Annotated in this window: 46 protein-coding genes and 1 pseudogene (1 of these 47 running past the window's edge); 19 read left to right on the forward strand and 28 right to left on the reverse strand. The window is 60.2% G+C overall.

Going from position 1 to position 57,671, the window contains the following annotated elements; genetic code table 11:
• Positions 1 to 314: 314 nt before the first annotated feature.
• Complete coding sequence (locus GE543_RS07265) at positions 315 to 1,202, reverse strand: DMT family transporter (protein ID WP_153221099.1); 888 nt, start codon at positions 1,200 to 1,202, stop codon at positions 315 to 317.
• Between the two features lie 246 nt (positions 1,203 to 1,448).
• On the opposite strand from GE543_RS07265, the gene GE543_RS07270 reads away from it, so the two are divergent.
• Entirely contained in the window at positions 1,449 to 2,705 is a 1,257-nt protein-coding gene (locus GE543_RS07270; protein ID WP_153221100.1) for an OprD family porin, read from the forward strand.
• A gap of 58 nt (positions 2,706 to 2,763) precedes the next feature.
• Here the strand turns inward: GE543_RS07270 and pcaC are convergent, their stop codons facing one another.
• From pcaC to GE543_RS07310, 8 genes are all read right to left on the reverse strand, one after another.
• Positions 2,764 to 3,162 carry a 4-carboxymuconolactone decarboxylase gene (gene pcaC / locus GE543_RS07275; protein ID WP_003315610.1) on the reverse strand — a complete coding sequence of 133 codons (399 nt, stop codon included), beginning with the start codon at positions 3,160 to 3,162 and terminating at the stop codon, positions 2,764 to 2,766.
• Entirely contained in the window at positions 3,159 to 4,520 is a 1,362-nt protein-coding gene (locus GE543_RS07280; protein ID WP_371927113.1) for a 3-carboxy-cis,cis-muconate cycloisomerase, read from the reverse strand. The genes pcaC and GE543_RS07280 overlap by 4 nt, the downstream gene beginning before the upstream one ends.
• Positions 4,521 to 4,544: 24 nt before the next feature.
• Positions 4,545 to 5,894 carry an MFS transporter gene (locus tag GE543_RS07285; RefSeq protein WP_003416186.1) on the reverse strand — a complete coding sequence of 450 codons (1,350 nt, stop codon included), beginning with the start codon at positions 5,892 to 5,894 and terminating at the stop codon, positions 4,545 to 4,547.
• Between the two features lie 87 nt (positions 5,895 to 5,981).
• Positions 5,982 to 6,584, reverse strand: coding sequence for a protocatechuate 3,4-dioxygenase subunit alpha (gene pcaG / locus GE543_RS07290; RefSeq protein WP_153221101.1), 603 nt, complete (start codon positions 6,582 to 6,584; stop codon positions 5,982 to 5,984).
• Positions 6,585 to 6,595: 11 nt separating this feature from the next.
• Positions 6,596 to 7,315 carry a protocatechuate 3,4-dioxygenase subunit beta gene (gene pcaH / locus GE543_RS07295; RefSeq protein ID WP_003416184.1) on the reverse strand — a complete coding sequence of 240 codons (720 nt, stop codon included), beginning with the start codon at positions 7,313 to 7,315 and terminating at the stop codon, positions 6,596 to 6,598.
• 137 nt (positions 7,316 to 7,452) lie between these two features.
• Positions 7,453 to 8,373 carry a pca operon transcription factor PcaQ gene (gene pcaQ, locus GE543_RS07300; RefSeq protein ID WP_003366937.1) on the reverse strand — a complete coding sequence of 307 codons (921 nt, stop codon included), beginning with the start codon at positions 8,371 to 8,373 and terminating at the stop codon, positions 7,453 to 7,455.
• Positions 8,374 to 8,409: 36 nt separating this feature from the next.
• On the reverse strand, positions 8,410 to 8,652 hold the full coding sequence (locus GE543_RS07305) for a glutaredoxin family protein (RefSeq protein ID WP_032698229.1): 243 nt from the start codon (positions 8,650 to 8,652) through the stop codon (positions 8,410 to 8,412).
• Between the two features lie 57 nt (positions 8,653 to 8,709).
• Positions 8,710 to 9,780, reverse strand: a complete 1,071-nt coding sequence (locus GE543_RS07310; protein WP_153221102.1) for an acyltransferase — start codon at positions 9,778 to 9,780, stop codon at positions 8,710 to 8,712.
• A gap of 247 nt (positions 9,781 to 10,027) precedes the next feature.
• Between GE543_RS07310 and GE543_RS07315 the strand changes: the two genes are divergently transcribed.
• The 7 genes from GE543_RS07315 (at position 10,028) to GE543_RS07345 (ending at position 17,859) form a co-directional block, all read left to right on the forward strand.
• Positions 10,028 to 10,342, forward strand: a complete 315-nt coding sequence (locus tag GE543_RS07315; RefSeq protein WP_153221103.1) for a YqjD family protein — start codon at positions 10,028 to 10,030, stop codon at positions 10,340 to 10,342.
• Between the two features lie 4 nt (positions 10,343 to 10,346).
• A complete protein-coding gene (locus tag GE543_RS07320; protein ID WP_002553117.1) occupies positions 10,347 to 10,739 on the forward strand; it encodes a phage holin family protein in 393 nt (130 codons plus the stop codon).
• A complete protein-coding gene (locus tag GE543_RS07325; protein WP_003346087.1) occupies positions 10,736 to 11,092 on the forward strand; it encodes a hypothetical protein in 357 nt (118 codons plus the stop codon). Before GE543_RS07320 ends, GE543_RS07325 begins: the two co-directional genes overlap by 4 nt.
• A 179-nt stretch (positions 11,093 to 11,271) precedes the next feature.
• Positions 11,272 to 12,603: a deoxyguanosinetriphosphate triphosphohydrolase gene (locus tag GE543_RS07330; protein ID WP_003392987.1), complete on the forward strand. Its 1,332-nt coding sequence runs from the start codon at positions 11,272 to 11,274 to the stop codon at positions 12,601 to 12,603.
• A gap of 249 nt (positions 12,604 to 12,852) precedes the next feature.
• Entirely contained in the window at positions 12,853 to 13,245 is a 393-nt protein-coding gene (locus tag GE543_RS07335) for a response regulator (protein WP_003346092.1), read from the forward strand.
• A gap of 358 nt (positions 13,246 to 13,603) precedes the next feature.
• Complete coding sequence (locus GE543_RS07340; RefSeq protein WP_003346094.1) at positions 13,604 to 14,230, forward strand: response regulator transcription factor; 627 nt, start codon at positions 13,604 to 13,606, stop codon at positions 14,228 to 14,230.
• Positions 14,231 to 14,238: 8 nt separating this feature from the next.
• Positions 14,239 to 17,859, forward strand: coding sequence for a transporter substrate-binding domain-containing protein (locus GE543_RS07345; protein ID WP_153221104.1), 3,621 nt, complete (start codon positions 14,239 to 14,241; stop codon positions 17,857 to 17,859).
• A 94-nt stretch (positions 17,860 to 17,953) separates the two neighbouring features.
• Here the strand turns inward: GE543_RS07345 and GE543_RS07350 are convergent, their stop codons facing one another.
• Positions 17,954 to 18,298 (reverse strand): YggL family protein, encoded by a 345-nt coding sequence (locus GE543_RS07350; RefSeq protein ID WP_003346101.1) that lies wholly within the window; start codon positions 18,296 to 18,298, stop codon positions 17,954 to 17,956.
• A 338-nt stretch (positions 18,299 to 18,636) separates the two neighbouring features.
• Between GE543_RS07350 and dacB the strand changes: the two genes are divergently transcribed.
• Positions 18,637 to 20,103 carry a D-alanyl-D-alanine carboxypeptidase/D-alanyl-D-alanine-endopeptidase gene (dacB, locus tag GE543_RS07355; RefSeq protein WP_003346102.1) on the forward strand — a complete coding sequence of 489 codons (1,467 nt, stop codon included), beginning with the start codon at positions 18,637 to 18,639 and terminating at the stop codon, positions 20,101 to 20,103.
• A 52-nt stretch (positions 20,104 to 20,155) separates the two neighbouring features.
• Here dacB and GE543_RS07360 read toward each other — a convergent pair whose 3' ends face one another.
• The 3 genes from GE543_RS07360 to rlmKL all read right to left on the reverse strand — a co-directional run bounded on the left by GE543_RS07360 (position 20,156) and on the right by rlmKL (position 27,098).
• Positions 20,156 to 22,546, reverse strand: coding sequence for a diguanylate cyclase (locus GE543_RS07360; protein ID WP_153221105.1), 2,391 nt, complete (start codon positions 22,544 to 22,546; stop codon positions 20,156 to 20,158).
• 166 nt (positions 22,547 to 22,712) lie between these two features.
• Positions 22,713 to 24,332 (reverse strand): methyl-accepting chemotaxis protein, encoded by a 1,620-nt coding sequence (locus GE543_RS07365; RefSeq protein ID WP_153221106.1) that lies wholly within the window; start codon positions 24,330 to 24,332, stop codon positions 22,713 to 22,715.
• 513 nt (positions 24,333 to 24,845) lie between these two features.
• Positions 24,846 to 27,098: a bifunctional 23S rRNA (guanine(2069)-N(7))-methyltransferase RlmK/23S rRNA (guanine(2445)-N(2))-methyltransferase RlmL gene (gene rlmKL, locus GE543_RS07370; protein WP_003416174.1), complete on the reverse strand. Its 2,253-nt coding sequence runs from the start codon at positions 27,096 to 27,098 to the stop codon at positions 24,846 to 24,848.
• A 588-nt stretch (positions 27,099 to 27,686) separates the two neighbouring features.
• Between rlmKL and rmf the strand changes: the two genes are divergently transcribed.
• Positions 27,687 to 27,902: a ribosome modulation factor gene (rmf, locus tag GE543_RS07375; protein ID WP_002553055.1), complete on the forward strand. Its 216-nt coding sequence runs from the start codon at positions 27,687 to 27,689 to the stop codon at positions 27,900 to 27,902.
• A 142-nt stretch (positions 27,903 to 28,044) separates the two neighbouring features.
• Here the strand turns inward: rmf and GE543_RS07380 are convergent, their stop codons facing one another.
• Positions 28,045 to 29,076 carry a quinone-dependent dihydroorotate dehydrogenase gene (locus GE543_RS07380; RefSeq protein ID WP_003346110.1) on the reverse strand — a complete coding sequence of 344 codons (1,032 nt, stop codon included), beginning with the start codon at positions 29,074 to 29,076 and terminating at the stop codon, positions 28,045 to 28,047.
• A gap of 463 nt (positions 29,077 to 29,539) precedes the next feature.
• On the opposite strand from GE543_RS07380, the gene GE543_RS07390 reads away from it, so the two are divergent.
• Positions 29,540 to 30,751, forward strand: a complete 1,212-nt coding sequence (locus GE543_RS07390; RefSeq protein WP_153221108.1) for a CmpA/NrtA family ABC transporter substrate-binding protein — start codon at positions 29,540 to 29,542, stop codon at positions 30,749 to 30,751.
• Between the two features lie 14 nt (positions 30,752 to 30,765).
• The gene (locus GE543_RS07395; RefSeq protein ID WP_003416172.1) at positions 30,766 to 31,341 is read left to right on the forward strand and encodes an ANTAR domain-containing response regulator; all 576 of its coding nucleotides are present in this window, start codon (positions 30,766 to 30,768) and stop codon (positions 31,339 to 31,341) included.
• 59 nt (positions 31,342 to 31,400) lie between these two features.
• Here the strand turns inward: GE543_RS07395 and GE543_RS07400 are convergent, their stop codons facing one another.
• Positions 31,401 to 32,648: a glycoside hydrolase family 68 protein gene (locus tag GE543_RS07400; RefSeq protein WP_004410489.1), complete on the reverse strand. Its 1,248-nt coding sequence runs from the start codon at positions 32,646 to 32,648 to the stop codon at positions 31,401 to 31,403.
• Between the two features lie 904 nt (positions 32,649 to 33,552).
• On the opposite strand from GE543_RS07400, the gene GE543_RS07405 reads away from it, so the two are divergent.
• From GE543_RS07405 to cobA, 5 genes and pseudogenes are all read left to right on the forward strand, one after another.
• On the forward strand, positions 33,553 to 34,764 hold the full coding sequence (locus GE543_RS07405) for a NarK/NasA family nitrate transporter (RefSeq protein ID WP_153221109.1): 1,212 nt from the start codon (positions 33,553 to 33,555) through the stop codon (positions 34,762 to 34,764).
• A gap of 7 nt (positions 34,765 to 34,771) precedes the next feature.
• Positions 34,772 to 36,433 carry a bifunctional protein-serine/threonine kinase/phosphatase gene (locus tag GE543_RS07410; RefSeq protein ID WP_153221110.1) on the forward strand — a complete coding sequence of 554 codons (1,662 nt, stop codon included), beginning with the start codon at positions 34,772 to 34,774 and terminating at the stop codon, positions 36,431 to 36,433.
• 276 nt (positions 36,434 to 36,709) lie between these two features.
• Positions 36,710 to 37,916, forward strand: a pseudogene (locus GE543_RS07415) (NAD(P)/FAD-dependent oxidoreductase); the annotation flags it as partial.
• Positions 37,917 to 37,935: 19 nt separating this feature from the next.
• Complete coding sequence (locus GE543_RS07420; RefSeq protein ID WP_153221112.1) at positions 37,936 to 40,656, forward strand: nitrate reductase; 2,721 nt, start codon at positions 37,936 to 37,938, stop codon at positions 40,654 to 40,656.
• A gap of 10 nt (positions 40,657 to 40,666) precedes the next feature.
• Positions 40,667 to 41,428: a uroporphyrinogen-III C-methyltransferase gene (cobA, locus tag GE543_RS07425; RefSeq protein WP_004410483.1), complete on the forward strand. Its 762-nt coding sequence runs from the start codon at positions 40,667 to 40,669 to the stop codon at positions 41,426 to 41,428.
• Between the two features lie 87 nt (positions 41,429 to 41,515).
• Here the strand turns inward: cobA and GE543_RS07430 are convergent, their stop codons facing one another.
• From GE543_RS07430 to ppsA, 8 genes are all read right to left on the reverse strand, one after another.
• The gene (locus GE543_RS07430; protein WP_153221113.1) at positions 41,516 to 42,556 is read right to left on the reverse strand and encodes an OmpA family protein; all 1,041 of its coding nucleotides are present in this window, start codon (positions 42,554 to 42,556) and stop codon (positions 41,516 to 41,518) included.
• Between the two features lie 105 nt (positions 42,557 to 42,661).
• Positions 42,662 to 43,252 (reverse strand): RNA polymerase sigma factor SigX, encoded by a 591-nt coding sequence (gene sigX / locus GE543_RS07435; protein ID WP_003315686.1) that lies wholly within the window; start codon positions 43,250 to 43,252, stop codon positions 42,662 to 42,664.
• Positions 43,253 to 43,334: 82 nt separating this feature from the next.
• Positions 43,335 to 44,159: a mechanosensitive ion channel domain-containing protein gene (locus tag GE543_RS07440; protein ID WP_003315687.1), complete on the reverse strand. Its 825-nt coding sequence runs from the start codon at positions 44,157 to 44,159 to the stop codon at positions 43,335 to 43,337.
• A gap of 2 nt (positions 44,160 to 44,161) precedes the next feature.
• A complete protein-coding gene (locus GE543_RS07445) occupies positions 44,162 to 44,410 on the reverse strand; it encodes a hypothetical protein (RefSeq protein ID WP_003347124.1) in 249 nt (82 codons plus the stop codon).
• An 85-nt stretch (positions 44,411 to 44,495) separates the two neighbouring features.
• A complete protein-coding gene (locus GE543_RS07450) occupies positions 44,496 to 45,491 on the reverse strand; it encodes a zinc transporter ZntB (protein WP_003423705.1) in 996 nt (331 codons plus the stop codon).
• 11 nt (positions 45,492 to 45,502) lie between these two features.
• Positions 45,503 to 45,991 carry a ribonuclease E activity regulator RraA gene (rraA, locus tag GE543_RS07455; RefSeq protein ID WP_153221114.1) on the reverse strand — a complete coding sequence of 163 codons (489 nt, stop codon included), beginning with the start codon at positions 45,989 to 45,991 and terminating at the stop codon, positions 45,503 to 45,505.
• A 98-nt stretch (positions 45,992 to 46,089) separates the two neighbouring features.
• A complete protein-coding gene (locus GE543_RS07460) occupies positions 46,090 to 47,079 on the reverse strand; it encodes an alpha/beta fold hydrolase (protein ID WP_153221115.1) in 990 nt (329 codons plus the stop codon).
• A 192-nt stretch (positions 47,080 to 47,271) separates the two neighbouring features.
• Positions 47,272 to 49,647, reverse strand: coding sequence for a phosphoenolpyruvate synthase (ppsA, locus tag GE543_RS07465; protein ID WP_153221116.1), 2,376 nt, complete (start codon positions 49,645 to 49,647; stop codon positions 47,272 to 47,274).
• Here ppsA and GE543_RS27775 point away from each other — a divergent pair.
• A complete protein-coding gene (locus GE543_RS27775; RefSeq protein WP_370683431.1) occupies positions 49,594 to 49,830 on the forward strand; it encodes a hypothetical protein in 237 nt (78 codons plus the stop codon). The genes ppsA and GE543_RS27775 overlap by 54 nt on opposite strands.
• Positions 49,831 to 49,869: 39 nt before the next feature.
• On the forward strand, positions 49,870 to 50,688 hold the full coding sequence (locus GE543_RS07470; RefSeq protein ID WP_003347114.1) for a pyruvate, water dikinase regulatory protein: 819 nt from the start codon (positions 49,870 to 49,872) through the stop codon (positions 50,686 to 50,688).
• A 33-nt stretch (positions 50,689 to 50,721) separates the two neighbouring features.
• Here the strand turns inward: GE543_RS07470 and prpF are convergent, their stop codons facing one another.
• The 5 genes from prpF to GE543_RS07500 all read right to left on the reverse strand — a co-directional run.
• A complete protein-coding gene (prpF, locus tag GE543_RS07475; RefSeq protein ID WP_153221117.1) occupies positions 50,722 to 51,912 on the reverse strand; it encodes a 2-methylaconitate cis-trans isomerase PrpF in 1,191 nt (396 codons plus the stop codon).
• Positions 51,913 to 52,048: 136 nt separating this feature from the next.
• Entirely contained in the window at positions 52,049 to 54,637 is a 2,589-nt protein-coding gene (gene acnD, locus GE543_RS07485) for a Fe/S-dependent 2-methylisocitrate dehydratase AcnD (protein ID WP_153221118.1), read from the reverse strand.
• Between the two features lie 238 nt (positions 54,638 to 54,875).
• Complete coding sequence (gene prpC / locus GE543_RS07490; RefSeq protein ID WP_046237749.1) at positions 54,876 to 56,003, reverse strand: 2-methylcitrate synthase; 1,128 nt, start codon at positions 56,001 to 56,003, stop codon at positions 54,876 to 54,878.
• Positions 56,004 to 56,158: 155 nt separating this feature from the next.
• Positions 56,159 to 57,052 (reverse strand): methylisocitrate lyase, encoded by an 894-nt coding sequence (gene prpB, locus GE543_RS07495; RefSeq protein ID WP_003416137.1) that lies wholly within the window; start codon positions 57,050 to 57,052, stop codon positions 56,159 to 56,161.
• A protein-coding gene (locus GE543_RS07500) for a GntR family transcriptional regulator (protein WP_003416136.1) crosses the window boundary here: on the reverse strand, positions 57,049 to 57,671 show its 3' portion. The gene runs 97 nt beyond the window's last position; the window shows 623 of its 720 coding nt (coding positions 98-720); its start codon lies beyond the right edge, outside the window — the gene reads right to left on this strand; its stop codon occupies positions 57,049 to 57,051. The genes prpB and GE543_RS07500 overlap by 4 nt, the downstream gene beginning before the upstream one ends.

Consider the following 57,671-nt stretch of genomic DNA (forward strand, 5'->3'; position numbering starts at 1 on the left):
AGTCGTAACGCTGATCCGGGGGTAACTCGGCAGGCCGCCTAGTTAGCCGCACCGGGCCATGGAGGGCCCGTTGCGGCGACCCCCGGATCAGTGAGAGGGCGAAGGAACCCGACGAACTCGGGCCGGAAACGGAGCCAGGGGGTTTGCTTACTTTGGCCCCATCAAAGTAAGTCGCCGAGGGGCGAAAAGGTGACCTGAGCCGAACCCCAATCCGCCTGACAAAGAAAAACCGCCATGTAACGTGGAGCGTCACACACCTGATGCCAACGCTGAACATTGGCATCGGCGTCAATCAGCGCCTTCAGCGCCACACATTACCCACCCCTGCGCCGCTGTTGCCAAGCCGCCGCCAGACCGCTGAGGCAGATGATGGCGATGCCGGCCTGCGCGGTCGGAGACGGGGTGTGGTCGAAGACCAGGTAGCCCAGCAGTCCGGCGAACACGATCTGGCAATAACTGAACGGCGCAAGCATGGCCGGGGCGGCGAAGCGGAAGGCCTGGGTCAGCAGCAAATGCGCAGACATCCCGCAAGCACCGAGCGCCAGCAGAAACGGCAAGTGCTTGAGCGCCGGCACTTCCCAGAAGAACGGCACCAACGCACTCATCAACAGGGTATTGAACAGCCCCGCGAAAAAATTGCTGGTGGTTGGGCTGTCGAACGGACTGACCAACCGCGTCAGGAGTTGATACAGCGCAAAACACAAGGCCGACGACAGCGGCAACAGAATCGCCGGGGTAAACAGCTCGCCGCCCGGATGAATGATGATCATCACCCCGACAAACCCGACCACCACCGCAATCCACTGCCCACGCGTCACACGCTCGTGCAGCAGTGGCACCGATAATGCGGTGACCAGCAACGGCGCAAGAAAGTTGACCGCCGTCGCTTCCGCCTGCGGGATGAACATCAGGCTGCTGGTAAACAGCAGACTGGTGCCCAGCAACGCCAGTGCGCGCAAGGCCTGCAGGCCAGGACGCTTGGTGCGCAACACCCGCAAGCCCGATGAAGGCATGAAGATGCAGGCCATCAGCAGTGTGTGCACCACATAACGCGCCCACACCACCAGAATGATCGGATAGAAGCCGGACAGGTATTTGGACAGGGTGTCGTGACTGGCAAACAGAAAGGTCGCCAGAAGAATGAAGCCAATACCTTTGAGAGGTTGATTGACGCCGGACAACGGCGTGCTGGCAGTGCTCATTGCGCTTCCTTGTTCAAGTTTCAGCAGCCCGACGCCGTGGCCGAAAGCGCCCGCGCCCGCTACCCATGTCTACAAAACCGTGAGCATCGCACACACGTTTGCGGCTTCTCGCAGAAAATGTTCGAACCGGTTCATTAACGTTCGATAATCGCCCGAAACAACTGTTCCACAATTGCATGGCGCGTTCCGGCATTTCACTATCACAGCCAGCTACACGACTCAATAACTACAAAAAAGGTCTGTTCCATGCGCGTGAATTCCCCCTGCAAGCTCCTTTGCGGTCTGTCCGCGGCCGTCGCTGCAAGCCTGACGCCCATCAGCGGCCAGAGTGCCGGATTCGTCGAAGACGCCAAGGTCAATCTGAACCTACGCAACTTCTACATCAACCGCAACTTCGTCGACCCGGCCAACGCGCAGAACTACGCCGAGGAGTGGACGCAAAACTTCATCCTCGACGCCCGCTCCGGCTTCACCCAAGGCACCGTCGGCTTTGGTGTCGACGCGCTGGGCCTCTACTCGCTCAAGCTGGACGGCGGCAAGGGTACCGGCGGCACACAATTGCTGCCCATCCATAGCGATGGACGCCCGGCCGACGACTTCGGGCGACTGGCCGTGGCCGGCAAGGCGCGCTTCTCGAAGACCGAATTGAAGGTCGGCGATTGGATGCCGGTGCTGCCGATCCTGCGCTCGGATGACGGCCGCTCGCTGCCACAAACCTTTCAGGGCGGGCAGATCACCTCCAAGGAGATCGACGGCCTGACCCTCTACGGTGGTCAGTTCCGTGGCAACAGCCCGCGCAACGACGCGAGCATGGAAGACATGTCCCTGAATGGCCGCACCGCGTTCACCTCCGACCGTTTCAACTTTGGCGGCGGCGAGTACGTGTTCAACGAAAAGCGCACCCAGGTCGGCGTGTGGTACGCCGAGCTTGAAGACATCTACCACCAGCAATATTTCAACCTGCTGCACAGCCAGCCGTTGGGCAGCTGGACGCTGGGGGCCAACCTTGGCTACTTCCAGGGCAAGGACGACGGTCAGTCGCTGGCCGGCGATCTGGACAACAAGACCTGGTCAGCGCTGCTTTCGGCACGGCACGGTGGCAACACCTTTTATGTGGGCCTGCAGAAAGTCAGCGGCGACAGCGCCTGGATGCGCGTCAACGGTACCAGTGGCGGGACCTTGGCCAACGACAGTTACAACTCCAGCTTCGACAACGCCAGGGAGAAGTCCTGGCAGTTGCGCCACGACTATGATTTCGCAGCTCTGGGCGTACCCGGCCTGACCCTGATGAACCGCTACATCAGCGGCGAAAACGTGCACACCGGCACCATCACCGACGGCGAAGAGTGGGCACGTGAAACCGAGCTGGCTTATGTATTCCAGAACGGCGCGTTCAAAAGCCTGTCAGTCAAATGGCGCAACTCCACCATGCGCCGCGACTACAACACCAACCAGTTCGACGAAAACCGCCTGATCGTCAGCTACCCGCTGTCGCTGCTCTGATCCGAACAGGACGCCGCCGTGGCCGAGGGCGCTGCGGCGGCGTTCTCGATCACCGCTCTCAATTGTCCTGCAATGACTCCACGCCCATTTCATCCCACACCGCTTCAGCCAGGTGGAACGTCGCATTCGCCGCCGGAATGCCGCAGTAGATCGCGCTCTGCATCAGCACTTCCTTGATTTCCTCACGGGTCACGCCATTGTTTTTCGCGGCCTTGAGGTGCAGGCGCAATTCGCCTTCGCGATTCATGCCGATCAGCATCGCGATGGTGATCAGGCTGCGCGTATGGCGCGGCAACCCCGGACGCGTCCAGATATCACCCCAGGCGTGGCGAGTGATCATCTCCTGGAATTCTTCATTGAACGGCGTCAGTTTGCTCAGGCTGTTATCGACATGCGCATCGCCCAGCACCGCGCGGCGCACCTGCATGCCGGCTTCGTAACGTTCGTCTTCGGTCATCGGGAAATCCTTGTGTGTTCGGCCACGGCGCGCTCGACCCAATGGCGAGCCTGGCCAAGGTAGTGAGCCGGATCGAGCAGACGATCCAGCTCGTCAGAAGAAAACTGCTCGCTGACCTGCGGGGTTTCGCCGAGCACCCGACGCAAATGCGCGCCCTGCTCCACCGCACGCCGGCAGCACTGCTCTACAAGATGGTGGGCAGCATCGCGCCCGATGCGCTGAGCCAGCGCAATGCTCACTGCCTCGGCGAGAACCAGGCCTTTGGTGGATTGCAAATTGATCGCCATGCGCTCGGCATCGACCTGCAGACCAGGTATCACCTGCAACGCCTGCTGCAGCGAACCGGAGACCAGACAGCACAGTTCCGGCAAGGTCTCCCACTCGGCATGCCACAGGCCCAGACTGCGTTCGTGCTCCTGCGGCATGGCCGCCAGCATGGTGGCCACCAGCCCCGGTGCGCGAGTCGCGGTGCTGATCATGACCGCAGCGCCGACCGGGTTGCGCTTGTGCGGCATGGTCGAAGATCCGCCCTTGCCCGGTGCCGAAGGCTCGAAAGCCTCGCCAACTTCGGTCTGCATCAGCAGGCTCACATCGCGCCCCAGCTTGCCGAGACTGCCGGCGATCAGGCCCAGCAGACCGGCAAACTCCACCAGTCGGTCGCGCTGGGTGTGCCAGGGCTGCTCGGGCAGCGCCAGCTGCAACTCATCGGCCAGCGCTTCGGCCACCGAGAAGGCCTGATCGCCCAGCGCCGCGAGGCTGCCGGACGCACCACCGAACTGCAGGCACAGCAGGCGCGGTTTGATCTCGTTCAAGCGCTGTCGATGGCGAGTGACTGCGCCCAGCCAGCCGGCGATTTTCATCCCCAGGGTGACCGGCGTGGCCTGCTGCAGCCAGGTGCGTCCGGCCAGCGGCGTGCCGGCATGACGCTGTGCCTGCTCAGCCATCGCATCGGCCAGTCGGGTGAGGTCACGCTCAAGCAGCACGATGGCTCGACGCAGTTGCAGGACCAGCCCGCTGTCCATCACATCCTGACTGGTCGCGCCCATGTGCACGTAGCGCTCGGCTTCAGCGCTGCGTGCGGCAATCTGTTTGCCCAGCGCCTTGACCAGCGGAATCGCCGAATTGCCGGCACTGCCGATGGCAATTGCCAGCGCGTCGAAATCGAACAGCCGTGCGTCGCAGCTCAGCTCGATGTCGGCGACCACCTCGGGCGGGATCAGGCCGACGCGTGCCTGTGCCCGAGCCAGCGCAGCCTCGAAATCGAGCATGCCCTGCACCCGGCCTTCATCGGAAAAGATCTCGCGCATTTCGGGTTGCATGAAGTAGGCATCGAAAAGTTGATTGCTCGCTCTGTTCACATCACCACTCCAGATTGAAAGGTTTCAGGTAGCGTCCGAATGACTGACCCAGCCCTTGATCAGCACCGCTATCGCGGCCAGCGCCGCCGGGACTACCAGCGCGGTCAGCACCTGCTCGAACGTCCAGCCCAGGCCCAGCAGCGTGGCACCGGCCCAGGCGCCGAGAATGGCGCCGAAACGGCCGATCCCGAGCATCCACGACACGCCCGTGGCACGCCCCTGAGTGGGGTAAAAACGCGCTGCCAGCGACGGCATTGCCGACTGCGCGCCGTTGATGCACATGCCGGCCAGCAGCACCAGTGTCGCCAACAGCGCGACGTTACCCAGACTCTGCCCGACCAGCCAGGCGAACACCCCCGCCAGTGCGTAGGCACAACCAATGACCTTGTGCGGGTTGTAACGATCCATCGCCCAGCCCACGCCTACAGCACTCAACACCCCGCCGAACTGAAACAGCGCGCCGATGAAGGCCGACTGCTCCATGCTCGCGCCGCTGTCGCGCATCAGCGTCGGCAGCCAGCTGGTCAGCAGGTAGACGATGACCAGACCCATGAAATACGTCAGCCACAGCAACAGCGTGCCGGCACTGTAGTTGCCGGAGAAAATCACTTTCAGCACATTACGGCTGCTGACGGTTTTCTGCTCGGGAACGCTGAAATCAGTGATGCCGGCCAGCGCCTTTGGCGCAATCGGTGCCAGCACCTTGCGGATCCGCTCTGCACCGCGATTGCGTACCACCAGAAACCGCGCCGACTCCGGCAGCCAGACCATCAGCACCAACCCCAGCAGGAGGGGCAGAATACCGCCCAGCATCAGCAGGCTATGCCAGCCCATGCTGGGGATCAGTTTGGCTGATACAAAACCGCCGCACGCCATGCCCAAATTGAAACCGCAGAACATGCTCGTCACCAACAACGACTTGAGCCGCTCGGGGGTGTATTCCGACAGCAAGGTGGTGGCGTTGGGCATCGCCGCGCCAAGCCCCAGCCCGGTCAACAGGCGCAGTACCAGCAATTGATCAATGTTGCTGCTGTAGGCTGAGGCCAGGCTGAAAAGACCGAACAGCAACACCGCGACCACCAGCACCACCTTGCGCCCGAAGCGGTCGGCCAACGGGCCGGAACCCAGCGCGCCGAACACCATGCCGATCAGCGCGGCGCTCATCACCGGCCCCAGGCTGGCCCGATCGATCCCCCAATCCTGGCTGAGCGCGGGAGCAATGAAGCCCATCGCGGCAGTATCGAGGCCGTCGAGAAACACGATCAGAAAACACAGCGCAACCACTCGCCACTGATACCTGGACAGCGGTTGCGCATTGATGAAGGCCTGAACGTCGAGCGTACTCGGCGCGGGGCTGCCGGCGGAAAGCGTCATGGAGATGTCCTTTTATTTTTATAGGGTCGCCTGCCGATGCAGGCGCCTTGAAACGCACGCACATTGATTGCTGAATCGACAAGCGATTCAGAAATCGAAAAACACTGTCTCGCCCTCACCCTGTACGCGGATATCAAAACGATAGGCCGTCTGCCCCTCGTGCGTGCAACGGCGTGCCACCAGGGTTTCGCGGCGCGGGGGCTGCTCGATCAGATTGAGCACCGGGTCCTGCGCATTCGCCTGGGCTTCGTCGTCGAAATACAACCGCGTCTGCAGATGAATATTGATGCCCCGCGCAAACAGCGAAACATTGATGTGCGCCGCCATCGGCACGCCCGCCGCATTGCGCGCCGAGCCTGGCTTGATGGTCTTGAGGATCCATTGGCCATCGTCCGTGGTAGCCGTGCGACCAAAGCCGTTGAACGGCCTGTCCGGGTCGAATTCGCTGTGATACGCACCCTGATGATCCGCCTGCCAGAACTCCAGGTAGGCATCACGGATCAGGTGACCGTTGCCATCGAAGACGTTGCCCAGCAATACGATGTGCTCGCCGGGCGCCTCGGGCCTGGCCATCTCGTTCCAGATTTCCAGCTCGCGGGGCGGGTTGCCGGCCACCTGTGGTGCAAGACCGATGTGAACGTAAGGGCCAGCGGTTTGCGAAGGGGTTTCCTGCAGTAATTGAACGGGCATGTCGGGCCTCCTCAGCAGTTTTCGAAGTGAGTCTTGCGCTGGCCGCGCAACACGATATCAAAGCGATACGCCAGGCAATCCATCGGATTGCCCAGGCCCAGGTCGAGCCTGGCAATCAGGCTCTGCACGGCGTCCGGGTTGGCGATGGCCTTGACGATCGGACAGATCGGAATCAGCGGATCGCCTTCGAAATACAACTGGGTGATCAGGCGTGTGGCAATCGACGGCCCGCTGATCGACACATGAATGTGCGCCGGGCGCCAGTCGTTGGGACCGTTGCGCCATGGGTAAGGCCCTGGCTTGACGGTACGGAAGCTGTAATTGCCTTCACTGTCGGTCAGTGCACGTCCGACGCCGCCGAAATTGGGATCGATGGGCGCCAGATAAGCATCGCGCTTATGGCGATAACGCCCGCCGGCGTTGGCCTGCCAGATCTCCACCAACGTGTGCGGGATCGGCTTTCCGTACTGATCGCAGACCCGCCCGGCCAGCAGGATACGCTCGCCGATGGGCAGCCCACCGTTGTTGAAATTGAGCAGCAGGTCGTTATCGTGCTGGCCGAATTTCAAATGCGAGAAATCCGGGCCGGTGGTTTCGGAAATGGACTGCGGGATACTGACCAGCGCCTGACGCGGCGAGCGCAGGATCGAGGTCTTGTAATCAGGGGTGAGAGCTTTTGGATGCCAGTTTCGGTCACGAATGACGAAGCGGCTGTTGTCCGCGGCAGACATGGCGTTCTCCTCGTTTTTCTTATGGGGCGCGCAGGCGTCGATCACATGCGCTACAGGCTGCGGCGAAGTGTCGCGCGATCCATGCTTATAGAGAACTGAAATAAACCCGATTATCCATAACCGTTTGGTTATGGATGCTAGACATTGCGATAGGCCTCTCCAAGACTCCGCAGCTCGTCCACGCACCACTGCGCTGCGCGCGTGAGTGGCAAGGCCGGGTTGCTGCACAAACCGACCGAGCCGCCCGGCTCACGGATACCCATATCCAGCTCGACCAGTGTGCCGCCTTTCAACTCCAGCGACACGGCATCCAGTGGCGCGATCCACACCGCATCGCTGCACTGCACATAGCGGCGGCTGAGGGTGAGCGAAAGGGTTTCAAGGCGTTGACGCGGCATGCGGATACCGCACTGCACGAACAGGCTGTCGGCAAACTTGCGGATGGTCGTGCCTGCCAGCGGCAAGACCAGCGGGAATTGCTCCAGGCTTTCGGGCTTGAGCGGCGCGGCCAGCAACGGGTGATCGCTGCGCACCACCAGCGTCATCGACTCGTTGTACAGGTGCTCGAACGTCAGGCCCTGAATCTGCGGACTGTCCGTCATGCGCCCGACCACCAGATCCAGCTCCCCTACCCTCAATTGCGACAGCAGATAGGCACTGGGCCCGGTCATCACACTGACGATCAGCGCCGGGTGCCGCTGGTGCAGGCGATGAACCACCTCGGGCACCAACAGGCTTTCGGCCGTCGACAGTACGCCCAGTCGTGCAGTGACCGTGTCATGCTCACCCGAGCGCAGGCTGCTGACGCCCTCGCGCAGAGCCTGCACGCTGGGCCCGGCAAAGCGCATGAATGCCACGCCTGCTTCGGTGAGTGCCGCGCCGCTCTTGCTGCGCACGAATAACGTAGTGTCGAGCAGGGTTTCCAGCTCTTTGAGACTTTTCGACAGCGCCGGCTGACTGATCGCCAGAACGTCGGAAGCACGCGCCAGACTGCCCTGCCGGGCCACTTCGAGAAAGCAGACCAGATGGCGAAATTTGATGCGTGTATCGATATTCACTGCGCGTCGTGTCCGGTAAATGAAAGGGAATGCAGCTCAACGACTCAGAAACGACGCCACTTGAGGCGCGTCAAATGGCCAGTCCAACTCGTCGCCGGTGTCAACTCGCCGCAACACAGGAACGCGCAACTCGTAGCGTTCAAGCAGTTGCTCATCCTCGCAGATGTCGACCAGCTCAACCAGCAGGCCGTGTTCGATGGCGAACGGCAGTAAAACCGCTTCGGCAACCTCGCACAGCGGGCATCCCGGGGTGCTGAACAGCTGGCATTCGGGGGGCATGGGTCGATCCTCGGCGAATCCTCGGTGAGCGGAAATTATTCTAGGCGCGCACCGGGATCACGTCGACACCCGGAAATGCGCCTTGCTGAACGCATTGGCGCGATCCAGTACCGGTTTCTCGAAACAACGATAACCGACCCAGCCATAGCACACCGCCGCAGCCATCATCAGCAGCGCGAAAAACAGGTTGTCCAGGTAGCTTTCGGGCCAGGCTCCCACCAGACTCCAGACCCTGCCGATCACCCCCAGCACCAGCAGATGAGACAGATAGATCGTGTAGGACATATCGCCCACGGCAACCAGAAACACCGGCACCCGCAGATGTCGACGTCGTTCGAGCAAGGCCAGCGTCAACACCAGTACGCCGAATGTGCCGCCGACCATGAGCATGCGCAGCAGCCCCTGACTCTCATACAGCCGGTAATAGCCGATCAGGGGCACCGCCGCCAACAACGCGACACCGAGCAGTAACCAGACCGCAGCAGTCGGCACGCGGGCACTGTGGCGACCGTAAAAGAACAAGGCCAGCGCGGCGCCCAGCATGAACTCGAGGGCATAGGGATGCAGGATGATCTTCACTGCCGGGGAATAGTCCTGCCAGTTTGCCAGCGTGTTGAACGCCACGATGATCAGACACCAGCCGCCGAGCAGAAACGGCAGACTGCGCTCGCGAAACAGCAGGAAACCGGAGAACACCACGTAGAACCACAGTTCGAACAGCAGCGACCAGGCCACCATCACCAGCAGCACCTTGTCGTTGGGCAACAGCAGGAACGACATGATCAGATTGGACGAGCCATGCCCGCTGTTGACCATGCCCGGCTGCACCAGATAAACCGCCAGGGTGATGAAAAAGTACAACCAGTACGTGGGATAGATCCGCGATACCCGATTGAACAGAAAGCGCTGGGCTTCGATTGCGCTCTGAAAACGGCCACGGCTGACAATCACCATGACGAATCCGCTGATGACGAAGAACAGATCGACGCCCAACTGAAAAAAATCGAGCCAGGGCGGCAGAAGGATATCGCCACCGGAAAACTTGCTCTCTACCGACATCATGTGAAACAACACAACGCCAAGGACTGCTACGCCCCTGAGCCCCTGCAGGGAATACAGCCGCTCCATGCCTCTCTCCATTCAACGGATGTCGCGCGCGCCAGGCCATCCCGTGGTCACGCGTGTGGAGCATAGCCAATGGCCAGAAATACGGAACCCCAATCTTCCAGTGGTTGCGGTTTTTCCTGGCAGATACTTTTGGAGTAAGGTGCAGCGGCAGTGTAAAGCCTGATCGAACACGATACGCCAATCGAAGTGAACCTTCAGGAATCACCTGTACTCGAAACATTCATACGCCCACCAAACGGAGAACATCATGGCCCGCGAAACTGCACAGAATGCTCAGGAAATCCTGAGAGCCGACGTCCAGGTACTGGTTGCCGACACTGAGAAATTGCTGGCGCATACCGCCTCTCTCGCGGGTGATCAGGCCGATGAATTGCGCGCCCAGATCCGCGAAAGCCTGCTGCGCGCCAAGGAAACCCTGAAGACCACCGAAGATTCGTTGCGCGAGCGCGGTGAAGCGGCAGTGGTCGCCACCGAAGATTACGTTCAGAACAACCCCTGGCAGTCCGTCGGTATCGCCGCAGGTGTCGGCTTTCTGATCGGTCTGCTGGCTACAAGGCGCTAACATCATGACTCTGGGAACGGAATCAGCACCGCCCGAGGGAACTCCGGGCTCTTCACCGCGGCGCCTGGGCGCTGCCTTCCTTGGCCTGTTGCACACTCACGTCGAGCTGTTCGGCATTGAATTGCAGGAACAGAAAGCGCGAACCGTCAGCCTGCTGCTGTTCGCCGGTCTGGCACTGGTTTTCGGCCTGCTGCTGCTCACCGGGCTCTCGGCCTTGCTGCTGATCGTTCTGTGGGACAGTTATCGCCTGGCGGGCATCGTCGGCCTGTGTACGTTTTACCTGCTGGCCGCGATCTTTTGTGGATTGCGCCTCAAGGCAGCGATCTTCGACGAGTCTTCGCCCTTCCATGCGACCCTCGAAGAACTGGCCAATGACCGTGAGCGATTGATGCCATGAGTGAACCCAAGTCGCACCAGAGCAATACGCGTCGAGAACTGCGCAAGGCATTGATTCGCCTGCGCATGGAAATGCACCGCCAGGAAATTCGCCACGAATCGACGCAACTGATGCAGCCGTTGCAACGCTTTCGCGGCATCCGCCATGACTGGAAAAGCGCGCTGGGCTTTCGCCACGCGCCGCTCTGGGGCGTGGGCTCGGTTGCCCTGCTGGGCTTCCTGAGCGGCAAACGTGCCAAGACCGGACGTACCAGCCTGCTGGGACGCCTGTTGAAGCTGGGCATCACGCTGACGCCGGTGGTCAAGGTCGCCATGCAAGCGCGCGCCCTGCAGAATCGCAATCGCAAAGTCTGATTGCGCCACGCGTCTAGCATGATCCTGGCCTGACGGTACTGGCCTTAATACAAATGCCTGCTCAGGTTTTCCGGAGCAGGCATTTGTTTTTCCATGGGGCCTGTTCTCATCGATGCGGCCCTTGCGGCAGGCGTGTCGAACCGGGAAGCTACGCCCCAATTACTGACGGAGTGAACGCATTGGATTGGCAAACGCTGCTTAACCGCGAACGACTGGGCAAGACCCTGCACAGCCCCGAGGAACTGGGGCGCAGTCCGTTTCACAAGGACCATGACCGGATCATCTTTTCCGGGGCCTTCCGCCGCCTGGGACGCAAGACCCAGGTGCATCCGGTGTCCAGCAACGATCATATCCATACGCGCCTGACCCATTCACTGGAAGTCAGTTGTGTCGGCCGTTCGCTGGGGATGCGCGTCGGCGAAACGCTGCGCTCTGCCCTGCCTGAATGGTGCGACCCCAGCGACCTGGGCATGGTTGTGCAATCGGCCTGTCTGGCCCACGACATCGGCAATCCGCCGTTCGGTCACTCGGGCGAAGATGCAATTCGCAACTGGTTCAATCAAGCCGCCGGGCGTGGCTGGCTCGACGCGATGAGCGATACCGAGCGTAATGACTTTCTCAATTTCGAAGGTAATGCCCAGGGATTCAGGGTGCTGACGCAGCTGGAATACCACCAGTTCGACGGCGGCACTCGCCTCACCTACGCCACACTGGGCACTTACCTCAAATACCCGTGGACCGCCCGCCACGCGGACTCGCTGGGCTACAAGAAGCACAAGTTCGGCTGCTATCAGAGCGAACTGCCGATCCTTGAGCAGATCGCCGGCAAGCTGGGTTTGCCGCAACTCGAAGACCAGCGCTGGGCGCGTCATCCGCTGGTGTATCTGATGGAAGCCGCCGACGACATCTGTTACGCCCTGATCGACCTGGAAGACGGCCTGGAGATGGACCTGCTCAACTACGCGGAAGTGGAATCGCTTTTGCTCGGGCTGGTCGGCGATGATCTGCCGGAAACCTACCGGCAACTGGGTCCGGGCGACTCACGACGGCGCAAACTGGCAATCCTGCGTGGCAAGGCCATCGAGCACTTGACCAACGCGGCCGCCAGAGCCTTCGTCGAGCAGCAGGACGCCTTGCTGGCCGGCACCCTGCCTGGCGACCTGGTCGAGCACATGCACGGCCCGGCCAAACGCTGTGTGCTCAACGCCAAGGACATGGCGCGCAAGAAAATCTTTCAGGACAAGCGCAAGACACTGCATGAAATCGGTGCCTACACCACGCTGGAGATCCTCCTCAACGCATTCTGCGGCGCGGCCGTCGAACAGTTTGGCGGCAGGACGCCGTCGTTCAAGCATCGACGCATCCTCGACTTGCTGGGTAACAGCGCGCCCGATCCCAAGGCACCGCTGCATGCCTCGTTCCTGCGCATGATCGACTTCATCGCGGGCATGACCGACAGCTACGCCAGCGAAATGGCCCGGGAAATGACCGGCCGCTCCGGACAGATATAGCTTCCATCGACCCGCCCGCTGCCTGAACGGATGCAGGCAAAAGGCTGGTCAGACTGATTGCCTCGCAAAACTCAGACAGGCCCTACATGCATGTCAGACGAGTCCTATCGCAGCTTTTCTTGCATCCCTCAATAATTCCAGCCACTTCAACTGCCATCCGGCACGTTATCCATCCGCCTGCGATACTCACGGGTCCGCACGCCGCCTGCCGATGCCTGAACGCCTCGCCAGGGCTTTTCCGGAACGCTCATGTCCACACATAGCCTGCGCATCCTTCTGGTGGAAGATCACCCGTTTCAACTGATTGCCACTGAGGTGCTGCTCAACAACCATGGCTACTTCCTGCTGACGCCCGTCCTGACGGCTGCCGAGGCCATGGCCGCCATGCAACGCAGTGCCGAACCCTACGGGCTTGTGCTGTGCGATCAGTGCCTGCCGGACATGTCAGGCCTCGACCTGATCGACGAGGCAGCCCGACACGGCTGGCTGCGCCAGGCCATTCTGCTCAGCGGCTTGCCGGACACACAGCTTGAAAACCTGCAGCAACTCGCCCTGCAGCGCGATCTGCCCCTGCTCGGCTGCCTGAGCAAGCCCCTGCACGGGCCCGACCTCAGTCGCCTGCTGGGGCACCTCGTTGACTGACGTCGGCCAGCCGGCTTTATCCGGCTTGAGATATACCGGGCAAAAACAGATACATGCCAGACACCGGCAAACTGGAACGATTAAATTCGACGTTCAGATGCGTAGGAAATCATCAGTCAACATGAATGATGATTCCAGAAAGTAATAAACACCCGACGCATCATTTGCCAAACACACATTGAAATAAGCGTTAACGTTTAAACACAGTTATGTTCTACGTAGGCTTTTACGTACTCCGATACGCTAATTTTTGTAGGACTTTTCCTATATATGCCTGCCGAGCAAGTCTCTTTATGTGCCTGCCCGAACATCTGAGCTAAGGTGCGCGCTTTCTTCACTGCTTGTTATGGAATGGAATATGAACTCAGTTTTTATCATCGACGATCATCCGGTCATCCGGATGGCGGTCAGAATGCTTCTGGAGAACGAAAATTATGAGGTGGTCGGCGAAACCGATAACGGTGTCGACGCCATGCAGATGGTGCGTGAATGCATGCCTGACCTGATCATCCTCGACATCAGCATTCCCAAGCTTGACGGCCTCGAGGTGCTGGCGCGCTTCAATACGATGGGGCTGCCCTCCAAGATTCTGGTGCTGACGTCGCAGACCCCCAACCTGTTTGCCATTCGCTGCATGCAATCGGGTGCCTCGGGTTATGTGTGCAAGCAGGAAGACCTTAGCGAACTGCTCAGTTCGGTGAAAGCGGTATTATCCGGCTACAATTACTTTCCCAGTCAGGCGTTGACGTGCGCAGTTCGTGAAGAGGGTCAGACCAACGAGCTGGAGCTGTTCAAGTTGGTCAATGACCGCGAACTGATGGTATTGCAGTTATTTGCCCAGGGCCGTTCCAACAAGGAAATAGCCAAGGGCATGTTTCTCAGTAACAAAACCGTCAGTACTTACAAAACGCGGCTTATGCAAAAACTGAAAACCAGAACCTTGGTAGAACTTATCGAGATGGCAAAACGCAACGCGCTAGTGTGAGAAAACGGATGCCCAAGCGCTTCAGACAATTATTAATACTGGCCACAAGCCTGTGCATAGGCTGGGGTGCTGAAGCCGGTCTTCATGCGGCCGATCACTATACCCTGCTCGGTCGCTCGAGCCCGGCGCACATGGACGTGAAGCTGGACAGTCACCAGTGGCAGTGGGTGCGCGGTCAACGCGAACTGATTCTCGGCACCTCGAGCCCCGATTACCCGCCCTTCGATATCACGATTTCAGGTAACGATTACGAAGGCATCACTGCCGACTACGCAGGGATCATTTCGGATGCGCTGGACCTGCCCGTCAGGGTTCAGCGTTTCGAAACCCGTGATGCGGCGATCAAGGCCCTTGCCGCAGGCCAGATCGACCTGCTGGGCACCGCCAACGGTTTTGAAGCCGTCGATCGCAACATCAGGCTTTCACAGCCCTACTCGGTGGACCAGCCCGTCCTGGTCACCCGGGTCGGAGACACCCGCCCCCTGAACGAGGGCCTGAAAGGCATGCGGCTGAGCATGGTCTATCACTACCTGCCGCCTGCCGAGGTCGAAGCGTCCTATCCCGGCGCAACGCTGAAGACCTATCCCTCTTTTCAGAACGCCATCAACGCAGTCGCCTTCAATCAGGCGGACGTGTTCCTGGGCGATACGATTTCCACCCAGTACATCATCAACAAGGGTTATCTGAACAACGTGCAGATGTCGAATTTCGGCAAGCACGAGCCCAACGGTTTCAGCTTCGCGGTCAGCAACGAAAACACGCAACTGCTGGGCATCATCAATCAGACGCTGAAAGCCATCCCCGTCGATGAACGGATCAATATTTCCAGACGCTGGAGCACGGGCAGCGACCTGATGCTCACCGACCAGAAGCTGCAACTGACGCAACGCGAGGAGCGCTGGATCGCTCAGCACCCGACCGTGCGCGTGGTCGTCAACGAAGCGTATGCACCGCTGACATTCTTCGATGCCAAGGGTAACTTTCGCGGCATCACCGCAGACTTGCTCGAACTGGTGCGCCTGCGTACCGGGCTCAGGTTCGACGTCAAACGCTCGCCCAGCCTGACCGACATGCTCAATCAGGTCGGCGAAGGTCAGGCAGACATGATCGGCGCGCTGGTGTCCAGTGATGCGCGTGAGGACCGATTCAGCTTCACCCGCCCCTACATCGACAATTCGTTCGTGCTGGTCACCCGCAAGGACCAGGGTGCCCCCAGCTATCTGGAGCAAATGGACGGCAAGCGTCTGGCGATCACTCAGGGCAGCCCGGTGCTCGACTGGCTAAGCCGCAAATACCCCAGGGTCGTGCCGCTGGAAATCGACAACCCGTTCCAGGCGCTGGACATGTTGTCACTGGGCCGGGCGGAAGGTGCGGTCATCTCGCTGCTCAGCGCAGACTATTTCCTGTCTTCCGGGATCTTCGAGGAGCGTTTGCAGATGACCGCTACCGTCGGCGAGGACCCGGCGCTGATTTCCATGGCGACCTCACGCAATGCCATCGAGCTGAGCTCGATTCTCGACAAGGCCCTGGCAAGCATCGCACCGCAGGACATGGCAGCGATCAACAACCGCTGGCGCGTCTACACCCCCTCACGCGCCAACTGGCATGACTATGAACGGCTGATCTATCAGATTGTGGTGGGTGCAGGCCTGTTGCTGCTGGGCCTGCTGGCCTGGAATGCCTGGATGCGCCGGCAGATACGTCAGCGTGAGGCTGCGGAGCGGGCTCTGGGCGATCAGTTCGAATTCATGCGCGCCCTGGTCGAGGGTACGCCGCATCCCATCTACGTACGGGATCGCGAAGGCATGCTACGCATGTGCAATGACAGCTACCTCAGGGTGTTCTCCGCGCAACGGGAAGACATCATCGGCAAGAGCGCCACCGAAGGGGTGCTGGGCAACGCCTTCGAAGCCCGGGAATACGCTGCCGACTATCAGCGGGTCATGGCCAGCAATACCGCATTGATCCTCGACCGCCCTCTGCGCATTGGCGATCGACAGCTGACCATCTACCACTGGATCCTGCCGTTTCGTGACTCTCTGGGCGAAGTACAGGGCATCATCGGTGGCTGGATCGACATCAGCGAGCGTCGCCAGCTCATCGAGGACCTACAGGCTGCCAAGGAACAGGCCGACGCCGCCAGCCGGGCCAAGAGCACCTTCCTTGCCACCATGAGCCATGAAATCCGCACGCCCATGAATGCGGTGATCGGCATGCTGGAACTGGCGCTCAAACGTGCCGATCACGGCGAACTGGATCGGTCCGCCATCGAAGTCGCCTACAGCTCGGCCAACGACCTGCTGGACCTGATCGGCGACATCCTCGACATCGCCCGCATCGAATCCGGGCGGCTGTCACTCAACCCCGAGCGGGCGAATCTGCGCCGGCTGGTGGAGTCGGTGCTCAGGGTATTCGACGGTCTGGCGCGGCAGAAGGACCTCGAACTGGTGCTGGAACTGGACAGCAGGATCAACGCCGACGTGCTGATCGACCCGTTGCGCTTCAAACAGATCCTGTCCAACCTGGTCAGCAACGCCATCAAGTTCACCCCGATGGGGCGGATCAAGGTCGTACTGCAGGCAGCCGAAAGTCCGGACCCGCAACTGCTGCATCTGCACATCACCGTTCAGGACAGCGGCATCGGCATCAGTGTCGAAGACCAGCAACGCCTGTTCGAACCGTTCGCCCAGGCCGACAACACCGGACAAATGGCGCGTACCGGCGCCGGGCTCGGGCTGGTGATCTGCCGCAACCTGTGCATGATGATGGGCGGCAACCTTTCGCTCGACAGCACGCCGGGGCACGGCACCCGGATCAGCATGAATCTGGTGCTGACCACACTTGAACCGCTGACCGGTCAGCCCGTCGTTGCGCAACCGGCAGCCGTCGTTCATCAGACCCTCAGGATCCTGATCGTCGACGATCATCCTGCCAATCGACTGCTGCTTTACCAGCAGCTCGGCTTTCTCGGCCATCACTGCGAAATGGCCGAAAACGGCGCGCAAGGGCTCGATCGCTGGAAAACAGATGCCTTCGATCTGGTCGTCGCCGATTGCAACATGCCGATCATGAACGGCTACGACATGACCGCTGCGATCCGCGAACAGGAGCGCGCCTGCGAACGCCAACGCTGCCCTGTCTGGGGCTTCACGGCCAACGCGCAGCCTGACGAGATCGAGCGCTGCCGGACGGCGGGCATGGACGACTGCCTGTTCAAACCCATCAGCCTCTCGATGCTCAGCGAACGGCTGACAGCCATTGCCCCGCTGGTGTCCAGCCGGGCCCTGCCCTTCAGCCTCGAGAGCGTCAGCAACCTGACCGGTGACCGTCCCGAGATGGTTGAACGCCTGCTCGCGCAACTGCTGCACAGCAACCACGAAGACCGGCTGTTGCTGGCCAGACTGATACCGGAAAACAATCGTCAGAAAACCCGCGACCTGGCGCACAGGATCAAGGGCGCGGCACGGATCATCACCGCTTCACGGGTGGTCGACGCCTGTGATGCGCTCGAACTGGCCTGCGAACCGGACACACCCGATGAACAGTTCTACACCTGCCAGCAGGCAGTCGAACTGGCCATGATCGAGCTTGAGGACGCACTGATGCTGCAACAGGCAAAGCCTGACTGAGCGAGCGCAGAGACGATACAACGAAGAGGGAGATAAACGGGAGACGTGCGGGGAACAAGCAAGGGAAGCAGGCGCTGGCCTGCTTCCCGTTACATCAGGCGGCCGGATTGATTTCCTTTTCCGGGTACCAGACGTCGATCAGCGGGCTGACAGTGACTTCTGTCAGTTCGCTGCGGCCCTTGAGCCAGGCTTCGACAGCAGCACGCTGCTCTTCGCTGACCGAGCCACGCTTGCTCAGGCAAACCAGACCGAAGTCGTCGCCGCCCACATAGCCAAGACCGTTGGCTTCCATTGCTTCTTTCAGGAAAGCGTCAAGGAAAGCATCGATTGCCTTGTCGTCCAGCTCTTGCTTGAAGTCCAGGTTCAGTTCAAAACCCAATTCCTGGAACTCGTCCACACACAGTTTTTTGCGCAGACGGCGGGAGCGGTTAGTGGCCATGGGACAATCCTCATCAATAAATATCGGGCGGCACTTTACCAGCTTGGCGATTTAAAAGCCCGACAATTGCGGCGTGTGGTGGATATCCGGCGTTGCGACGGCCATGAACGCCGAATCATTAAAAAATAGCATTTACCGGCTTGCCCCCCGGTCACAAGCCTGCCCCGCTTGGGGCATAATGCGGCTCGTTTCATGCGTGGCATTGTGTGTTACAAAAAAAGCCCGCCGCGCATTCACTACTATAGTTATCGAAATCGAATCGACATTTGCAATAGTTACCGAGGGAATTCATCCATGCCCTCTTTTTCGTTTCCCTCTTTGCAGTAGGGTTTTAGTCAATGATCAAGTCGCTACGTCCATTGTTGCTCGCGTCACTCCTTTTGCCCCTGGCTCTGCCCTCCTACGCCGCCGTCATCAACACCACGCTGCCCCCCAAGGTTCAACAGGCCATGAAAGCCAGCAAACTCGGCGATGACGCACTGTCGCTGGTGATGTTGCCGCTCAATGGCCCCGGCACGCCCACCGTGTTCAACGCCGACGTCTCGGTCAATCCGGCTTCCACCATGAAGCTGATCACCACCTACGCGGCCCTGGAAATGCTCGGCCCGACCCACCAGTGGAAAACCGAATTCTTCACCGACGGCACCCTGAGCAATGGCGTGCTGCGCGGCAACCTGTACCTCAAGGGCGGCGGCGATCCCAAGCTGAATATGGAAAAGCTCTGGCTGCTGATGCGTGACCTGCGCGCCAATGGCGTGCAGCAGGTGACCGGCGACCTGGTACTGGACCGCAGTCATTTCGTGCAACCGCAATTGCCAGTGTTCAACGATGACGGCAATGACGACAACAAGCCGTTTCTGGTCAAGCCCGACGCACTGATGGTCAACCTCAAGGCGCTGCGCTTCGTGACCCGCAATGACGACGGCAGGATTCTGGTCTCGGTCGAGCCGCCGATTGCCAGCATCCGCATTGATAATCAGGTCAAGGCAAGCGCCTCGAAGCAATGCACCGGGGATGTGCGCTACAACCCGGTCACCCAGGCCGATGGCAGCGTCAACGTGACGGTCACCGGCCAGCTGGGCAATGGCTGCAACTCACAGACCTACCTGTCACTGCTGGACCACCCCACCTATGCGGCTGGCGCAGTGCGGGCCATCTGGCAGGAACTGGGCGGCACCATTCAGGGCAAGGACCGCGTTGGCGTGCTGCCCGGCAATGCCAAGCTGCTGGCCAAGGCCTTTTCCCCGGATCTGGTGGAAGTCATTCGTGACATCAACAAGTTCAGCAACAACACCATGGCCCAGCAACTGTTCCTGAGCCTGGGCGAAGAGTTCCGCAACGAAGCCGACGGTGACGACGGCAAGGCCGCACAGCGTGTCATCCGTCAGTGGCTGGCGAAGAAAGGCATCACCGCGCCGCATCTGGTCATGGAGAATGGCTCCGGGCTGTCGCGGGCCGAGCGTGTCAGCGCGCGTGAAATGGCGGTGATCCTGCAAGCGGCCTGGCGCAGTCCCTATGCTGCCGAGTTCATGAGCTCCATGCCGCTGGCCGGCCTCGACGGCACCATGCGCAAGCGACTCAAGCGCACCCCGCTGCTCGGCGAGGCACACATCAAGACCGGCACCCTGAATACTGTGCGTGCGATTGCCGGCTTCAGCCGCGACAGCAACGGCAACACCTGGGCCGTCGTGGCGATCCTCAACGACCCGCGTCCGTTTGGTGCATCGTCGATACTCGACGAGGTACTGGTCGATCTGTACCGGCAGCCCAAGTTGACCAACACCACGGTTTCGATCCAGCAATAACCAATCGATACCGACAATCGGCAGGCCCGCTTGAGCAGCGGGTCTGTCTGCATCAGTCCTGCTCGGGCTCGACCCGATCGCGACCGGCCTGTTTGGCGGCGTAGACTCCGGAGTCGGCGCGCAGCAACATCGCGTCGATCCCCTCCCCCTCGCGCCAGCTGGCGATCCCGAAGCTGCCTGTGACCACCTGATCGACGCCTTCGATAACCTGCCTGCGCAGTTCCTCGCGCAGGCTCAGTGCCAGTTGATAGGCCTGGGCACCGCGCGTTCCGGGGCAGATCACCATGAACTCTTCACCACCCAGACGGCAGAACACATCGTCGCTGCGCAGCCTCTGGCTGATCTTTTCCGAGATAGCCTTGAGCACCTGATCGCCTGCGGCATGCCCGAAGCGGTCATTGATCCGCTTGAAGTGATCGATATCGAGCATGATGATCGACAGGTTACCGCCGTGCCGGTCGATTCTTTTCAGCTCGGCCTGCATCCGGTCCTGAAAGTAGCGCCGATTGTAGGCACCGGTCAGCACATCGGTGACCGACAGCGCACGCAGCTCCTGCTCGACGCGCTTGAGGTCGGTGATATCGGACACAAAGCCATGCCACAGCACGCTGCCATCGGCCAGGCGCTCAGGCGTCGACGCCGAACGTAACCAGCGCAGCCCCTTGCGTGGCAGCTCGACGCGGTACTCTTCGCTCCACGGTGTCAGGTGTTCGGCACTGATCAGGATGGAGCTTCTGACCCGCATCAGGTCCACCGCCTGTATGCGTCGCAGGATGGTTTCGGAATCGCTCAGCAGTTGTTCCTCGCCCACCTCGAACAGCTCGCACATGCCGGCGCTGGCGTACCTGAAACGTGCGCTGCCATCGACGGCCAGGTGGTACTGGTAAATGCCGCCTGGCACTTGCGAGCCGAGCTTTTTCAGCAACTGCCCCTTCTCGGCAAGCGCCTGGTTGACGCGTTTATGCTCAGTGACGTCGATGCACACCGCCAGGTACCCGGTCCACAGCCCCTGATCGTCACGCACCGCAGTGACCAGCATGTTCACCACCAGCGTGCTGCCATCGCTGCGCTGCAGGGTCCACTCCTGCGAAGGGTGGTTACCGTCCTGTACGGCATCGAGAAACATCAGTTGCGAGGCGCTGATCGGTTGCCCGCGGCTTTTGCTCAAGCGGCTCGCACGGGCCTCCAGATCGGCTGACTGGTAAAAGTCCATGAGGCGGAACCTGCCCAGCACATCCTCCTGCGCATAGCCGAGCATCTTCTGTGCACCGACGTTGAACGTCTTGATCAGCCCGTCCAGATCGGTCGCGATGATCGCCACTTCGGTCGCCGCATCCAGCACACTCCGCAACTGCCCGTGCGCGGCCCTCAATTGCTGCTCGCGCTGGCGCAGCTCGCGGGTGCGCTGCGCAACCCGTTGCAGGGCACGCTGACGCTGGCTGATCAGGCTGTAGAGCAAGGCACTGAGCATCAGGCTCAAAAGCCCTCCAAGCCACAGCACCCGGCCAGGCATCATGATCTGGTTGTTCAGGCTGAAAATCTGCGTGGGGCGAACCTCGACCAGATAATCCCTGTCGCCCAGGCTCAGCAGGCTGCTGGCGTACAGCGGACTGCGTATCGCAGGGAGCGGCGACTGGTAGACCTGCTCGGGCGTTTCCGGCGAACTGAGGTCGAGCATGGTCACGGCAAGGTTGTCCTGCTCTGCCGTGCCGATGTTCATCAATTGCGTCAGGCTGATCACTGCGGTGACGTAACCCCGCAATTGTGCAACCGGTTGGCCAATCGAGAACACCGGCGCGACCAGCAAAATGCCATACGTGTCGGAAGGCTCCAGGGACAACAGGTGGATACGAGGCGTTGCGACGGTTCGTTTCAGCAACCGCGCACGTTCCAGCGCGGCACGGCGCACCGGCTCCGAGGCGACATCGAACCCCGCTGGCGTCGGAATGTTGCTGAGCGTCTGGATGTATCGAACCGGGAAATACTCATTTCGTGCCGCAGCGATTTTCAAGGCGCCGTTTTCATCCATCTCGCGTATGGCATATCCGGGCGAGCCTTCCTCACGCGACTGCCTTTCAAAAGCTGCCCGTTCGGCTTGCAGCACCCTTGGGTTCCAGGCATACGCCTGGGTGCCGATCAGCAACGGCGCGACAAACCCGTCGAATTCGGACAGTTCAACCTGATGGGAGTAGATAAAGAAACGAGCCAGGGTGTCGAGCCGGGTAACCTGCCTGTCCAGACGTTCCTGCAGGCGACTGAAGCGCTCCGCGGCAACCATGTCGAAACGCTGACGCAACTGGCGCTGATACAACTCGTTGTCGGCCAGCGCCAGCATGATCGTAAGTGCCGCGCCGACCAGCAATGCCAGGACTGCGATAAGCCACGCTGAAAGCTGACCGTTGATGAAACTCAGAATTCTGAGCTTGAACCGCTTGACTGTCATACACACAAACTCAAGACGCCAACATACGGAAGCGTCAGGCTGGCTATAACTTCTGTTATAGCTATTCGCCAGTAATTTTCATAGGCTTATGACTGTTTCAGAACGATCCGTTGGTCTGTCCGCAAGGTTGAAGACCGGGCTTCAACCTTGCGGGCAGCCACTCAAGTTACATCTTGAATCGTGTAACGACGCCGTTCATTTCAATCGCCAGTCTCGACAGTTCGCCACTGGCAAGGGAAGTCTGATTGGCGCCCTCGGTACTCTGTACGGAAAGGTCGCGAATACTGATCAGATTGTGGTCAATGGAACGAGCCACCTGCGCCTGCTCTTCGGAAGCTGTAGCGATCAGCGTGTTCATGTCATTGATTTCTTCGATACGCCGGGCAATATCGTCAAGCGCCGCACCGGCCTCATGTGCAATCCCCAGAGTATCCTGCGCGCCCATGCAGCTTTCCTGCATCGACCGGGTGGCTTGTTCGGAGCCCTCTAGAACGGCGCCGATCATTTGCTCGATTTCCTGGGTCGACTGCTGAGTACGATGCGCCAGTGCCCGGACCTCATCCGCCACGACGGCAAAACCGCGCCCCTGCTCGCCGGCACGCGCAGCTTCAATAGCGGCGTTGAGGGCGAGCAGGTTGGTTTGCTCGGCGATGGTACGGATCACCGCGAGGACTTTGCTGATGTCGTTGGATTGCCCGGCCAGACGCTGCACATCGGCGCTGGTGGCAAGCACCGTGGCGCTCAGTTTTTCGATCGCGGTGACGGTACTGGCCACTCGCTCGGCTCCGCGCACTGTGGAGGCATTGGATTCTTTCGCTGCGTCAGATGCAGCCGCTGCGTTGCGCGCGACCTCATCCACCGCTGCGGTCATTTCGTTGACCGCTGTGGCGGCCTGCTCGATCTCCTGATTCTGACGACCCAACCCGGTACTGGATTGCACGGTGATGGAGTTCATTTCTTCGGCAGCGGAAGCCAGTTGCTGTGACGAGTTGCCGATCAGGCCAATGGTTTGTCGCAGGTTCTTCTGCATGGCCAGTGTCGAGCGTTGCAGTTCGGAAAACTCGTCGTCACCCGTGACCGGAATGTCACCACGAAGATCACCGCTGGCAATACGCTCATTGACCGACAACAATGATTTCAAAGGAGTGACAATACTGCGCGTCAACAGAACGGCGAGGATGATCGTAATAATCAGCGACGCGATAATAATAACTACGGTAAAGGTGAAGCCGCTTTTATACGACGCCATTGCATCTGCACCCAAACTATCGGCCTGCTCGATATTCATCTGAACCAGTTCATCCACTGCCGTTTGCAAGGTCTCGGTAATGGGCACTATGTTGACGTCGGTAAACATTACAGCCCCGGCGTTGTCGCCTTTCTGACTAAACTTGAGCACCGTCTCCAGAAGTGACGCAAACTTCTGGGCGGAGGTGTTGACCGTTTGATAAAGGCTTGCCTCGCTGGCATTGCTTACAAGTGGCGCGTACGCGGCAGACTGCTTGAGCATTTCCTCTCGCGAGGCTTTCACTCGCGCCGCAGTTGCTGCCTGGGCCTGAGGATCGGACTGCCCGATCAGCCGCCGTACATCCAGCCGCAAGCGCATGGTAGCGCTGCTTACCTTGTTCGCTACGATGATGCTGGCCATAGCGTTATTCTGCAGCGTGTCCATGCTGGACCGTAACTCGCCCATTTTCCATAGCGCGATCCCTCCCAACGCAATGAGCAGGCAGGTGATCAGCATAAAGCTCATCCCGGCACGAACAGCGACCTTGACGTTTCTCATCTTGTTACCTTCGGAGGTAGGTACGGCGTGGACAATCTCAAGACACGGTCGATACCTTCAGTCGCCCGATTGGACAGGGACTTCACTCAAGAGGTCGACAGTTGAAATTCGTTATACCGCTTTCCCGAGGAAATCATATCGGGAATAAAAGTGCGCACTCCGAGGAAACGAAAACAGACAAGACATTCAACAAGACAGCCGTTGCATAACCGTAGGATGACGATCGAAATATGAATAAATAAAAATATATAGCCATCTGACATCGCGAGTATAACACCGCGCAACGCCGTGAAATGCAAAAGTTTCAAACTTCCCGAAATAAGTTTAAAACACCCAATGAACGTAGATGTTGCACATCAAGCTGTTGATTCAAAGGACGTTTATACGCAACACCCAATCAGACGTTTGCCAACGGATTAAACGCGTTTGAGCACAACGGCATGCAAACGAGTGCAGTAGATATCGCGAGGTGCGATGAACGGACCGTTACCGATCCGTTCATCGCGCACCGGATCAGCTACGCGCCATGATTTTCCAGGCGCGGTGGATCTTGCCGTTACGGGCGAAGTCCTGATCGATGGTGTGCGCGGTAATATCTTCGACCGCATAACGCTGACTCAGGTTTTCATCGAGCACAAACTTGCGGAAGTTGTTGGAGAAGTACAACACGCCACCCGGTGCCAGACGTGCCATGGCCAGATCGATCAGCTCGACCTGATCACGCTGGACATCAAAAATGCCTTCCATGCGCTTGGAGTTGGAGAACGTCGGCGGGTCGATGAAGATCAGGTCGTACTCGTCGCGGTTGGCCTGCAGCCAGGCCATCACGTCGCCCTGCTCCAGACGATTCTTGTCGGAGAAACCGTTCAACGACAGGTTGCGACGCGCCCAGTCCAGATAGGTCCGCGACAGGTCGACGCTGGTGGTGCTGCGCGCACCGCCCTTGGCAGCATGCACACTGGCCGTCGCCGTGTAGGCAAACAGGTTCAGGAAACGCTTGCCGGCCGCCTCGCGCTGGATACGCATGCGCATCGGGCGGTGGTCGAGAAACAGCCCGGTGTCCAGGTAGTCGGTCAGATTGACCAGCAGCTTGACGCCGCCTTCGCTGACTTCCAGAAACTGGCCCTGGGCACTTTGGCGCTCGTACTGCTTGGTGCCGCTCTGACGCTCGCGACGCTTGATCACCACGCGGTTCTTGTCGATGTTCAGTGCTTGCGGAATGGCCGCCAGCGCATCGAACAGCCGGGCTGAGGCCTTTTCCGGATCGATGGATTTGGGTGCTGCGTATTCCTGAACATGCACCCAGTCGTGATACAGATCGATCGCTAGCGAGTATTCAGGCATGTCGGCGTCATACACGCGGTAGCAATCGATCCCTTCGCGACGCACCCACTTGCCCATCAGCTTGAGGTTCTTTTGCAGGCGATTGGCAAACATCTGCCCGCCTTCGCTCAGGCGCGCCTGTTCGACCACCACCGGTTCCGGCTTGATCGGGTTGCCGTTCTTGTTGAGTTTGCGCTCAACGACTTCAACCTCGACAGGGTTTTCGCGTTCGATCTGACGCTGCTCGGGGGTGCGTCGCTCGCCGGTCACGAACTGGTCAGGCGTGACCTTGATCAGTAGCAGTTTGCACGGCAAGGCGCCGTTCCAGAACGAATACTGTTTGTGACTGCGAATGCCCATGCGCTTGCCCAGGTCCGGCGCGCCGGTGAACACCGCAGCTTCCCAGTTGAGGCAGGCCTGACGCAGGCGCTCACCGAGGTTCTGGTAGAGATACAGCAGGCTGGCTTCATCTCCCAGACGCTCGCCGTACGGGGGGTTGCAGATCACCAGGCCTTTCTGGTTCTGGTCGGGACGCGGTTCGAAGGTCGCGACTTCGCCCTGATAGACCTTGATCCAGTCGCTCAGGCCGGCACGTTCGATGTTGTTGCGTCCCGGCTGGATCAGCCGCGGATCGGCTTCGTAACCGCGAATCCACGAAGGTGTCTTGGCCAAACCGGCTTCGGCGCGGGCCAGCGCTTCGTCGTGCAGCTTGCGCCACAGCGCCGGGACGTGGCCCAGCCAGGCCGAGAAGCCCCAGCGTTCACGCTTGATGTTCGGGGCGATGTCGGCGGCGATCATACCGGCCTCGACCAGGAACGTACCGACACCGCACATCGGGTCAGCCAGCGCGCCGCCCTCGGCAGCGATGCGCGGCCAGCCGGCGCGGATCAGGATGGCGGCGGCGAGGTTTTCCTTCAGCGGTGCAGCGCCCTGCTGCAGACGGTAACCGCGCTGGTGCAGGCTGTGCCCGGACAGATCGAGGGACAGAATGGCCTCACCGCGATCCAGACGCAGGTGCACGCGCAGATCGGGGTTGATCTTGTCGACCGAAGGGCGCTCGCCATCCGGGGTGCGCAGCTTGTCGACGATCGCATCCTTGACCTTCAGCGCACCGAAATGGGTGTTGTCGATGCCCGAACCATGGCCACTGAATTCAACGGCAATGGTGCCGTCGGATTCGAGATGGTCCTGCCACTCGACATCCAGTACGCCGTGGTAAAGGTCTTCGGCATCCTTCATCGGGAAGCGCTTGAGCACCAGCAACACGCGGTTGGCCAGGCGCGACCAGAGACACAGCCGGTAAGCGGTCTCCATGTCGGCCGAGCCGCGAATGGCTGAAGTGTGCTCGCGGGTCTCTTGCAGACCCAGCGCAGTGGCTTCCTCGGCAAGCAGGCCTTCAAGGCCCTTGGGGCAAGTGAGGAAAAGTTCGTAGCGATCCGACATGTGTATTCCAGGGCCTGAGCCGTCTGCGGCGGGCAACGCATTGCCCTGCCAGATTTGAACAGGCGTCTTTCATGGAGAACGCCTGCGTGGCACGTGATGTGTGCCGGTCCACCGCATGATCCTGTCATGTCATTGCGGCAGTTTTGGCGCGTATTAGAACAGATATCAGGCAAGGCGATGTCGGCAATGAAGGCGCGCAGTCAAAAGTCTTTTTTTGAAAAGTCACATTTTTGCAGCCTTGCTGTGACCCTTCGTCGCTTAAACAGCCAAGGCATTGAGCCAGTATATGAGCCTGATAAGCGATCTCAATGGGCTTGCAAACCCCCATGTTCACGGGGCTGCAGAAAAAATCGTGGTTGAAGCAGGTCATCGCTTATTGCTCGACAGACCTGAATATGACGTGCTTATGACAAAACGATCATTCACACCGCCCTGCGCTTTGGTTAGAAATCGTCTCAGGTCATCGCCGCAATGGGGATGGCATCAAGGCCCGCGACGCCGGCAGCGGGCCCCAACGGCAGAAGATTCTGCCCGACCTCAACACGGGGTCTCAGGGATATTACAGTCAACAGACGAGGGCATTACCCTATGAGAAGACTTAAGCGTGATCCGTTGGAAAGAGCATTTTTACGCGGTTATCAATACGGCGTTCATGGTAAATCCCGTGAGCTTTGCCCTTTTACTCTACCGTCAGTACGCCAGGCATGGATCAATGGCTGGCGCGAAGGACGCGGCGACAACTGGGACGGTATGACCGGCACTGCGGGCATCCACAGACTCAACGAACTTCACGCGGTCGGATGAGGCGATTCACATCAAAGACTTTCAGGCCTCTGTCGGGCCATACATGACTGACTGATTCACACCTGCACCATGCACGCCCGACCCGGGCGGCGGGCCAACGCCCAGGGGCTCTCTTGCAGAGCCCCTTTTTTTTACCCCGGGTTCAGCGTGCGGCGCGAGGCATTGCCGCAATGGCATCCACCGACTCGCGAATCAGCGCAGGGCCCTTGTAGATGAACCCCGAATAGATCTGCACCAGACTGGCACCCGCAGCGATCTTCTCGGCGGCATGCCGGCCTTCGGTGATCCCCCCGGCGGCGATGATCGGCAGACGACCCGCGAGCTCACCGGCCAGAACCTTGACGATGTGCGTGCTTTTTTCCCGAACCGGAGCGCCCGATAAACCGCCTGCCTGATCAGCATGCGGAAGGCCTTCGACGCCTTGGCGGCTCAGCGTGGTGTTGGTGGCAATGACTGCGTCCATACCGGACTCGATCAGGGCTGCGGCCACCAGCACGGTTTCTTCGTCGGTCATGTCCGGGGCAATCTTGATCGCCAGCGGCACACGCCTGCCATGCCGTTGCGTCAGTTCCTGCTGACGCAGGCTCAGGGCCTGGAGCAGTTGCTTGAGCGAATCGCCGAACTGCAGGCTGCGCAGCCCCGGCGTGTTGGGCGAACTGACGTTGACCGTGACGTAGCTGGCATGGGCATAGACCTTGTCCAGGCAGATCAGGTAATCGTCGACCGCGCGCTCGACCGGCGTGTCGAAGTTCTTGCCGATATTGATGCCCAGAACACCGCGATACTTTGCTGCTTCGACACGGGACACCAGGTTGTCGACGCCCAGATTGTTGAAGCCCATGCGGTTGATGATCGCCTCGGCGTTGGGCAGGCGGAAAATACGCGGCTTGGGATTGCCCGGCTGCGGACGTGGCGTCACTGTGCCGATCTCGACGAAACCGAAGCCCAGTTGCGCGAAGCCATCGATGGCCGCACCATTCTTGTCCAGGCCGGCTGCCAGCCCCACGGGATTGGGAAACTCAAGGCCCATCACACTGACCGGCAACTTCGCCGGGGACTTGCTCAGCAGGCCATTGAGGCCCAGCCGTCCGCCTGCACCGATCAGGTCCAGCGACAGGTCATGAGAGGTTTCCGGGGAAAGTTTGAACAGTAACTGGCGGGCCAGGTTATACATGGCGGGATGGGCTCGTGAGCAGCTGAATTCAGGGTGGCGATTATAGACGTGTGCGGGCCTGTCAGGCGAGGCGCGCGACAAACTTGTTGCTCGCCCTCCCCCGGCGATGGCATATGCCTTGCTTGAAACCGCTATCGGCACTCACTCCAACGGCGGAGCGGTGCATGGACAACGGCGTCGCTTCAGCCCCTTGCACTGGCACTTAGCGTTATATACAGCCCTGGAAAGCCCGAATTACAGGGTTTTTCACGCTTCTGCCAGAAGGGCGTAGGAGCGAACTTGTTCGCGAAGACCGTGTTTCAGACGATAGATTTTCAGCGATTGTACCGGCCCTTTCGCGAACAAGTTCGCTCCTACCGCCTCCGGCCAGAATCAAAAACAGACTTGTATATAACGAAGAGCGACTCGGCATCGGGTCGGACGACGCCTTTTTTCTGGACGGACCTTTGATGAAGCACGCGCGATGAACGAACGAACCGGTAATGCGCTCGACTGGGTGGCCGGTAGCGACGCCCCGGAAATGAACAGCCTGGACGTGGGCTTCATGGCATTGACCGACTGTGCCCCGCTGGTGGTCGCGGCCACGCAGGGTTTCGCCCAGCCTTACGGCCTGAGCCTGAACCTCGAGCGTCAGACCTCCTGGGCCGGGCTGCGCGACAGACTGGTCAGCGGACAACTGCAGGCGGCACACAGCCTGTACGGTCTGATCTATGCGGTGGAACTGGGCATCAGCGGTGGCCCGGCGACCGACATGGCCATCCTCATGGGGCTCAACCAGAACGGCCAGTGCATCAACCTGTCCCGCGAGTTGCAACAGGCGGGCGTGATCACTCCTGAAGCACTGGACAAACGCGCGCACCAAAGCGGCTCAAAGCTGACCTTCGCGCAGACCTTCCCCACCGGCAACCATGCCATGTGGCTCTACTACTGGCTGGCCAGCCAGGGCATTCATCCGCTCGATGATGTGAACAGTGTCGTGGTGCCGCCCACGCAAATGGCGCAACACCTGCAGGCCGGGCGCATCGACGGTTTCTGCGTCGGCGAACCCTGGGGCGCCAGCGCCGTTCAGCAGCAACTGGGCTTCACCATGGCGACCAGCCAGTCGATCTGGCCGGATCACCCGGGCAAGGTGCTGGGCTGTACCCGTGAGTTTGTCGAGCAGAACCCCAACACCGCCAGAGCGCTGATCATGGCCGTGCTGGAAGCCAGCCGCTTCATCGAGGAAAACGATCATAACCGGCGCAGCACCGCGCAACTGCTCAGCGGTGCCGATTACCTGGACACCTCGGTGGACTGCATCGAGCCGCGTTTGCTCGGCCAGTACAGCGACGGTCTCGGCAATCGCTGGCAAGACCCTCACGCGGTCAGCTTCCATGCCCAGGGACAGGTCAACTACCCCTGGCTGTCTGACGGCATGTGGTTCATGACCCAGTTCCGACGCTGGGGCCTGTTGCGCGAAGACCCGGATTACCTGGCGGTGGCCAGCCGTGTGCAGCAACTCGACCTGTACTGTCAGGCCGCCAGTGCGCTGGGCATCGACGTACCTGCCGCGACCTTGCGCAGCAGCCAGCTGATCGATGGCAGGGTCTGGGACGGCAGCGATCCGGCGGGCTACGCGCGTAGCTTCAAGCTCCACTCGCTGGCCGACGACGTGCCCGCTGTGGCCAGTCGTTGAAGGAGAACGTAACCATGCTGCGTATCCTGCTTATCAATGACACCGCCAAAAAGGTCGGTCGCCTCAGGTCAGCCTTGATAGAAGCCGGTTTCGACGTGATCGACGAATCCGGCCTGATCATCGACCTGCCCGCACGCGTTGAAGCCGTACGCCCGGACGTCATCCTCATCGACACTGAATCGCCAGGTCGCGACGTGATGGAGCAAGTGGTGCTGGTCAGCCGCGACCAGCCACGTCCCATCGTGATGTTCACCGACGAGCACGATCCAGGCGTGATGCGCCAGGCGATCAAGTCCGGGGTCAGCGCTTATATCGTCGAGGGTATTCAGGCGCAACGGTTGCAACCGATTCTGGATGTAGCAATGGCCCGCTTTGAAAGCGATCAGGCGCTGCGCGCGCAATTGCATGCCCGCGACCAGCAACTGGCCGAGCGCAAGCGCATCGAACTGGCCAAGGGGCTGCTGATGAAGATGAAGGATTGCAACGAAGAAGAGGCTTATACGCTGATGCGACGTCAGGCAATGAGTCGCCAGCAGAAGCTGATTCAGGTGGCCGAGCAGATTATCGCGATGAGCGAACTGCTGGGCTGAAGCCACGAAGAACGCCTGCCCCCACAGGCGTTCTTCACGAGTTACAGGGGCGCAGCCTGTCAGCTCAGCTGCACATCCTTCATCGCCGGCACGTAGCCGTAGTCATACTCTTCCTGCACGAACGAGCGGTCGCCCTTCAACAGGATTCTGACCGTCGGCGCCTCGGTGCCGCCGATACGGTAGTCATCGCCGGTGGTGGGCACGCTGTCGATGAACGAAGTCACCAGGCCGTTCGGCATCACGCAGTGGGAGTACGTCTGGAAAGGCTGTGCAGGCGGATTGCCCAGCACCAGTCCGGATGCGTTCATCGGCCGGTAAGGCCCGAACAAATGCTCGCCCACAAAACCGTAAACGCCATCCGGACCGGTCACACCGTCGGCATACGTAAACTTGTGACTAATGGTGAACAAATAATACTTGCCGTCCTGAAAGACATAATGCGGACGTTCGGTCTGATCATTGACACCCACCGCAGTGACCAGTGGCGGTAATATTTCCCACTCTTCACCGCTGAGATCCTTAGCAACCGCCAGCCCGATACAGCCCACTTGAAAACGCGCACCCCCAACTTCTTCATGGCCGGGTGGCACCGGGCCAAGTTCCGCAGCGCCAACGGTATGCGTACCGCGTTCGCCGGCGACATTACCTTCAAAGACCATATACAACTTGCCATCATTGGGATCAATAAACGGACTCGGGTCGCGGAAGTTCCACGTCGAGTTCTGCGCTTCGGTTTGATAATAAGTGCCGTCGGCCTCGAACAGTTTTTTGACCTGGGTAAAGTCTTTCAACTCCACGCCCTGATCGGATGTCACAATACGGCCGCGTACTTTGGCAATCGTCGCCCCCGGTGTCACGCAGGTGTAGTAAAGATCGATATCACCCTTGTCATTCAACAGTACCGGTGTGCCCGCCCACTCACGGGTGGTGGGCGACACGCCTTCGGCCATGACCCGACCACCGAAGATCCAGTTCTTGCCGGTCCGCGAATACCAGTAGCACATGCGCGCCCGCCCGTGACGATCTTCCCAGTCGCGCTTGATGTCGTAGCGGCCGTTGGCGCCGAGATACTGCGGGTCATCGGGATGGCGATCAGCTGTCAGCGTGACAATGACCGACCAGCCGTTGACCGAGACCACCGTGCCGTCAAGCTCGCGCAACGGCATGGTGTCCCAGATGAAGACCTTATCACTCATGACCGGAAAGTCCGCTTTTACCAACGGTTGCGTGGTGGTCGGGTCATTTTCATTGACCTTCAACGCATCGGCTCGGGACCAGATGGTAGGTGCGTAATTGATGTTACTCATGATGATGATGTCCTTTGCAGGCGCCTGTACAAGCAGCGCGGATAGGAAGGCAACACGGCAGGCATGGGTGCAATGCCGAGGTGCAGGGTGTGTCGGGCATTCAGGTGTCGAGGACGACCGGAAGCCGATAAAAGAGCGAGTAGCCGATTACTTCTTTCAAAGTAAGCATTTATCGAAATTGACTGGCAAACTGCAACTACAGATTACCGGATTGAAAAGTGAAATCACTTTCTGCTGAATAAGCGTCACACGTTGCGACAGAAGCGATGCTCTCAGACATACCACGCAAAGTAAATTAAATATTTGCAGCGTTGTTATCGTACAACTGTGCGAGCCGCGCATTAACTTATATACATTAAGGTCATCATAGCGGCGTATCGAAACAGCATCACAATGACAGTACTTACACGCAAAACTGATGGCACATTAAATAATATTAAATAGTTTGAACTTTAATAAAATATTCTTGAATCCTGTTAACTGCCTGTTTCTGTTGACTGATACGAACTGTGCAAGCCGTTATCTGGCTTTTCGCCGCCACGCCCTTTTTTGCAGCGTACCTGCCGACCCACGCCCGGTTCGAGGTCATACATCAGTCTGCTCGCAGCCCCTGAAAGCCATACAATCTGCCTGCAACCTATGGCCGACGCGCCTGCACGGCCCTTGGCCCGTCTATTGCTAAAGCAATCGCACCGGTAGCCAACGGCGGCTATCACCTTTTACGACAAAGACGTCGCTCATCTCTTTCCGCCCCCGTGGACAGAGAGGCGACGTTTTTGCGTTTTGGCCCCGGCGAAGGGGCCGGTGGAGTCGCCGTCATTCGGAACACTCCACCACAGCGTCTGAATACCCCGTGTCGCGGTCATGGCCCGACTGACTAACTAGCAGATGATGAGGTGTGCACATGGATACAAGCTTCTGGAAGGCAGGCCACAAACCGACCCTGTTCGCGGCCTTTCTCTATTTTGACCTGAGTTTCATGGTCTGGTACCTGCTTGGCCCGCTGGCGGTGCAGATTGCCACTGACCTGCACCTGACCACTCAGCAACGTGGCCTGATGGTCGCCACGCCGATTCTGGCGGGCGCGGTGCTGCGCTTCTTCATGGGCCTGCTGGCCGACCAGCTGTCACCCAAGACTGCCGGGATCATCGGCCAGGTGATCGTCATCGGCGCACTGCTGGTGGCCTGGCAACTGGGCATTCACACCTATGGCCAGGTGCTGGTGCTGGGCCTGTTCCTCGGTATGGCCGGTGCTTCGTTCGCTGTAGCGCTGCCCCTGGCGTCGCAATGGTATCCAGCCCAGCATCAAGGCAAGGCCATGGGCATCGCCGGTGCGGGCAATTCCGGCACTGTGCTGGCCGCGCTGATCGCGCCAGTGCTGGCGGCCAGTTTCGGCTGGGGCAACGTCTTCGGCCTGGCGCTGATCCCGCTGGTTCTGACCCTGATTGCCTTCACCCTGATGGCACGCAACGCCCCGCAACGCAGCAAACCCAAATCCGTGGAGGACTACCTCAAGGCGCTGGGTGACCGTGACAGTTGGTGGTTCATGTTTTTCTACAGCGTGACGTTCGGTGGCTTCATTGGCCTGGCCAGCGCCCTGCCCGGCTATTTCAACGACCAATATGGCTTGAGCCCGATCACCGCCGGTTACTACACCGCTGCCTGCGTATTCGGTGGCAGCCTGATGCGTCCGTTGGGTGGCGCGCTGGCCGACCGTTTCGGCGGGATTCGCACGCTGACCGTCATGTATGCGGTTGCCGCCATCGGCATTGCCGCCGTGGGCTTCAACCTGCCGAGTTCGTGGGCAGCGCTGGCGCTGTTCGTGGCTGCCATGCTGGGTCTGGGTGCTGGCAACGGCGCGGTATTCCAGTTGGTACCGCAGCGCTTCCGCAAGGAAATCGGGGTCATGACCGGCTTGATCGGCATGGCGGGTGGCATCGGTGGCTTCCTGCTGGCGGCCGGCCTGGGCACCATCAAACAGAACACCGGCGACTACCAGTTGGGCCTGTGGCTGTTCGCCGGCCTGGCGGTACTGGCCTGGTTCGGCCTGCTGAACGTCAAGCGCCGCTGGAGAACCACCTGGGGTTCGGCCGCAGTCACGGCGGCTCGGGTCTGAAGCGCCGATGACCCTGCAACTGCAGTTCGCGCAATTCAGCGCCAGCGGACCGCGAGCGGAGAATCAGGACGCCGTGCGCCTGGTTACGCCAGTCCCGGCGCTGGCGGCCAGCAAGGGTTATCTGTTCGCCCTTGCCGACGGCGTCAGCCAGTGTGCCGACGGCGCACTGGCCGCGCAGTCGACCCTGCAGGCGCTGGCCCTTGACTATTACGCCACGCCGGAAACCTGGGGCGTAGCGCAGTCCCTCGATCGCTTGCTGCTGGCGCAGAATCGCTGGCTGCTGGCCAACGGCCTGTTGACCACCCTCAGCGCGCTGGTGCTGCGCGGACGGCGTTTCACTCTCGCCCATGTCGGCGACTGCCGGGCTTATCGCTGGCAGTCCGGGACGCTCAAACGCATCAGTGAAGATCACGTCTGGGAACAGGCCGACATGCAGCATGTGCTCAAGCGTGCGCTGGGGCTGGATCAGTACGTGGTCATGGATTACCTGGACGGCGAGCTGTGTGAGGGCGAACGCCTGCTGCTGGTCAGCGACGGGGTCTGGGCGACGCTGGGCGATGCGAGCATTCGCTCTATTCTAAGTGAACAGCACGACCTCGACGCGGCGGTGAAAACCCTGGTCAGCGCGGCGCACCTGGCCGGCAGTCAGGACAATGCCAGCGCCCTGCTGATCCAGGTCGACACGCTCGGCGAAGACGATTTGGGGGATGCGCTGCTGCAATTGCAACAATGGCCGCTGCCACCCGCGCTCAAGGCCGATCAGGCATTCGAGGGCTGGAAAGTCGGCAGCATCATGGCGCAATCACGCCAGTCCATCGTTTATCGAGTCACCGATATCCATGAGCAGCCCTGGCTGCTGAAGACCTTGCCAGCCAGTCGTCATGACGAGACCGGTGCCGGTCAGGGGCTGCTGCTGGAAGAGTGGTTTCTGCGCCGGGTCGCCGGGCGCTTCTTTCCCGAGATACACCCGCTGCCAGACCGGCAGCATCTGTATTACGTGATGCGCGAGTACCGCGGGCACACACTGGCCGAGCTTTTCACTGGCAAAGGGCCGTTGCCGCTGGCCCAGTGGCAGGACCTCGCCACGCGGCTGCTACGGGCCACGGGCCTGCTGCATCGACGCAATATCATCCATCGCGATATCAAACCGGAAAACCTGCTGCTGGCCGACGACGGCGAGTTGCGCCTGCTGGATTTTGGCCTGGCGTTCTGCCCGGGCCTTTCGGCGGTCAATACCGAAGACCTGCCCGGCACACCGAGCTATATAGCACCGGAGGCCTTCAACGGTGCCGAACCGCATCCGCAGCAGGACCTCTACGCGGCAGGCGTCACCTTGTATTACCTGCTGACAGGGCAATACCCGTACGGTGAGATCGAAGCCTTTCAGCACCGTCGCTTCGGCGCACCGATACCCGCCAGCCGTTATCGGCCGGATCTGCCGCAGTGGCTGAGCCAAAGCCTGGACAAGGCACTGCACGCCGACCCGAACCAGCGTTATGAAACCGCCGAACAGTGGTTGCTGGAACTGGAGCAGGCCGAGCATCGTCCGCTGGTGGCAAAGCCGCGTCCGCTGCTGGAACGCGAACCGCTGAAAGTCTGGCGAACACTGGCCCTGCTCTCCCTGCTGTTCAATCTGGTGCTGATGATCTGGTTGATGAGCCGCCACTGAGCCCTTGCGCCCCGCTTCTGTGCAACGCGCCTCAACGCAGTGCAGAAAGGGTCTGCGTTATCGACTGCACACCGCACAGGCCGGCAAATGCGAGTTGGCACAAGCGCTGCATGGTCTCTTGCAGATAATTCATAACACGCCGCCCTCAACGCTGAAGGCTGCGTCTCCCGAGAGAACGGGACCGGACAAAGGCGTCCTCGTCAGGCCACTGACGGGACGCCTTTTTTTGTTTGCGCGAAACGTGTCGAGCACGCGCTGCAGTGACTCGGAGGCAAGATGACCAAACTCAAACTGGTGATGATCGGCAACGGCATGGCCGGCGTGCGCACACTCGAGGAGTTGCTGAAACTGAGCGAAGACCTTTACCACATCACGGTCTTCGGCGCCGAGCCACACCCCAATTACAATCGCATCCTGCTGTCGCCGGTACTGGCCGGCGAACAGAATTTCGAAGACATCGTGCTCAACGACCTCGACTGGTACGAACGCAACGGTATCCAGTTGTTGCTCAACCGTCGCGTGGTGAAGATCGACCGCATCAAACGCCTGGTGATCGCCGATGACGGCACCCAGGCCCATTACGATCGGCTGCTGATTGCCACCGGTTCGCGACCGTTCATACTGCCGATCCCCGGCAACACGCTGAACGGCGTCATCGGTTATCGCGACATCGGCCACACGCGGCAGATGATCGACACCGCCGTCACGCACAAACGCGCAGTCGTCATCGGCGGCGGACTGCTCGGCCTGGAAGCGGCCAACGGTCTGAGCCTGCGCGGCATGCACGTCACGGTGGTGCATAACGGCCAGACGCTGCTGGAGCGCCAACTGGACAAGACCAGCGGGCGGATGTTGCAAGCGGCGCTGGAGAAGCGCGGCCTGAGCTTTCGCCTCGACGAACAGACCAACGCCCTGCTCGGCGATGATCAGGGCCGTGTAACCGCAGTGCAATTCAACAACGGCGACAGGATCGACGCCGATCTGGTGGTCATGGCCGCCGGCATACGGCCCAACACCGAATTGGCAGAGCAAGCCGGCCTGCCCTGTAACCGCGGCATCCTGGTCAATGACACCTTGCAGACCTACGACCCGCGCATCTACGCGATTGGCGAATGTGTCAGCCACCGCGGCATCGCCTATGGGCTGGTGGCACCGCTGTTCGAGCAGGCGCGAGTGTGCGCCAATCACCTTGCGCAACTGGGCTTTGCGCGTTATCCGGGCTCGGTCACCTCGACCAAGCTGAAAGTCACCGGCATCGACCTGTTTTCCGCCGGGGATTTCCTGGGTGGTGAAGGCACTGAAAGCATCACCCTTTCCGACCCCATCGGCGGCATCTACAAGAAACTGGTGATCAAGAACGACGTACTGGTCGGTGCCTGCCTGTACGGCGACACGGCCGACGGCAACTGGTACCTGCAGCAGATCCGTGATGGCCAGGGTATCGACGCCATACGCGATCACCTGATGTTCGGCAAACCCGCTGCTGCGGAGGCCGCCTGCGCATGAACAGCCTTGCCCTCCACACCCCTCGAATCACAGCGTCTACCTGCTGCTATTGCGGCGTGGGCTGCGGCGTACTGATCGAACATGACGGCGAGCATATTCTTGGTGTCAGCGGCGACCCGAAGCACCCGGCCAACTTCGGCAAGCTGTGCAGCAAAGGTTCGAGCCTGCACCTGACCGGCGACATCGAAGCCCGCGCGCTGTACCCGGAACTGCGTTTGGGCAAGGGCCTGGCGCGCAGCGTCACCGATTGGGATACCGCGCTGGAGCACGCGGCCAATGTGTTCGCCGAGACCATTCGCGAACACGGTCCCGACAGCGTCGCCTTCTACATTTCCGGCCAGTTGCTGACCGAAGACTACTACGCGTTCAACAAGCTGGCGCGCGCACTGATCGGCACCAACAATATCGACAGCAACTCACGGCTGTGCATGTCCTCGGCCGTAGCTGGCTACAAGCGCAGCCTGGGTGCCGATGCACCGCCCTGCAGCTACGAAGATATCGAACTGAGCGACTGCGTGATGATCGTCGGCAGCAACATGGCGTACGCTCACCCGATTCTGTTTCGTCGTCTGGAAGAGGCAAAAAGCCGTCGTCCGCAGATGAAACTCATCGTCATCGACCCACGGCGTACCGACACCTGCGAACTGGCCGACCTGCACCTGGCGATTCAGCCCGGCACGGACGTCGCGCTGTTTCACGGCATCCTTCATATACTGATGAACGAACGCCTGATCGACTCGGCGTTCATTGCCGCGCACACGCAGGGCTATGAGGAACTGGCCACGCTGGCCGGTGATTACCCGCCCGAACACGTGGCCGCCCTCTGCGGCATCCCCCTTGAACAACTGCACACCTGCGCCCGCTGGGTGGGCGAAGCGCCGGCTTTTCTGTCGCTGTGGTGCATGGGGCTGAATCAGTCCACGGCCGGCAGCGCGAAAAACAGCGCGCTGATCAACCTGCACCTGGCGACCGGGCAGATTGGCAAACCCGGCGCAGGCCCCTTCTCGCTCACCGGCCAGCCCAACGCCATGGGCGGACGTGAGACCGGCAGCCTGTCCAACCTGTTGCCTGGCCATCGCGACGCGGCAAATCCTCAGCATCGTCAGGAGGTTGCAGACTACTGGGGCGTCGACAGCCTGCCTGCCAATCCCGGTCTTTCAGCCATCGAACTGTTCGAGCAATTGCAGAACGGAACAATCAAGGCCCTGTGGATTGCCTGCACCAACCCGGCACAATCACTGCCCGACCAGAACAGCATCAGGCAAGCCCTGGAAACCTGCCCGTTCGTGGTACTCCAGGAAGCCTTCAAGACCACCGAAACTGCGCGTTATGCCGATCTGTTGCTGCCTGCTGCCAGTTGGGGCGAGAAAGAAGGCACGGTGACCAACTCCGAACGGCGCATCTCCAACGTGCGCAAAGCCATCCAGGCGCCCGGCGAAGCGCGCTCGGACTGTGCAATCACGGTAGATTTCGCCCAGCGCCTGCAAAAACGCCTGCAACCCGACGCACCCGCGCTGTTCGATTTCGCGACACCCAAAGCCTTGTTCGATGAGTTCAAGGGCCTGACGGTCGGGCGCGATCTGGACATGTCCGGAATCGACCGCGAGATCATCGACCAGCGGGGCCCGCAACAATGGCCCTTCCCGCGTGGCGCCAGCAGCGGCACGCCGCGCCTTTACAACGATGGCATCTTCCCCACCGATTCAGGCCGGGCGCAGTTCCTGTCCGAGCCTTACATTGCCGCCAGGGAATTGCGCGATGCCAACTACCCGCTGACACTCAACACCGGCAGGCTGCGCGATCAGTGGCACGGCATGAGCCGCACCGGCACCGCTGCGCGCTTGTTCGGGCATGCCAGCGAAGCTGTGTTGAGCCTCAATCCGCAGGACATGCTCAGCCATGACCTGCAACCCGGCGACCTGGTCAAACTGATCAGTCGGCGCGGCGAGCTGCTGTTGCCGGTCAGCAGTGAGGACAGCGTTGCAGTCGGCCAAGCCTTTGTACCCATGCATTGGGGCGACAGGTTCCTCAAGGGCGGTGTCAACGTTCTCACTCAGCCAGCCTTCGACCCGGTCTCGAAGCAACCGGAACTCAAGCACGCCGGCGTGAGGATCGAAAAAGCCCACCTGCCCTGGCAGTTTTTTGCGCTGGTCGAGGGCAACGTGCAGCAACGAATGGAAACGCTGCGCGCCTTGTGCGACACCTTCACTTACCTGAGCATGAGCCTTGCCGGACGCGAGCGGCCGGCGCTGGTGATACGTGCCGCCAGCGCAGAAGCACCGGATTCCGGGCTGCTGCAGCAGATTGATCGTGTACTGGGCCTGGATGAAGGACCGGTCATGGCGTATGACGACCCAAAGCGCTCGATCGGTAAGCGGGTTCGGATTGACGATGATCGTATTACCGCGATTCGCCTGGCCGGCGAAACACTTGCCCGGCATTGGCTGCAGACGTTGTGGCTGGAAGAACGCGTCGATGCTTCATTGCGACGCTGGCTGTTGGCACCGTTGAGCAGCGAACCGGGCAAAGACTCGACACAGACTCGCGACAAGACCTTGTGCAACTGCATGAATGTCAGCCAGAACGCAGTAATGAGCGCTATCGAGCGTGGCCTGAACCTGAATGAACTCAAGACACAGTTGGGCTGCGGCACCCAGTGCGGCTCCTGCGTGCCGGAAATAAGAAGACTGATCCATACCGTGGCGGTTACAGAATGAGGAATGCGGCATGAGCGCAAAAGTATGGCTGGTGGGCGCAGGCCCCGGCGACCCGGAATTACTGACCCTCAAGGCGGTACGTGCCTTGGCTGAAGCCGACGTGGTGCTGATCGACGATCTGGTCAACCCCGCAGTGCTGGGACATTGTCCGGGAGCGCGGGTGATCGCGGTCGGCAAGCGCGGCGGTTGTCGTTCGACGCCGCAAGCGTTTATCCATCGCCTGATGCTGCGCTATGTACGTCAGGGCAAATGTGTCGTTCGCCTCAAAGGCGGCGATCCATGCATCTTCGGACGTGGTGGTGAAGAGGCTCAATGGCTGCAGGAGCGCGGTGTCGCCGTGGAGCTGGTCAACGGCATTACGGCGGGTCTTGCCGGGGCAACACAGTGCGGCATTTCGCTGACCCTGCGCGGTATAAGCCGTGGCGTGACGCTGGTCACCGCTCACACTCAGGACGACAGCACCCTCAACTGGCAGGCACTCGCGCAAGGCGGAACCACCCTGGTGGTTTACATGGGCGTGGCGAAACTGGCGGAAATTCGCGAGAGTCTTCTGGCAGGCGGGATGGGTGGCGAGATGCCGGTGGCGATGATCGAGAACGCTTCACTGCCGTGGCAGCGTGAATGCCGCAGCACCCTGAGTGCCATGCAACAGGACGCAGTCGCTTTCCAGCTGAAGAGCCCCGCCATTCTGGTGATCGGCGCGGTCGCCGCGTACAGCAATGAGCTGCTCAATCAAACCCTGACAGACCACGCGCAGCTGAATGCCGGCTGACCTCAAGGCCGCCTGAATAGACGCAATGCCAAATCGCAGGCAAAGAAAAGCCCGGCCTAAGCCGGGCTTTTCAGTACAAGCGGCTAATTACTTAGCTTGAGCTTCTACTTCTGCTTCTACGCGACGGTTAACTGCGCGGCCAGCTTCAGTTGCGTTGTCAGCAACTGGACGGGATTCGCCGTAACCAACCGAGTTTACGCGGCTAGCGCCAACACCGTACTGGTTAACCAGAACCTGTTTAACGGCGTTTGCACGACGCTCGGACAGTTTCTGGTTGTAAGCGTCAGGACCGACGGAGTCAGTGTGACCTTCAACAGTGGTGGTGGTCTGTGGGTACTGCTGCATGAAGTCAGCGAGGTTCTTGATGTCGCCGTAGCTGTTAGGCTTGACTACGGATTTGTCGAAATCGAACTTCACGTCCAGCTCAACACGAACCACTTCGGCAACTGCTGGGCAGCCATCAGCATCAACGGTAACGTTGGCTGGGGTGTCCGGGCACTTGTCGACGTTGTCGCACACGCCGTCGTTGTCGCTGTCGGAGCACACTTCAGCTACTGGAGCTGGAGCTGGAGCTGCTTCAACTTTCTTGCTGCCGCCGCCGAAGTTTACACCGATACCGACGCTAGGCGCCCACTCGGTGTTGCCTTGGTCGATGTTGTACTGAGCTTCAACGCCTGCACGGGCATAGAAGTTGTCAGTGAAGTACAGCTTGGCGCCGCCGCCGATGTTGGCGAAGGTGGAACCGTCACGGCCACGGCGAGCGTCTTGACCGATGCTCTGGTCAGAGAAACCGGCAGATACGTATGGACGCAGCATGTCGCCTGGGTTGTTGAAGTGGTACAGAGCGTCCAGAGCAGTGTCTGCGCCCTTGATGTTCTTGCCGCTGTCGCTACGGACGTTGTGGACTTCGTCGTAGCCCAGACGCAGCTCAACATCGTCAGTCAGGAAGTAGCCAACGGAGCCGCCGAACAGGTTGCCGTCGTTTTTGAAGTTACGATCGCTGTCGTAGTACTCTTTCTTGGCGAAGCCTTCGATTTCGACCGCGCCTTGGCCTTGAGCCAGAGCGCCGAACGAAGTTGCGGCAACAATAGTACCAATGGCCAAGCCCAAGGTGTTTTTCAGTTTCATCCGTTAAATCCCCATCTGATGATTATTAAGCAGTCCCACACAGGGGGACAACTCAGCGGCAAGTCTACCAGACCTTGCCAGTTTGTTAGAGATATTTGCACCGTATTAAGTTTCGGCGATTCCCGCAAATTTCTCTCGTAATTTATCTAAAGCCCGCTTGTAACGCATTTTCGTTGCGCTCAAGCCCATGTGCATGATGTCAGCGATCTCCTGGAATTCAAGTTCTGCAACAAAACGCAGGACCAGAATCTCCCGATCGATCGGGTTCACATACACAAGCCAGCGATCAAGTCCGCCCCGTTCTTCAGGTTTGGGCGCCTTTTCTTCCGACGCTTCCTCAAGTGGATCCAGACTCAGCGCGTCCATCAAGCGACGCTTACGCCGTTCCTTCCTGTACTGCGTGATGCATTCATTGTAGGTGATGCTGTACAGCCAGGTTTTAAATTTAGATTTACCTTCAAAATTTTTCAACCCATACAACACTTTAAGCATCACCTCCTGACAGACATCGTCAGCGTCGCGATCGTTCCCCAGATAACGTGCACAGACGTTAAAAAGTGTCCTCTGGTAACGGCGCATCAATTCTTCGTAGGCCCGCGTCACATTGAACAGCTCAACGTGGGCGCGCGCAACCAGCTCCTCATCTGAGAGCTCGCGTGGATCGTAGCGCGTCGAAAACGGTTGAGGTTTATTCAAAACAAATCTTGCCGACAGTCAGGTCAATGTCCGCCATGGCCTGTATCGGCAACCTGGCGGCATACATTAGCAGGTTAACCGCTTAACGGCTGCTTACTCTCTGCTCGAGCAGGATGCGGTTGGAAAACGACACCAGCTCCCCCTCGTCTGTCAGTAGTGTTGTCTTGACCGTACCGATTTCCTCGATCTGCCCTTCCGTATCGCCTATCTGTACCTGTTGCCCGACCTGAAACAGCTCGCGGACGTAAATTCCGGCAATGATTTGACCGGCAATTTCGCGACTGCCGAGGCCCAGGGCAAGCGCCACTGTCAGACCAACGGTAATCAGCGCAATCACAATAACGTGGTTCAGCAGGTCGGTCTTGACCTCCAACTGGCTGATCGCGACCGAAATACTGATGATAATGACCAGCCCCTGGGCGATTCGCCCCAAGCCTGCAGAGTAGTCGATCCCTACGCCTTCGGCAGCACCGCGTACCAGGCCATTGACCAGTTGCGCCAGTAGCACACCGACCAGCAGCACCAGCGCGGCACCAAATACCTTGGGCAAATACAGCGCCAGCATGTCCAGCGTCGCTGAGACCCGCTGCAGGCCCAAAGATTCAGCAGCCGATACGAGGAATATAAGCAGAACGAACCAGTAGACGACCTTGCCGATCAGCGTGGAGACCGGCACCTTGACGCCAGCGCGGCCGATGATCTTGGTCAGGCCGGTACCGCCGACCAGACGATCAAGGCCCAGTTTGGCCAATAGTTTGGAAAGCAGTGCGTCGAGCAGCTTGGCGACGACAAAGCCGAGCAACACCACAACCAGGGCGCCGAACAGGTTGGGGATGAAGTTTGCGACTTTGGTCCACAATGCAGTCATTGCAGCAAGAAGGCTCTGGGTCCAGAGATTCAGTTCCATGCTCAATCAGCCTTATCGATAGAACGCGCACCACTCGAGGTGCGACGAGAAACGGGAGAGACGTGGGCCGAGCCGTTGTTCACGGCGATCATCAGCGCCTGCGACCAGCGGCCCAGCAACCCGAACAACACACCGGCGCCGACCTGGCGATTGGCGGTCTTCAGGACGCGTCCCAGACATGCGTCATCATCCCGGCTGGAGGATGAAGAATTGAGCATGTCGCGTAAAGATTCTTCAAACGGATCGTGCATCAGGCACCTCACGTAATGTCATTCAAAGACGCGACGCGAAAACAACAAGTCACACAGGCTCGCCAAATAACCATCCAGGCCCGCCCTATACCCAACGCAAACGGCGGAACAACCACCACTGCCCTGCGCCCAGTGCGACGATCAGCAGACAGGCCACCAGAAAGCCGTACGAACTGGCCGAACCCGGAATGCCGCCAACGTTAATACCCAGCAGACCGGTGAGAAAACTCATCGGCAGAAAGATACAGGTAATGATCCCGAAGCGGTACATGGTGCGGTTCATGTGCTCGCGCAGGCGCCGGTCTTCGGACTCCAGCAGCAGCCCCACCCGCTCGCGGGTCAGCTCGAGCTCTTCCAGATAACGGGTCAGGCTGTTGTTCAGCTCATTCCAGTAATCAGCGTCGTCATGGGCAAACCAGGACAGCTTGATGCGTGAAAGCTGACCATAGATATCTCGCTGCGGCCCAAGGAACCGGCGCAGGCCGGCAGCGCGTCGACGGATGTGCAGCAGCTTGCCATGCTCGGGATTGTACCGTTCGTCGGCGTCGTTCTTTTCTTCCTCTTCATCGACCGACTCGGTCAGTTCACCCACCAGGTCCTGAACCTTGTCGGTGAGGTGCTGCGCGAGGTGCAGAATCAGCTCCGAGGCGCCCTTCGGGCCTTTGCCCTGCCCCAGCAGCTCAATCAGTTCCTCAGTGGCGCGCAACGGACGCAGGCGCAGCGAGATCACCCGCTGCGCGGCAGCGAAGATACGCACCGAGACCATGTCTTCAGGTTCCGCACCGGGATTCAGATTCACGCCGCGCAGAAACAGCAGCAGCTCTTGCTCCGGCAACGGCAGCAAACGCGGCCGGGTGTTCTCTTCCAGCAACAGGTCGCAGGCAAACTCGCTCAGACCGCTACCGGTGCGCAGCCAGGCATGCGTCTGCGGGTGGCTACGATCCCAATGCAGCCAGAGGCTTTCTTCTGGCTGCAATGCAAGGTCCTGCAACTCGGTTCGAGCGATGAAACGCGCCCCACCCTTACCGTCCAAAACGAGGGCATGAACCAGCCCCCACTGCGCGTTTGCTTCATCGAACATGGATACTTCGCTTATTCCGGCATGATCAGAGGTGATGGGGAAATGATGACGCCGTTGTTGTCGGCATACAGATACTCACCTGGGCGGAACGTCACGCCGCCAAAGGTCACCGGCACATTCAGTTCGCCTATGCCGCGCTTCTCGGTTTTCTTCGGATGGCTGACGAGCGCCTGGACACCCAGGTCGGTCTGGGCGATGACATCCACATCACGGACGCAGCCGTAGATCAACATGCCTTCCCAGCCGTTCTTTGCAGCCTTGTCAGCCAGCATGTCACCCAGCAGCGCACAACGCAGTGAGCCACCGCCGTCGACGACCAGTACCTTGCCCTTGCCGTCGAGCTCGACCTGCTCCCTGACCTTGGAGTTGTCCTCGAAACATTTCAGCGTGACGATCTGGCCACCAAATGAATCGCGGCCGCCAAAATTGCTGAACATCGGCTCCACGACCTGAATCAGGTCCGGATAGGCGTCACACAGATCGGGGGTGAGGTAGTGCATGGGTCAACTCCTGTCATCGGCTATGGGGTCGCGATTGATACAGACGGTTTATTGAAACAGACACGACCGGATGAGCCTAACCATAGCGACTTTACCGGCTAACTGCCTACCGCGACCTGAAACTCTGCAACCTGTTCAGGAACGGAACGCTCACTCAGCCACTCGATCACGCGCGGCCAGACCTGCTGCTGCGCGGCCTTGCTGACCAGCATCTGCACATGATCGAAATCCTCGCTGAAGCCGTGTTCGCGGCTCAGGCAGAGGAATTGCCTGTGTTCGCTGCCGATCTGCTCGAACAGTTCACGGCATGCCCACACCGGGTCCTGATGGTCGCCGGCCGCAGCGACAGCCAGAACCGGCACCTGAACCGCGCTCAACCCTGCCCACCAGTTGTTGTCACGCTCACCGAAACGTCCGAACAGCCCGTGCCAGCGCATGCTCTCCAGAACCAGACCGATCGGCTCGTCTTCCGGCCCGCGCTTGAAACGCGGTCCGGAGATATGCTCGAAGGACCTCAACAGCAACTTCGCAGACCACTGCAGTGGCGGGACTTTCAGCGGCCAGTAGGTGCGGCTGACCTGGCTGCCGAACAGCGCCACGGACGCCGCAGTATCAGCCCCAAGATACTGACCGCCCAAGGCTGCCGCCAGGCTCGTGCCGCCCAGCGAGTGGCCGATCCAGTGCGGTATCTGGCCACTTTGCTCGACGACGAACGCGGCAATGGCTGGCAAATCGAAACGCGCGTAGTCCGCCACGCAATTGCTGCGATAACTCAGGTTGCGAGCCGACAAGCCATGGCCGCGCATTTCAGGAATCCACACGTCATAACCTGCACGCGCCAGATACGCGCCCAGACCGATGCCCTTGGGCGAATACCAGAACCGCCGGTTGGAAAAACTGCCATGCAGCAGTATGACCGGAGTGCCACGCACATCCGGCTGATCGACGCGCCCCAGCCGGGTTACCGCCAGTTCGACACTGGCGTCGGGGCTGTTGGCAGGTTTGAGACGGTAGACGTCCTCGACCAGATCGCCACGACGCTCGGCGCTGATCAAGGCCACGGGAAAAAGCTGGCTGCTGCTCTGCATATCACTCTTTATCTGGTTTGACAGACGGGATGAAACCACGCGTTCCGGCTTCTCGCGGTGCGCCATAAAAAAGGCGGCTTCCGAAGAAACCGCCTCATTCAAACACCTGAACCACATGACGGCTCAGGCCGCGTTCGCGTCACACGGCCGCCCGGTCTTGTAAGGGACGTGCCTCAGGTAAGCCGCCACCTGTCAGACAGGCGCCTGCGCCTCGGCGAGGAAGAACCAGGTCTCCAGCACCGAATCGGGGTTCAGCGACACACTCTCGATGCCCTGATCCATCAGCCAGCGCGCCAGATCCGGGTGATCGGAAGGCCCCTGCCCGCAGATGCCGATGTACTTGCCGGCCTTGTTGCACGCCTGAATGGCATTGGACAGCAGCTTTTTGACCGCCGGGTTACGCTCATCGAACAGGTGGGCGATCACGCCGGAGTCACGGTCGAGACCGAGCGTCAGCTGGGTCAGGTCGTTGGAGCCGATGGAGAAGCCGTCGAAGTACTCGAGGAACTCTTCCGCCAGAATCGCGTTGGACGGCAGTTCGCACATCATGATGATGCGCAGGCCGTTTTCGCCACGCTTCAGGCCATTGGCGGCCAGCAGATCGATCACCTGGCTCGCCTCGCCCAGGGTGCGGACGAACGGCACCATGATCTCGACGTTGGTCAGGCCCATCTCTTCGCGCACACGCTTGAGCGCACGGCACTCCAGCTCGAAGCAGTCACGGAAGTTCTCGCTGATATAGCGCGACGCACCGCGGAAGCCCAGCATCGGGTTTTCTTCTTCAGGCTCGTAGAGCTTGCCGCCGATCAGGTTGGCGTACTCGTTGGACTTGAAGTCCGAGAGGCGCACGATGACCTTCTTCGGCGTGAACGCGGCAGCCAGGGTACTGATGCCCTCGACCAGCTTTTCGACATAGAAACCGACCGGATCGTCGTAACCGGCGATGCGCTTGTCGACGCTTTCCTTGATTTCCGGTGGCAGCACCGAATAGTTGAGCAGCGCCTTGGGGTGCACGCCGATCATGCGGTTGATGATGAACTCCAGACGCGCCAGACCGACACCGGCATTGGGCAACTGGGCGAAATCAAAGGCGCGGTCCGGGTTGCCGACGTTCATCATGATCTTGAACGGCAGATCAGGCATCGCATCGACCGAATTGGTCTTGATGTCGAAGCCCAACTCGCCTTCGAAGATATAACCGGTGTCGCCCTCGGCGCAGGAAACCGTGACACCCTGGCCATCCTGAAGGGTATGTGTGGCGTTGCCACAGCCGACCACTGCCGGGATGCCCAGCTCACGGGCGATGATCGCCGCGTGGCAGGTACGACCGCCACGGTTGGTGACGATTGCGCTGGCGCGCTTCATGACCGGCTCCCAGTCCGGGTCGGTCATGTCCGACACCAGCACGTCGCCGGGCTGGACCTTGTCCATCTCGGACACGTCCTTGATGATGCGTACCTTGCCCGCGCCGATGCGCTGACCGATGGCACGGCCTTCGACCAGCACCTTGCCGGTCTCCTTGAGCAGATAGCGTTCCATGACGTTGGCCGAAGCACGGCTCTTCACCGTTTCCGGACGCGCCTGAACGATGTACAGCTTGCCGTCGTCACCGTCCTTGGCCCACTCGATGTCCATCGGGCACTTGTAGTGCTTCTCGATGATCATCGCCTGTTTGGCCAGCTCGGACACTTCGGCATCGCTCAGGCAGAAACGCGCGCGATCGGCAGGCTCGACGTCGATCACCTTGACCGAACGACCGGCCTTGGCTTCTTCGCCGTAAATCATCTTGATCGCCTTGCTGCCCAGATTGCGACGCAGGATCGCCGGGCGGCCAGCCGCCAGCGTGTCCTTGTGCACGTAGAATTCGTCCGGGTTGACGGCGCCCTGCACCACCGTCTCGCCCAGGCCGTAAGCGCCGGTGATGAACACCACATCGCGGAAGCCGGACTCGGTGTCGAGGGTGAACATGACACCGGCCGTACCGGTTTCGGAGCGCACCATGCGCTGCACGCCCGCAGACAGCGCGACCAGCTTGTGGTCGAAGCCCTGGTGTACGCGGTAGGAAATCGCACGGTCGTTGAACAGCGAAGCGAAGACTTCCTTGGCGGCGCGGATCACGTTCTCGACGCCGCGGATGTTCAGGAAGGTCTCCTGCTGTCCGGCGAACGAGGCATCCGGCAAGTCTTCGGCCGTTGCGGAGGAACGCACGGCCACGGCCAGGTTCGGATTACCCGCAGACAGCTCGGCAAACGCATTGCGGATCTGGGCGTTGAGCTGCTCGGGGAACTCGGCCTCCATGATCCACTGACGAATCTGCGCCCCGGTGCGGGCCAACGCGTTGACATCATCGACGTCAAGGGCGTCCAGCGCAGCATGAATCTGCTCGTTCAGGCCGCTGAGCTCGAGAAAGTCACGGTAAGCCTGGGCGGTAGTCGCGAAGCCGCCGGGCACCGAAACACCAGCACCTGCGAGGTTGCTGATCATCTCGCCGAGGGACGAGTTTTTGCCCCCCACGTGCTCTACATCATGGACGCCGAGCTTATCGAGGGAAACTACGTACTCTACCAAGGTGATCTCTCCACTAACTGTGTTTGTTGTTGGGAAAAGCTCATTCACCTGCGCCACATGCGGTGTGGCTTCAGGCGTGTCTGCCCGGACGTACAGATCGGGCGTTCAAAACCGAGTGTGCAGAACCATGCGTGCAAAAAAGCTGCACCTGCGGGCTCTCATGGCAGGCCAGCACGCCTATGATAGCCAGAATTCGTCTACTGCTTAAGGCCTGGGGCAAAAATGAAACGATCCGCTTTCTTCATCTCGGACGGCACGGGTATCACCGCCGAAACCCTGGGCCAGAGCCTGTTGGCACAATTTGAAAACATTACGTTCAACAAGTTCACCAGGCCCTATATCGACAGCGTCGAGAAGGCGCGGGCGATGGTACAACAAATCAATAATGCCGCCGACAAGGACGATGTGCGGCCGATCATCTTCGACACCATCGTCAATCAGGACATTCGCGAGATTCTGGCGACGTCCAATGGCTTCATGATCGATATCTTTTCGACCTTCCTCGCCCCGCTGGAGCAGGAGCTTAGTTCACACTCGTCCTACTCCGTGGGTAAATCGCACTCCATCGGGCATAACTCCAATTACATGGAGCGCATCGAGGCGGTCAACTTTGCGCTGGACAACGATGACGGCGCGCGGACGCATTATTACGACAAGGCCGATATCATCCTCGTCGGCGTCTCGCGCTGCGGCAAAACCCCGACCTGTCTGTACATGGCCATGCAGTTCGGTATCCGGGCCGCCAACTATCCGCTGACCGAAGATGACATGGAGAGGCTGCAACTGCCTGCGGCGCTCAAACAGCATCGCGAAAAACTGTTTGGCCTGACCATCGACCCGGACCGTCTCACCGCGATCCGCCATGAGCGCAAGCCCAACAGCCGCTACTCCAGCTACGCGCAGTGCGAATTCGAGGTGCGCGAGGTGGAAAGCCTGTTCCGCCGCGAGAACATTGCGCACATCAACTCCACGCATTTTTCGGTGGAAGAAATCTCCGCCAAGGTGCTGGTCGAAAAAGGCGTGGAGCGACGTTTCAAATAGACGCTGCGAGCCCCGCCTCGAAAGCTGACGACTTCAGGCGCCTGGCTGCGGCACCCGCACCCAGCCTTCCATCAGCACGCGGGCGCTGCGGCTCATCAGGGCCTTGGTGACTTTCCAGTCTCCGCCCTCCTGAACGGCCTGAGCGCCGACCCGCAATGTGCCGGAGGGATGGCCAAAGCTGACGACACTGCGCGCCTGACCGCCAGCGGCCAGATTCACCAGCGTGCCCGGGATGGCCGCCGCTGTGCCGATGGCCACCGCAGCCGTGCCCATCATCGCGTGGTGCAGCTTGCCCATCGACACGGCGCGGACCAGCAGCTCGATATCCTGCGCAGCGACAGGCTTGCCACTCGACGCCACGTAATCGGCGGGCGCAGCGACAAAGGCCACCTTGGGCGTGTGCTGGCGTGCGGCAGCTTCATCGATGTTGCCGATCAGGCCCATGCGTACAGCACCGTAGGCGCGAATGGCTTCCAGACGGGCCAGCGCCTGCGGATCACCGTTGATATCGCCCTGCAGCTCAGTGCCGGTATAGCCGATGTCGGCAGCGTTGACGAAAATCGTCGGGATGCCGGCATTGATCATGGTCGCTTTCAGAATGCCGATGCCGGGCACCTCCAGCTCGTCCACCAGGTTGCCGGTGGGGAACATCGAGCCGCCCGCGCCCTCTTCGTCCGCCGCCGGATCAAGAAACTCCAGTGGCACTTCCGCTGCCGGGAAGGTCACGCCATCCAGCTCGAAATCACCGGTTTCCTGCACCGCGCCGTTGCTGATCGGCACGTGGGCGATGATGGTCTTGCCGATGTTGGCCTGCCAGATACGCACCACCGCAACGCCGTCCTGCGGAACGCGGTCAGGGTCGACCAGGCCATTCGTAATCGCGAACGGCCCCACGGCCGCTGACAGGTTGCCGCAATTGCCGCTCCAGTCGACAAACGGCTTGTCGATGGACACCTGGCCGAACAGGTAATCGACATCGTGGTCGGGCCTGCTGCTGCGCGACACAATCACGCTCTTGCTGGTACTCGACGTCGCCCCGCCCATGCCGTCGATCTGCTTTTCATAGGGGTCAGGGCTGCCGATGACCCGCAACAGCAGCGCATCCCGCGCAGGACCGGGCGTTTGTGCGTTTTCAGGCAGGTCCTTCAGCCTGAAAAACACACCCTTGCTGGTGCCACCGCGCATGTAGGTGGCGGGGATGCGGATCTGGGGTGAATGAGCCATGAATTCGTTGTCCTGTTCAAAGAGCGCGCTGCGCGCTCAAAATCGGACGCAGAGCGTCCAGAACTGCATGCCCACGCGGAGCATGGGCACGATAGTGCTCTTGCGCACGCTTGGCGTTCCTCACGCTCCAGCGTAGCTACGATGCAGTAGCCTCCAGAAAGTCCTGAGCAAAACGCTGTAATACGCCGCCCGCCTCATAAATAGAGAGCTCTTCGGCGGTGTCCAGACGACAGGTCACCGGCACCTCGACGCGCTCGCCGTTACGGCGTTGAATCACCAGCGTCAACGTCGCGCGCGGTGTGCGCTGGCCGATCACATCGAAGGTTTCGCTGCCGTCGATGCCCAGGGCCAGACGGCTGGTGCCCGGCTTGAACTCCAGCGGCAGCACGCCCATGCCCACCAGGTTGGTGCGGTGAATACGCTCGAACCCTTCTGCAGCAATCACTTCGACGCCCGCCAGCCTGACGCCTTTGGCCGCCCAGTCACGGGACGAGCCCTGCCCATAGTCGGCACCGGCAATGATGATCAACGGTTGCTTGCGCGCCATGTAGGTTTCGATGGCTTCCCACATGCGCGTGACCACGCCTTCGGGTTCGATACGGGTCAGCGAGCCTTTTTTGACCTTGCCGTTGACCACTGCCATCTCGTTGACCAGTTGCGGGTTGGCAAAGGTCGCGCGCTGGGCGGTCAGGTGGTCGCCCCGATGGGTCGCGTAGGAGTTGAAGTCTTCCTCCGGCAGGCCCATTTTCGCCAGGTACTCGCCCGCCGCACTGTCGAGCATGATCGCGTTGGACGGCGACAGGTGATCGGTGGTGATGTTGTCCGGCAGTACGGCCAGCGCCCGCATGCCCTTGAGCGTGCGCTCTCCGGCCAGCGCGCCTTCCCAGTAGGGCGGGCGACGGATGTAGGTACTCATCGGACGCCAGTCGTAGAGCGGCTCGACCTTCGGCCCGGTGTGTTCTTCGATGGCAAACATCGGGATATAGACCTGGCGGAACTGCTCCGGCTTGACCGACGCCTGCACGACGGCATCGATCTCTTCATCGCTCGGCCAGATGTCCTTAAGACGGATTTCCCGGCCCTCGGCGACGCCCAGCACGTCGTTTTCAATATCGAAACGGATGGTCCCGGCAATGGCGTACGCCACCACCAGGGGCGGCGAGGCCAGAAAGGCCTGCTTGGCATAGGGGTGAATACGCCCGTCGAAATTACGGTTACCGGACAAGACCGCCGTGGCGTAAAGGTCGCGGTCGATGATTTCCTGCTGGATCAGCGGATCGAGCGCGCCGGACATGCCGTTGCAGGTGGTGCAGGCAAAGGCCACGACGCCAAAACCCAGTTGTTCAAGCTCGGACGTCAGCCCGGCGGCATCCAGGTACAGCGCTACGGTTTTCGAGCCGGGGGCCAGCGATGACTTGACCCAGGGTTTGCGCAGCAGCCCCAGGCGGTTGGCGTTGCGTGCCAGCAGACCGGCGGCAATGACGTTGCGCGGGTTGCTGGTGTTGGTGCAACTGGTGATCGCAGCGATGATCACCGCGCCGTCGGGCATCTGCCCCGGCACCTCGTCCCATTGCCCGGCAATCCCTCTGGCCGCCAGATCGGCGGTGGCGACCCGCGCATGAGGATTGGAGGGTCCAGCCATGTTGCGCACCACACTGGACAGATCGAAACTCAGCACCCGCTCGTAGTGCACCTCGTTCAGGCTGTCCGACCAAAGACCTGTGTGCCGGGCATACAGCTCGACCAGCCTGACCTGCTCGTCCTCCCGGCCTGTCAAACGCAGGTAGTCGATGGTTTGCGAATCAATCGAAAACATCGCCGCCGTCGCGCCGTATTCAGGTGCCATGTTGGAGATCGTCGCCCGGTCGCCCAGGGTCAGGCTCGACGCACCTGCGCCGTAAAACTCCAGATAGGCACCGACCACTTTCTGCTGACGCAGGTATTCGGTCAGCGCGAGCACCAGGTCGGTGGCGGTGATGCCTGGCTGATGGCGCCCGGTCAGTTCGACGCCGATGATGTCCGGCAGACGCATCCACGAGGCGCGCCCGAGCATGACGTTCTCGGCCTCGAGCCCGCCGACGCCGATGGCAATCACGCCAAGGGCGTCGACGTGCGGCGTGTGGCTGTCCGTGCCCACCAGTGTGTCGGGAAAGGCTACGCCGTCGAGCACCTGCACCACCGGTGACATTTTCTCCAGATTGATCTGGTGCATGATGCCGTTGCCCGGCGGGATCACTTCGACGTTCTTGAACGCCTGCTTGGTCCAGTCAATGAAGTGAAAACGATCTTCGTTGCGACGGTCTTCGATGGCGCGGTTCTTGGCGAACGCCTGCGGGTCATTACCGTCGGACTCCACTGCCAGCGAGTGATCGACGATCAGTTGCACCGGAACCACCGGGTTGACCAGCGCAGGATCGCCGCCCTGCGAAGCGATCGCGTCGCGCAGCCCGGCAAGGTCGACCAGCGCGGTCTGACCCAGAATGTCGTGGCAGACCACGCGTGCCGGGAACCAGGGAAAATCCAGATCACGCTTGCGCTCGATGAGCTGCGTCAACGAGGCATTCAAGGTCGCCGGATCACAACGGCGCACCAGGTTCTCGGCCAGCACCCGCGAGGTGTAGGGCAGCGTGGCATAGGCACCGGGCTTGAGCGCCTCGACGGCTGCCCGAGCGTCGAAATAATCCAGTCGGGTGCCAGGGAGCGGTTTGCGAAATTCACTGTTCATTGCGGGACTCGATCACGGAGTGTTCGGAATACGGGTGGGGAGCTTCAGCGGCTCCCCTGCCCCCTTTTAGGCTTTGTACGAAAAGTGGCTGCGCTCGGTGATGCTTCGTTAAAAACAGGCTCGGAATGCTCATTTACAACACGTAGAGTCGAACGCGACCCCGGCCGTTCCTCGCCTGTTTTTGCCTCGCCTGACCTTCGCTCGCCTGACCTTCGCTCGCCGACTTTTCGTACAGAGCCTAGCGCTGTTCCAGAGGTACGAACGCGCGCTGTTCGACGCCGATGTACTCGGCGCTCGGGCGAATGATGCGGTTGTTGGCGCGCTGCTCGAAAACGTGCGCGGCCCAGCCGGTCAGGCGTGAGCAGACGAAGATCGGCGTAAACAGCTTGGTCGGGATGCCCATGAAGTGATACGCCGACGCATGGTAGAAGTCGGCGTTGGGGAACAGTTTCTTCTGCTCCCACATGACCTTGTCGATGGCCTCGGAGACCGGGAACAGCACCGTATCGCCCACTTCCTCGGCGAGCTTCTTCGACCAGCCCTTGATCACCTCGTTGCGCGGGTCGGACTCCTTGTAGATCGCATGGCCAAAGCCCATGATCTTTTCCTTGCGCTCCAGCATGCCCAGCGTGCCTTTGGTGGCCTCTTCAGCCGAGGCGAAGCGCTGAATCATTTCCATTGCAGCCTCGTTGGCACCGCCATGCAGCGGGCCGCGCAAGGTGCCGATGGCTGCCGTGACGCAGGAATACAGGTCCGACAGGGTCGACGCGCAGACGCGCGCAGTGAAGGTCGAGGCATTGAATTCGTGTTCGGCGTACAGAATCAGCGAGACGTCCATGACCTTGCGGTGCAGTTCGCTGGGCGCCCTGTCCAGCAGCAGGTGCAGAAAATGCCCGCCGATGGAGTCTTCCGCAGAGGTGCAGTCGATACGCTTGCCGTCGTGACTGAAGCGATACCAGTAGCACATGATCGCCGGGAACGCTGCGAGCAGACGGTCGGTCGAGTCGCGCTGCTGATCGAAGCTGCGCTCCGGCTCCAGGGTGCCGAGCATGGAGGCACCGGTGCGCATCACATCCATCGGATGCGTGTCGGCGGGTATGCGCTCCAGCACTTCTTTCAGGGCCTGCGGCAGATCGCGCAGGCGCCTGAGCTTGTCCATATAGGCAGACAATTCGGCCTGATTGGGCAGTTCGCCGTACAGCAGCAGGTAGGCCACTTCTTCAAAACGCGCCTCGGCAGCCAGATCGCGCACGTCATAGCCGCGATAGGTCAGCCCGGCACCGGCCATGCCCACTGTAGACAAAGCCGTCTGCCCGGCCACCTGCCCGCGCAGCCCGGCACCACTCAATACTTTTGCTTCAGCCATGGTGTTCTCCAATTTTGTTTTTGTGTGATGGGGCGCGAAGACTGTGGTTCAGACGGTACATCTTCGGAGAATATACCGGCCCTTTCGCGAACAAGCGAAGCGTCGCCCGGTTCGCTCCTACGGCCTGCGGCCAGAAGCCCGGTATTTCACAGGCATCACCCCTTCTTCTGCGCAAACAGCGCATCCAGCTTCTGCTCGAATGTGTGGTAATCGATCGCGTCATACAGCTCCATGCGCGTCTGCATGCTGTCGATCACGTTTTTCTGGCTGCCGTCACGGCGGATTGCGCCGTAGACATTTTCCGCAGCCTTGTTCATCGCACGGAATGCGGAAAGCGGATACAGCACCAGCGAGACATCCGCCTCGCGCAGCTCATCGACCGTAAACAACGGCGTGGCGCCGAACTCGGTGATGTTGGCGAGGATCGGCACGCCTGCGCGGTTGGCGAATTGCTTGTACATCGCCAGTTCGGTGATGGCCTCGGGAAACACCATGTCCGCGCCGGCTTCAATGCAGGCAGCGGCACGCTCCAGCGCCGACTCCAGCCCTTCAACGGCCAGCGCATCGGTACGCGCCATGATCACGAAGCTGTCGTCAGTCCGGGCATCCACGGCAGCCTTGATCCGGTCGACCATTTCCTGCTGAGAAACGATTTCCTTGTTGGGACGGTGCCCACAACGCTTGGCGCCCACCTGATCCTCGATGTGAATCGCCGCCGCCCCGGCCTTGATCATCGAGCGCACGGTCCGCGCCACGTTGAAAGCCGAAGAACCGAAACCGGTGTCGACGTCCACCAGCAACGGCAGATCGCAGACGTCGGTGATGCGCCGCACATCGATCAGCACGTCTTCAAGACCGGTGATCCCCAGGTCCGGAATGCCCAGTGATCCTGCCGCGACTCCGCCACCTGACAGATAAATGGCCTTGAACCCGGCACGCCTGGCGAGCAGTGCGTGGTTGGCATTGATCGCGCCGACCACTTGCAGCGGCTGTTCGCTGGCGACTGCATCGCGGAAACGCTGGCCGGGAGTGCTGTTGTTATGACTCATTGTTTACCTCGGTCGGAAGTCGTCTGGGAAGCCGCCTGATAGTGGCGCTCGATGTTGCGTCTGGACGCGCCGATATGGCGGCGCATCAACAATTCGGCCAGCTCACCGTCGCGGTCGGCGATGGCGTCGAGAATGCGGTGGTGTTCGGCAAAGGCCTGACGAGGCCGGTTGGGCGTGGTGGAATACTGAATGCGGTACATGCGCACCAATTGGTAGAGCTCGCCGCAGAGCATCTGGCTGAGGGTGCGATTGCCGCTGCCCTGAATGATGCGGTAATGAAAGTCGAAATCACCCTCTTGCTGGTAATAGCCGATACCTGCCTGAAAGGCGGCATCGCGCTCGTGGGTATCCAGAACGCCGCGCAGCTCGTCGATTTCGGCCTGCGTCATGCGTTCGGCGGCCAGACGACAGGCCATACCCTCCAGTGACTCGCGAATTTCATAGAGCTCGATCAGTTCGGCATGACTGAGCGACACCACCCGGGCGCCCACATGCGGCACACGAACCACCAGGCGCTGCCCTTCGAGCCGGTGAATCGCTTCGCGCAGCGGCCCGCGACTGATGCCATAGGTGCGAGCCAGTTCCGGCTCGGAAATCTTGCTGCCGGGGGCAATCTCGC

Origin of the sequence: Pseudomonas sp. SZ57 (assembly GCF_009495975.1) — a bacterium.
In the GTDB taxonomy this organism is placed as follows: Bacteria; Pseudomonadota; Gammaproteobacteria; order Pseudomonadales; family Pseudomonadaceae; genus Aquipseudomonas; species Aquipseudomonas syringae.

Excerpts from the sequence above, each read along its gene's own strand:
- GE543_RS07265 (WP_153221099.1), bottom strand. The coding sequence starts at position 1,202 with ATGAGCACTGCCAGCACGCCGTTGTCCGGCGTCAATCAACCTCTCAAA.
- GE543_RS07270 (WP_153221100.1), top strand. The coding sequence starts at position 1,449 with ATGCGCGTGAATTCCCCCTGCAAGCTCCTTTGCGGTCTGTCCGCGGCC.
- pcaC (WP_003315610.1), bottom strand. The coding sequence starts at position 3,162 with ATGACCGAAGACGAACGTTACGAAGCCGGCATGCAGGTGCGCCGCGCG.
- GE543_RS07285 (WP_003416186.1), bottom strand. The coding sequence starts at position 5,894 with ATGACGCTTTCCGCCGGCAGCCCCGCGCCGAGTACGCTCGACGTTCAG.
- pcaG (WP_153221101.1), bottom strand. The coding sequence starts at position 6,584 with ATGCCCGTTCAATTACTGCAGGAAACCCCTTCGCAAACCGCTGGCCCT.
- pcaH (WP_003416184.1), bottom strand. The coding sequence starts at position 7,315 with ATGTCTGCCGCGGACAACAGCCGCTTCGTCATTCGTGACCGAAACTGG.
- GE543_RS07305 (WP_032698229.1), bottom strand. The coding sequence starts at position 8,652 with ATGCCCCCCGAATGCCAGCTGTTCAGCACCCCGGGATGCCCGCTGTGC.
- GE543_RS07310 (WP_153221102.1), bottom strand. The coding sequence starts at position 9,780 with ATGGAGCGGCTGTATTCCCTGCAGGGGCTCAGGGGCGTAGCAGTCCTT.
- GE543_RS07315 (WP_153221103.1), top strand. The coding sequence starts at position 10,028 with ATGGCCCGCGAAACTGCACAGAATGCTCAGGAAATCCTGAGAGCCGAC.
- GE543_RS07320 (WP_002553117.1), top strand. The coding sequence starts at position 10,347 with ATGACTCTGGGAACGGAATCAGCACCGCCCGAGGGAACTCCGGGCTCT.
- GE543_RS07325 (WP_003346087.1), top strand. The coding sequence starts at position 10,736 with ATGAGTGAACCCAAGTCGCACCAGAGCAATACGCGTCGAGAACTGCGC.
- GE543_RS07335 (WP_003346092.1), top strand. The coding sequence starts at position 12,853 with ATGTCCACACATAGCCTGCGCATCCTTCTGGTGGAAGATCACCCGTTT.
- GE543_RS07340 (WP_003346094.1), top strand. The coding sequence starts at position 13,604 with ATGAACTCAGTTTTTATCATCGACGATCATCCGGTCATCCGGATGGCG.
- GE543_RS07345 (WP_153221104.1), top strand. The coding sequence starts at position 14,239 with ATGCCCAAGCGCTTCAGACAATTATTAATACTGGCCACAAGCCTGTGC.
- GE543_RS07350 (WP_003346101.1), bottom strand. The coding sequence starts at position 18,298 with ATGGCCACTAACCGCTCCCGCCGTCTGCGCAAAAAACTGTGTGTGGAC.
- dacB (WP_003346102.1), top strand. The coding sequence starts at position 18,637 with ATGATCAAGTCGCTACGTCCATTGTTGCTCGCGTCACTCCTTTTGCCC.
- GE543_RS07360 (WP_153221105.1), bottom strand. The coding sequence starts at position 22,546 with ATGACAGTCAAGCGGTTCAAGCTCAGAATTCTGAGTTTCATCAACGGT.
- GE543_RS07365 (WP_153221106.1), bottom strand. The coding sequence starts at position 24,332 with ATGAGAAACGTCAAGGTCGCTGTTCGTGCCGGGATGAGCTTTATGCTG.
- rlmKL (WP_003416174.1), bottom strand. The coding sequence starts at position 27,098 with ATGTCGGATCGCTACGAACTTTTCCTCACTTGCCCCAAGGGCCTTGAA.
- rmf (WP_002553055.1), top strand. The coding sequence starts at position 27,687 with ATGAGAAGACTTAAGCGTGATCCGTTGGAAAGAGCATTTTTACGCGGT.
- GE543_RS07380 (WP_003346110.1), bottom strand. The coding sequence starts at position 29,076 with ATGTATAACCTGGCCCGCCAGTTACTGTTCAAACTTTCCCCGGAAACC.
- GE543_RS07390 (WP_153221108.1), top strand. The coding sequence starts at position 29,540 with ATGAACGAACGAACCGGTAATGCGCTCGACTGGGTGGCCGGTAGCGAC.
- GE543_RS07395 (WP_003416172.1), top strand. The coding sequence starts at position 30,766 with ATGCTGCGTATCCTGCTTATCAATGACACCGCCAAAAAGGTCGGTCGC.
- GE543_RS07400 (WP_004410489.1), bottom strand. The coding sequence starts at position 32,648 with ATGAGTAACATCAATTACGCACCTACCATCTGGTCCCGAGCCGATGCG.
- GE543_RS07405 (WP_153221109.1), top strand. The coding sequence starts at position 33,553 with ATGGATACAAGCTTCTGGAAGGCAGGCCACAAACCGACCCTGTTCGCG.
- GE543_RS07410 (WP_153221110.1), top strand. The coding sequence starts at position 34,772 with ATGACCCTGCAACTGCAGTTCGCGCAATTCAGCGCCAGCGGACCGCGA.
- GE543_RS07420 (WP_153221112.1), top strand. The coding sequence starts at position 37,936 with ATGAACAGCCTTGCCCTCCACACCCCTCGAATCACAGCGTCTACCTGC.
- cobA (WP_004410483.1), top strand. The coding sequence starts at position 40,667 with ATGAGCGCAAAAGTATGGCTGGTGGGCGCAGGCCCCGGCGACCCGGAA.
- GE543_RS07430 (WP_153221113.1), bottom strand. The coding sequence starts at position 42,556 with ATGAAACTGAAAAACACCTTGGGCTTGGCCATTGGTACTATTGTTGCC.
- GE543_RS07440 (WP_003315687.1), bottom strand. The coding sequence starts at position 44,159 with ATGGAACTGAATCTCTGGACCCAGAGCCTTCTTGCTGCAATGACTGCA.
- GE543_RS07445 (WP_003347124.1), bottom strand. The coding sequence starts at position 44,410 with ATGCACGATCCGTTTGAAGAATCTTTACGCGACATGCTCAATTCTTCA.
- GE543_RS07450 (WP_003423705.1), bottom strand. The coding sequence starts at position 45,491 with ATGTTCGATGAAGCAAACGCGCAGTGGGGGCTGGTTCATGCCCTCGTT.
- rraA (WP_153221114.1), bottom strand. The coding sequence starts at position 45,991 with ATGCACTACCTCACCCCCGATCTGTGTGACGCCTATCCGGACCTGATT.
- GE543_RS07460 (WP_153221115.1), bottom strand. The coding sequence starts at position 47,079 with ATGCAGAGCAGCAGCCAGCTTTTTCCCGTGGCCTTGATCAGCGCCGAG.
- GE543_RS07470 (WP_003347114.1), top strand. The coding sequence starts at position 49,870 with ATGAAACGATCCGCTTTCTTCATCTCGGACGGCACGGGTATCACCGCC.
- prpF (WP_153221117.1), bottom strand. The coding sequence starts at position 51,912 with ATGGCTCATTCACCCCAGATCCGCATCCCCGCCACCTACATGCGCGGT.
- acnD (WP_153221118.1), bottom strand. The coding sequence starts at position 54,637 with ATGAACAGTGAATTTCGCAAACCGCTCCCTGGCACCCGACTGGATTAT.
- prpC (WP_046237749.1), bottom strand. The coding sequence starts at position 56,003 with ATGGCTGAAGCAAAAGTATTGAGTGGTGCCGGGCTGCGCGGGCAGGTG.
- prpB (WP_003416137.1), bottom strand. The coding sequence starts at position 57,052 with ATGAGTCATAACAACAGCACTCCCGGCCAGCGTTTCCGCGATGCAGTC.